Source organism: Thermostichus sp. MS-CIW-23 (assembly GCF_054059455.1).
Map to the genome: position 1 here is coordinate 112,905 of NZ_JBSSCC010000001.1, position 56,590 is coordinate 169,494.

Genomic DNA, 56,590 nt, shown 5'->3' on the forward strand with positions numbered 1-56,590 from the left:
GATCCGCCATCTGGTGGGATGTCTGGGTGCGACCCCACGTCGAAGACCATGCCCACGAAGACAATGCCCACACAGAATCAACCCAGACCGATTCCGGATCCCTGTTGGCTGACTGGCTTGATTTTGTCTTGAATCCTGAATTTGCCCCCCGCTTGGTCAACCTGAGCGGGATCCCTTCGGTTTTGCCGCTGGATCTGGCTCAACTTGCCCCACGCCTGCAACGCAGAGCCGACTTGCAAATCTCCACTTGGCAACGCTCGGAGATCTGGCGCCCCTTGAGCTCAGCCGAAGCCGAGTCCTATCTCAACCTCTGGGATCAAATGCGGCGGGGCCTTTTGTAGAAACACAGCGAGCGCGAGCCCTCCACTCTGCAACACTTCGTCAAGGTCCGCAATGCTTCTGAGGAGCTGTGGTAGGATGCCTGCTGTCTGATGAGCCAGTTGCACTTGCATCGAGGAGAGCACCTTGAGTCTGAGAGTTGCTGTTGTGGGGGGCGGCCCAGCCGGAGCCTCTGCTGCCGAAGTTCTGGCCCAATCTGGAATCGAGACCTTTTTGTTTGAGCGGAAGCTGGACAACGCCAAGCCCTGCGGGGGCGCCATTCCCCTCTGTATGGTCTCCGAGTTCGACCTCCCCGAGGGGATCATCGACCGCAAAGTGCGCAAGATGAAGATGATCTCCCCTTCCAACTATGAGGTGGATATCGCCCTCGAAAAAGAAAACGAGTACATCGGCATGTGCCGCCGCGAGATCTTGGATGCCTTCTTGCGCAATCGTGCCCACCAAAAAGGGGCGGAGCTGATCAACGGCAAGGTAATGCATCTGGAGATCCCCCAGAATGGCCGGGATCCCTACATCCTGCACTACAACGATTTTTCCGACGGATCGAGGCAAGGGGTGCCGCGTTCTTTGGCTGTGGATGTGGTGATCGGGGCGGATGGGTTCCACTCCAAGGTGGCAGAAGCCATTGGTGCTGGCGACTACAACTATGCGCTGGCCTTTCAGGAGCGCATCCGGCTCCCGGACGACAAAATGGCCTACTACGCAGAGCGGGCAGAAATGTATGTGGGGGACGATGTTTCTCCAGACTTTTATGCCTGGGTGTTTCCCAAGTCCAACCATGTAGCCGTGGGCACCGGCACCATGAGGGCAAACCAAGCCCACATCCAAAAGTTGCAAGCTGGGATCCGCGCCCGTGCTGCCGAGCGTATCCGCGGCGGCCAGGTGATCAAGGTGGAAGCCCATCCGATCCCAGAGCATCCCCGCCCGCGCCGCGTGGTGGGCCGTGCTGCTTTGGTGGGAGATGCGGCGGGATACGTAACCAAATCCAGCGGCGAAGGGATCTATTTTGCCGCCAAGTCAGGCCGCATGTGCGCCGAGACCATCGTCGAGACCTCCAACGGCGGCAAGCGCATTCCCACAGAGGAGGATCTAAAACTGTATCTCAAGCGCTGGGATCGCCAGTACGGCCTGACCTACAAGGTCTTGGACATCCTGCAGCGAGTGTTCTACCGTTCCAATGCCACCCGCGAAGCCTTTGTGGAGATGTGCGCCGACCGGGACGTGCAGAGGATGACCTTTGACAGCTACCTCTACAAGACGGTAGTGCCCATGAGCCCTTGGGTGCAGTTCAAGATCACGGTCAAAACCCTGGGCAGCCTGATTCGCGGCAACGCTTTGGCTCCCTGAAGTAACCCTACTGCCACTGGAAGGTCACCGTGACGCGATCCCAATTGGCCTCGGTTTTCAGCACACTGGCGGAGGCCCTTTGTCCGGGGGGCACGTCGCTGGGCTCAAATGCTGCCACTCGCGTATCGACAACTTCTTCTCCCCGATAGAAGGTGAAACGAGCACGGGCGTTGAGAACCGTGCGGGTGCTGCGGTTGATCGCTTCCACGCTTAGGCGGCTACCGGCCCCCACTCGTTCTTCCCGAATGGATCCCACGATTACAAAATCTCCTGGGCTAGCGGCAGACTCGGCTGGGGTGGCGGTCGGAACTGGGGTGCCAGGCTGTGGGGCCGTCTCGCTTTGCTTGGGATCCGACTGCCTCAGCAGCTCCAAAACACGGGCCAACTCCTGCTGAAAGAAAACAAAGGCTTCCCGCGATTGGTTGGCCACCTGGGCCAAAATCAGTCGATCCGACTCCTCTACCGGAATTTCCAGGAGGGGAGCTGGCCCTTTTAGGGTGACTCGGATGCTGGCGACTTCTTGGTTGATGAACTTATCCAGGTAGGGAAAGATGTTGAGAATGCAATCTTGGAAGGATCCCATCGGCATGATGCGATTGTTGGTCAGCACCAAGTCGGCCCGCTCACAGCTAGTCCGATCCTCCATATCAATTTCCAAGGGCACCCGAAAGGAGCCGAGGCTGGTGTTGGTGATGGTAACCCCAATGCCGTACACCTCCTGCCGCCAGCCATGAACGATCTCCAGGCTGGGGCTGGTGACTTCCTCGGTGAAATACTCTCCGGCCCAGGTCGGGGATCCCCACAGAGGCAGGGCCAGTAGCAGCACAGGGAAATGGCAGGTCAGTCTCCCCTTCACCTCAACCTTCCTTAACTCAACTCGCGGACTTTGGGGCAGAGCAGCGGTGTTTCTTGCTCCCCCGGGATGGCAATAGCCTAACCTAGGGTCGGCGCAAGCCAGGGGGAGTCTTTGAATAATCTTTCCAACAATAACGGCTTTGAACTTCATCCGCTCTGCCCAAAGGGATAGCCCAGTACCCGTCTTCATCGAGCTGGGGGTTGCCTTAGCGGTGGATCCCAAGGGCCATTTTGTCGGGGCAGCGCCACGGGCTCTGCCGTTTTCCGCTGGGATCCCGTCTGCGATAGGATCAGAAGGTTCAGGAAGTGCCAAAATCCTAAGAGCCTCAGATCGAGTGCGACCGTGTTCCTCACCTTCTCAGCAGTATGGCTAGATCCTCAGCTTCGTGGCTCAGTCGGCTCTCCTTTTTGCGAGGGCTGATCTTCATCTTGGCCGTGGTGGTTGCCCTCGTTTACCTGGGCTTCAGCCGGGAGGTTCGCCTTGGCCTTGACCTCAAGGGAGGAACCCAGCTCACGCTACAAGCTGTGCCCACCGAGGAGGTGCCTGAAATCACCCCCGAAGTGATGCAGGGGGTAGAGGCCGTCATCCAGCAGCGGATCAACGGGCTGGGGGTGGCTGAGCCTCTGGTGCAGATCAGCGGCCAAGACCGCCTGTTCGTGCAGTTGCCGGGGGTGGCGGATCCGGATCGGGCCATTGCTCTCCTTGGAGATACAGCCCAACTGGAGTTTCGCAAGGGCTTGGTTCCCGTCGGCGCGCTGCCCCGCAACGAGCGGGGAGAGATAACCGCGGGGGAGGATCCGGATACTCTGTTTGAGCGAGTCGGCCTCACCGGGGATCTGCTGCGCAATGCCTATCCCCAAGCCCCTCGCCGCGGATCCCAGAGTTGGGAGGTGCTGCTGGAGTTCAAGCCGGAGGGGGCAGAAAAATTTACTCAGCTCACCCGAGATCTGGCCGGAACAGAACGTCCATTGGGCATTTTTCTGGACGACGTGTTGATCAGTGCCCCGATCGTGGGGCCGGAGTTTGCCCGCACCGGCATCACCGGCGGGACGGCGGTGATCACGGGCAATTTTACGGTGGAAACCGCCACTGACTTGGCGGTCAAGCTCAGGGCAGGAGCGCTGCCGGTTCCCATTCAGGTGATTGAAAATCGCACTGTCGGGGCCACTTTGGGGGAAGTGAGCGTGCGCCGCAGCCTCTATGCCGGGATCGGGGGCCTGGTGCTGGTTTTCCTCTTTATGGTGGCCTACTATCGCCTGCCAGGGCTGATTGCGGACATTGCTCTGCTTATCTACGCCCTCTGTACCTTTGCTCTCTTCCAACTGCTGGGGGTAACCATGACTCTGCCGGGGATCGCCGGCTTTATCCTCAGCATCGGCATGGCGGTGGATGCCAATGTGCTGATCTTCGAGCGCATCAAAGAAGAGTTGCGGGCCGGCAAATCCATCTACAAGTCCATTTCGGAAGGGTTTAACCGCGCCTTCAGCAGCATCCTGGACAGCAATGTGACCACCCTTTTGGTCTGTGGCGTGCTTTTCTGGCTGGGGATGGGACTGGTGAAAGGGTTTGCGGTAACCCTGGGCATTGGCATTCTGGTGAGCTTCTTTACGGCCATCACCTGCACCCGTAGCCTGCTCTTGGCGGCAATGGGGATCCCCAGCTTGCGCAAACCTGAGTTTTACGGCGTTCGGATGGAGGCGGCCCAATCATGACGGCTCAAGAGCTATCCCCCGTAGATCCCGCCTCTCGGTTGCTCGACTATCGCTTCGACATTGTTGGACGGAGCAAGCTGTGGTTCAGCTTGTCCTTGGCGGTGCTGTTGGTGGGGCTGGTCAGCATGGCCTTTTCCCTGGCTTCTCTGGGAACTCCCCTGCGGCTGGGGTTGGATTTTTCCGGCGGCACCTTGCTGGATCTGAGCTTTGAGCGGCCTGTCACCACCGAGGAGCTGCGACGGGCGCTGCAGGAACACAACCTGGGCACCAGCATCATCCAGCTGGACACCCAAACGGGCCAGGAAGCCCTGATCCGCATGCCCCCCTTGACTGAGCAAGAGCGGCTGGCCGTGGAAGCCACCCTGCGGCAGGAGGTTGCCCCCTTCCAGCGCAATCTGGTCGAGACGGTTGGCCCGACGGTGGGGCGTTTGCTCTTGCGTTCCGGCATCGTGGCCGTGCTCATCTCTTTCGGCCTGATTGTGGTGTATCTGGCCCTGCGCTTTCAGTGGGATTACGCGGTGTTTGCCATTGTGGCGCTGCTGCACGATGTAGTGTTGACGATAGGGCTATTTGCCCTTTTGGGCCTGACGGTGGGTATGGAGGCGGACAGCCTGTTTGTGGTGGCGCTGCTGACCATCATCGGCTTTTCCGTCAACGACACCGTGGTCATCTACGACCGCATCCGCGAGAATCTGCGTCTGGTGAGCCGCAAGGTCAGCCTGGCCGAGGTGGTAAACCTATCTCTGAACCAGACCTTTGCCCGCTCCCTGAACACCACCCTGACGACGATGCTGCCCCTAGTTGCCATCGCCATTTTCGGGGGAGCTACCTTGAAGGGGTTTGCCATTGCCCTGCTCATTGGCTTTACTTTGGGGGTGTATTCCAGCATTTTTATCGCCAGTCCCCTGTTGGTGTGGTGGCGGCAGCAGCGCTATGGCAAAAGTAGCGAAGATGCCCGCGCAGGCAGGGATCCCGATTCACTTCCCTCTGAGGGCTAGGGCCCCGATATCGGAAAAATTGGGTCGATTGGGTGGGGATCTGTCGTTCGCGCTGAGACGGTGTCCTCTGGGTTCACCATTGCAGTCTTTGCCCATGGGAGATCAGGTAGAGCTGTAAATCGGCTATTTTGCCTTGCGGTACGATCTGAGCTGGGATCAGGCCGGGAGCTTGACTGCGCAGCCAAGCCACGGTCAGGCCTGCTGCCGAGCCGATGGTCCATTCACCGTAATGCACGCGGGTGGCGGCGTTGACAATGTGGCTGACGGCGATCCCTTTGCCGCCGATGAGCAGGTTATCCACCTTCTGCGGGATCAGGGCTTCCAAGGGAATGAGAATGGGACGGACGGAAAACTCGTTGACTGGCGCGGAGCTGGCCGAAAGAGAGGGCTCCCAGTTGCGGTAGCGACAGCCGTGGATATCGATGGCGTAGTGGGTAACCCCCACCACGGTAGGTCTGAAGTCCCGCCCCCCGGCGGTGCCGACGCGAATATCCTGCTCCAACATCATGAACTCTGCTTGGCCGTAGGCAGCTCGCCCCAGGATGCGCCGACCTTCGCGGATGTAGGGGTAGAGGCTAAGGCCAGAGCGAGTGCCCAGCAAGGACTCTTCGGCAAACACCAAGGAGAGGGGATAGCCAGAGCGGGATTGAGTTTCCATCAGCCACTCGGCAAACAGCAGGGCGTGGTTTTCTCCATCTTTGATGGCCGAGACATCCAGGCCCCCCAGCCAGTTGTGGCGCTGCCCTGAGGCCACTAGCCGCTCTTCCGTCAGGATCAGGGGCGGGTTCATGATCCCCCAGTCGTTGCCGCGGTTCCAGTTCACCAGCGTCAGGTCGCCTGGAACAGGCGTGCTGTAGAAGGGATCCCGGCGGCCCTTGCTGACGATGCGGCGGTAATTGAAAAAGCTCTGGCCGCTGAAGGTGGGGAAACCCTCCATGTCGAACTCGCGGCGGTGTTCGGCGCGGGAATAGCCCGGCTGCAGCTGGACCAGCTCGGCGCGGGAGCGCCCGCCATCGTCGTGGATGGCCAGCACGAAGGGAAAGGTAAAGGCTTGAGTGCACTCCGGGTTGCTGGCGGGGGCGGCATTGGGCTCTCCGGTCACGTCTCGCCCTTCCGAACCCAGCCGATAGGGGATCCCGGCCCAGCCCACCAGCTCGCCGGTATCGGTGGCATCGATAACAAACAGGTTGCGGCCTGGTGGTGCCTGCAGCCTCAACACCCGTTTGGCAAAAACTTCCGTCTCCTGCCAGCCATACCAGCTCACCAGCTCCCGCCACAGCCGTCCCGGCGGCACAAAGTTGGGATCCCGCGGCTGCCGCTGCACAGCGTAAATGCTTTCAATCTGGGATCCATCGGCGCTGAAGGTGGCCCCCTTAAAAGCCGTTTGGGTAGCCCAGCGGCTGTTGGGGGCATTTTGAGCTGCCTGTTGCAGCCAGGTTTCCACCGCCTGCAGCCCGGCCTGGGGCGGAAAACACAGCCCTCCCACCCAGCAGCTGTTGATCTCGGATACGCGGGTTCCCGGCGGGATCCCTGTCCAGGCCGGCAGATGCACCGGCTGGCTTTCGATCAAGGCCTTGAACTCCAGCCAGTGGCGGGAAAAATTGCCCCGCTGCCGCATCGGCAGCGATTCATCAATGGCCGATACCCCCTGGGAGGTAATCTGACCCCCCAGCCAAGGGGTGAGCTCGATGAGACAGGTCTGCACCCCCCCTCGCATGGCATGGCCTGCCGCTGCCACCCCTCCCAGGGATCCGCCCACCACCACCAGCTCGCACTCCCAAATCTCGTCCGGCTGCGGCAAGGGATCCAACAAGGGCCAACCGTGGGCGGTAAAACGGGGCACCTCCGGCTCGGAGACGGCAACAGGGGATCCCACCTCTGGCTGGGAGAGGGCGGCAAACCCCATCCCGGCCACAAAGCTCAGCAGCGACAGGATCCCCAGCCCCACAGTTCGCTTGGGCTCAGATCCCCGGCACGCCGCAGCCGTCTTTTTGCCAGCCATGCTCACCTCACTCACACCCCCGGCCTTTCCCCGGCAGGAGAAATCCCCTTGAGAATAGCTGAGGAAACCGACATTGAGGCCAGCCAGGATCCCTGCCACAGGGCATAATGGGCTAGCAACTTTTTAACGGCAACGGCGGGATCCCATGGGACGGGCAAAGAAGGTGGTATTGGCCTATTCAGGCGGGGTGGATACTTCCGTCTGCATTCCCTATCTCAAGCACGAGTGGGGGGTGGAATCGGTGGTGGCCCTGGCAGTCGACTTGGGGCAGGGGGCGGAGCTGGAGGCCATTCAGGCCAAAGCCCTCAGGGCGGGGGCAGAGCAATCTCTGGTGCGGGAGGCTGTCCAGGCCCTCATTACCGACTATGCCTTCCCGGCCATCCAGGCCAACGCCCTCTACGAGCAGCGCTACCCCCTTTCCACGGCCCTGGCCCGACCCCTGATTGCCAAGCTGCTGGTGGAAGTGGCGGAAGAGGTGGGCGCCGATGCGGTGGCCCACGGCTGCACCGGCAAAGGCAACGACCAGGTGCGCTTTGATCTGGCTATTGCTGCTCTAAATCCCCAGCTCAAAGTGTTGGCCCCTGCCCGCGAGTGGGGGATGACCCGCGAGGAGACCATTGCCTATGGGGAGCGCTACGGGATCCCCATGCCCGTGCAGAAGTCCAGCCCCTACAGCATCGACCTCAACATTTTGGGCCGCAGCGCTGAAGCCGGCATCCTAGAAGATGCCGACCGGGAGCCGCCGGAGGAAGTGTATGCCCTCACCCGGCCTATTTCCCAGACACCCGACGAGCCCGCCTACGTGGAGATTGAGTTCGAGCAAGGGATCCCTGTCGGGGTGGATGGGCAGCGCCTCAGTCCCAAAGCCCTCTTCGAGCAGCTCAACTCCTTAGCTGGCCTGCATGGGGTGGGCCGCATCGACATGATTGAAAACCGCCTGGTGGGGATCAAGTCGCGGGAGATCTACGAGTGCCCCGCTTTAACCGTCTTGATCCAAGCCCACCGCGAGCTGGAGAGCCTCACCCTCACCCGCGATGTCATCCATTACAAGTACGGCATCGAGACCACCTACAGCCAGTTGATCTACAACGGCCTTTGGTACTCGCCGCTGCGGGAGGCTCTGGACGCCTTTATCCGCGCCACCCAGAAAAGCGTCACCGGTGTCGTGCGGATGCGGTTGCACAAGGGCCAGGCAGTCTGTGTGGGCCGTCGCTCTCCCTACTCTCTTTACAACCCAGAGCTGGCCACCTACGGCGCAGGAGACCAGTTCGACCACAAAGCGGCAGAAGGCTTCATCTACGTCTGGGGTCTGCCCACCCGCGTTTGGTCGCAGGTTCACAGAATCTAGGAATCCCCTCCTGGCTCGAGGTTGGGGGGAGCACGCTAGCCCTGCTGCTTGGGATCCCAGACTCAGCTCCCGATTGAATTCCCAAAACCCACTTAAGTCCCGGCAGTCCAGGTGTTGCCGTACTCGATCTGCTCGGGGGTGAGGCTGTCGATTTGGATCCCCATGGCTTTGAGCTTGAGGCGGGCGATGGCCTCGTCCACCTCGAGAGGAATGGGGTGAAGCCCTGGGGCCAAGCGGCCCCGGTTTTTCACCAGGTATTCGCAGGCCAGGGCCTGGTTGGCAAAGCTCATGTCCATGACGCTGGCGGGGTGCCCTTCGGCAGCAGCCAAGTTAATCAGGCGGCCTTCCCCCAGCACCAACACTGACTTGCCCGACTGCAGACGGTATTCTTCCACAAAGGGGCGCACCGTCTGTCGGGAGACGGCCCGCTCCTGCAGCGCCACCAGGTCGATTTCAATGTCAAAGTGGCCGGCGTTGCAGACCATCGCCCCATCCTTCATGCGGTCGAAGTGCTCGCCGCGAATCACGTGCTTATTGCCGGTGACGGTGATGAAGATGTCCCCCAGAGCAGCGGCTTCTTCCATCGGCATCACCCGGAAGCCGTCCATCACCGCCTCCAGAGCCCGCACCGGGTTGACTTCCGTGACAATCACCTGGGATCCCATGCCGCGGGCCCGCATGGCCACTCCCTTGGCGCACCAGCCGTAGCCAGCCACCACCACCGTCTTCCCGGCCAGAAGGATGTTGGTACAGCGCAGGATCCCGTCCAGGGTGGATTGGCCGGTGCCGTAGCGGTTGTCGAACAGGTGTTTGGTCTCGGCGTCGTTGACGGTCATCACCGGGAAGCTGAGCACCCCCGCCTTGAGCATGGCCCTAAGGCGCACCAGGCCAGTGGTGGTCTCTTCCGTGGTGCCGATGAGCTCCGACAGTTGCTCCTGACGGTGCTGCACCAGCTCCGCCGTCACATCTCCGCCATCGTCGATAATCAGGTTGGGGCGGTGATCTAGGGCAATCTGGACATGGCGGCGGTAGGTGGCCACATCTTCTCCTTTGAGGGCAAACACCGAAATGCCATGGTCCGCCACCAGGCTGGCGGCCACATCGTCTTGGGTGGAGAGGGGATTGCTGGCAATGAGAACGCTATCCGCCCCCCCTGCTTGTAGAGCCAGGGCCAGGTTGGCCGTTTCGGTCGTAATGTGGCAGCAGGCCACTAAGCGCAGCCCGGCCAAGGGCTTTTCTTGAGCAAAGCGCTCCCGGATCTGGGCCAGCACCGGCATCTCCCGCGCCGCCCACTGGATCCGTTGCTTGCCCAGGGGGGCGAGGTTCAGATCTTTCACTTCATGCTTCGGGAAAGACAGGGTAGCGCTGGTCATCGAGTGTTGCTCCAAACAGGGTCATCGAGAGAGGATAGGGGAACGGAAACTGCAAGCCCCAAAGGGGGCCAGGCAGCCATAAAGATCAGCAAGGATGTCGATAAGCCTGAACTATTCTGCCACAAGGGATCCCCTTTCAGCGCTGGGGCTGGATGTAGGCAACCGCCGCATTGGCGTGGCCGGCTCCGACCGGCTGGGGCTGCTGGCTACTGGCCTGGGGGTGATCCAGCGCCGTTCCCTCTCAGAGGATATTGCCCAAGTGCAGGAGTGGATCCGCCGCCGCCAGGCCACCGTGGTGGTGGTGGGGATCCCCCTTCTGGCGGATGGGTCGGTGGGATCCCAGGCCCGCAAAGTCCAGCGGTTCGTGCGCGCTTTGCAGGTGGCCGTGGATCTTCCCATTGTTACCGTCAATGAATACCTGAGCACCGCGCAGGCGGAGTGGGATCTGCGCGAGGCGGGGATCCCGGCCAAAGCCCAGAAGGGCTTGATCGATCAGCAGTCGGCGGCGGTAATTCTCCAAACTTGGCTGGACGAGCGACGGGCTTCCCTGTCAGAAGTGCCGGCTTGGCAAAGCTGGGGCAACAAAGACTACGCTGGAGAAGTCTAGCCGGGAAAGTTTAAATCAATTCAAGCCCAAGGTGGGCCATCCCTCGTTGCCCCTTCTGCATCAGCAGGGTGTGATTGTTAAGTCGGGGCCTTTCGCGCAACTTTGATAACGTCTGATAACGTCACGTGAACCATCCGAGCATGAATCGCATTTGCATTCTTGGGGGCGGCTTTGGCGGGTTGTACACAGCTTTGGAACTGAGCCGGCAACCCTGGCCAGAACCACCCCAGATCACCTTGGTCGATCGGCAGGAGCGGTTCGTCTTTGCCCCCCTGCTTTATGAGCTGCTCACCGGAGAAATGGAAGACTGGGAGGTGGCCCCCCGTTTTCAAGATCTGCTGCCCCCGGGATCGGTGCAGTTTCGCCGCGGATCTGTCCAGGCCATTGACCCTCAAGCCCGCCGCGTGGAGCTGGAAGATGGGCAAAGCTTGGAGTACGACGCGCTGGTGCTGGCGCTGGGGGGAGAAACCCCTCTGGAGAGCGTTCCGGGAGCGGCGGAGTTTGCTTTTCCCTTTCGCACCCTGGCAGATGCTCAGCGGCTGCGCGCCCACCTGAAGGCGTTGGAAGACCGGGATCCGGCTCAGCCTGTGGCTCTGGCCATTGCAGGAGCAGGGGCCAGTGGCGTGGAACTGGCCTGCAAATTGGCGGATCGGCTGGGCTGGCGGGGACGGATCCGCCTCATCGAGTTGGGATCCCAAATCTTGTCCGGCTTTGCTCCCTCCAGCCGGGAGGCGGCCCAAGAGGCGCTGGCCCAACGGCGGGTGCAGGTGGAGTTGCAAACCAAGGTCTTGGGCATCGAGGCCCTTGGCGAGAACGGCGCCCCTCCCTTCCGTCTGCAGCTCCAGCGACTGGAGAGCCAGGAGATTGCTACGGATCTTGTGGATGCTGTGCTGTGGACTGTCGGAACCCGACCGGCAGCGGTGATTGCCAATTGGGCTCTGCCCAAAACCGAGCGGGGACGGCTGCAGGTTTTGCCCACCTTACAGACCCCCACCTTCCCAGAGATCTTTGCCTTGGGGGATGCAGCGGCGGTGGTAGATGCGGAGGGACAGCCGGTGCCGGCCACAGCCCAAGCGGCTTTTCAACAGGCCGGTTATTGCGCCTGGAACCTGTGGGCTTTGCTCACCCAGGAGCGGCCTCTCTTGCCCTTTCGCTACTTTTCTCTGGGGGAAATGCTCAGCCTGGGGGTGGATACGGCGGTGCTTTCTGCCCTTGGCGGCCTCACACTGACCGGCCCCCTGGGCTATTTGGCCCGGCGAACTGCCTATTTGGTGCGCCTGCCCACACTGGAACACCAGCTCAAGGTGGGATGGAATTGGATCACCCGCCCCCTGTGGCAAGGGCTGCTGGCCCGCTAGGATCCCTGTAACTGGCAAGAGCGCTCGTAGGCCGCTCGCACTGCCTGCATCAGGGCTCCCCGCACCCCCGCCTGCTCCAAGGCTTGGATCCCGGCAATGGTCGTCCCCCCTGGACTGGTGACCCGGTCTTTGAGAACGGCAGGGTGCAGATTTTCTTGCTGCAAGAGGGCAGCAGTACCCGCCAAGGTCTGCAGGGCCAACTGGGTAGCAATGGGACGCGGCAGCCCCACCTGTACCCCTCCGTCGATCAGCCCTTCCAGAATCACCGCCAGATACCCCGGCCCGGAACCCGAAAGTGCCGTCACCGCATCCATCTGGCTTTCGGCCACCGTCACCACCTCGCCCACCGCGCGAAACAGCTTCTCCACCTGCTCCACCTGCATAGGCGTCACCCCTGGCCCGTAGCTGATGGCCGTTATGCCCGCCCCCACCAGCGCCGGCGTGTTGGGCATCGTGCGCACCACCTTTTGTTTGGGAAAAGCCTGCTGCAACTGCTGCAAGGGGATCCCGGCCATAATCGAGATCACCAGCTCTGTGGCGGACAGCCGGCCCATCTCAGCCACCACTGTCGGGAAGAGCTGCGGTTTAACGGCCAGAAACAGAATCTCAGACTCTCCCGCCTGGGATGGATCCGCCAACAATCGGATACCCAGCTCCTGCTGCAGGGCCACAGCCTTATCCAGATCAGGCTCCCGCAAGGCCACCTGCGCTGCGGGATAAACTCCCACAGCTACCCAACGCCGCAGCAGGGCGGATCCCATGGCTCCACCCCCGATAACACTTAGCAGTGGCCGCTCCATAGCAACTAGTGCTGACCTACTGCCTGCAGATGCTCATAGGTGCTGGGCCAGAGGGGGGTAGGGCTTTGCAAAGGGCGCTGCAGCGGCTGCACCACTTGGCTACTGGGGGTGGAAACCATCACCGTGCTGGGGGTGAACAAAAAAATGTTCTCTCCGATGCGCTCTTGGTGGCCATCGATGGCGTAGGTGCCGCCGGCAACGAAATCCACAGAGCGCTGCGCCTCAGCGGGATCCATTAGGGTCAAGTTCATGATCACCGTCTTGCGCTCCCGTAGGTACTGGATAACCTGAGCCATCTCATCGAAGCTGCGCGGCTCCATCACCACCACTTCACTGGTGGGTGGGTTTACGCCCGGTAATCCAATCACGTTGCTCCCCATACTGCCCCCTGCTGAGCGATCCCGATGCTGACTGCGCCGATGGCCCCGCGACTCTTCTCGACCGGCAGAGCCCTCCCCCGCTTCCACTCCCCGTTGCCGCCGCCCTCGCGGAAGGGTACTCACTTCCTCCTCTTCGGGGGGAGCAGCCGGTTGGGAACGGCGTCCCTCGTAGAGCAGTTGGTAATCATCCTGCCCTTCCATTTCAGAGTACTCCTCCAGGCCGTCCACGGGATCATTCAGACCCACAAAATCTCTTACCCTGCTCCAGATTCCATTGACATTCATATGCACATCCTCACTACAGGTCATGGGTTTACGGCGAGCGTAGGATTCAGGCTCTTGATTGGATCCTGAGTGGCTCACTCAAGCTAGGGGGCGTCCTTTTATTCTCGGTCAAAGTCTTTCAATAGGCTGAGACAGGGTTTGCTCAGAAAGCTGCCGAAGCAGGTGGGGGCTAACGCAGGTTAACAAAACCCCATTGATTCGACGACTAGAGTTTACCCAGAAGAAGTGAAGATGTCATCTCACTTGCCAAGCCGTTGTTTGGCAGGATTGAACTCTGCTCCCCGTCTGGATTGAGCCCACGTTAACGGAAGTAACGCAAATGATTACAAATTTCCCCAAAATTTCCCCCATAGGGCAAATCCTGGGCGGGATCCCCCCACTTTTGATTATCCAAGCCGAACTCTCGCCCCAAAGGTGCCCCGCAGGGCGACTGGGGAGTTGCACGGCTTTACACAAAATATTTACACAAAAATTTAACGGCTTCACAGAGGTCACATCTATTCCTGCTCGGCGTCGGCAAACAAAGCGCGCCCCAGCCGGATCAAGTTAGAGCCTGCTGCCACCGCCAGGAGGTAATCGTCGGACATGCCCATGGAGAGGGTGTGCACCTGCAGATGTTCATAGCCGCTGCGCTGGATGTAATCGGCCAGTTCGGCCAGCTTGCGAAACAGGTCTAGGGCCGCCTCTGAGCTCAAGCCCAAAGGCAAAATGGTCATCAGGCCCACAATTTGCACCTGCAGCAGTTGGTTCAGTTCGGGGAGGCTCTGCAACAGATCGGGGATGAGCCAGCCGAACTTATTGGGATCCGGAGCCAATTTAACCTGCAGGCAAAGCTTGGGGGTGAGGTGCAGCTCCCAGGCTTTTTGGTTGATCAGCTTGGCCAGGCGCAAGCTATCGACGCTGTCAATCCAGGCAAATTGCTTGAGGGCCGGTTTGACTTTGTTGGTCTGCAGATGCCCGATCAAGTGCCAGACGATATCGGTCAGATCTTGCAGTTGCCCTTGTTTGACGGCGGCTTCTTGCACTCGACTCTCCCCAAAGTGGCGGATCCCAGCCCGATAGGCGGCGCGGATGTGGTCGGCAGTGTAGCCTTTGCTCACTGCCATGATCTCCACATGGCCTGGGATCTGGGCTCGGATGGCCTGAATGCGGCTGTGGATGAGCTGCTCGTCAAGGGGCATCGTCAGGTCAGCAGGCCGGGGATCGCTATCCCCATTCTCGTTCCAATTGGCAACAATGCTCTGGGATAGATTTTTGCAGAACCCAGAGCCAACGGGCTGTCCGCTACCGCTGCCAGGGATCCGGTCGGGAGATGATCACGCGGGTGCCGGGCGCCAGTTTGCGCGCGTAGTCCAACTGCACCACTTCTGGGTTTTGCTTCAGGGCTTCCCCCTGGAGGCGAATGGCTTGGGCTTCTCCTTCTGCCAGGATCACCAATCGTTGTTTTTCCAGCTCTGCTTTTTCCACGAGGAAGCGTTCCCGCTCTTTCTCTTGCTCGGCAATTTGCTTTTGCTCGATGGCCGTTTGGAATTGGTCGGAGAAGCGGACATTGCGCAGCAGCACGTTTTGCAAGATCAGGTCATTCTCAGCAAAAATGCTGGAGAGCTGCCGCTCCACATTTTCCTGGATCTGCTCGCGTTCTTCCGAGAAAACGGCGATGGCGCGGTGCAAAGCCAGTTCATTGCGCACCACCGTCCGCACCTCTGGGCGAATCACTTTGTCCACGTAGGAAGGGCCAATGGTCTGGTGCAGGTGGGCCACTTGGTCGGGATCCAAGCGAAAGCGCACCGAGACATCGAGGGAGATCTGCTGGCCGTCGGCGCTGAGCACTTTCAACGCATCATCCCCCTGGTTTTCGGAGCGTTGGGAGGCCATGGTGTAGGTTTGGGTGCGCACGTCGTAGAAGATAGGCGTTTCCACCAGCGGCAGCAGGAGGTGCAGCCCTTCTCCCAGCGGCTGCGGCTTCAGCCCCGTCAGGGAGTTGAACACCACGGCCCGTGTGCCGGCAGGCACCACCACCAAGCACTGCAGCAAGGTGGCCAAGAGGATCAGCAGCAATGCCCCACCCACCAAGGGAATCCAGGACAAAGCGGGAAGTTCAAAAGCAGGACGACGGGGGTGGGCCGATTTCACAGGTGTGTTACCCAAAAACCTAAAGAACTCGAACAGGTGCCCCGGGGATGGCCGGCCAAGCTCTTCTTGAGCTTAACCCAAGGCCGCAGCCAAGATCTGATAGGCCAGTTTGGCGACCGTGAAGGCGCTGCGGCGATCGGTTTCCCGTTCTCCCGTGACCGACAGCTCGACCACATCGGCGCCGATGATTTGCCGTTGCTGTCCTAGTGCCCGAATCAGCTCCACCGTCTCCCACCAGCCCAAGCCGCCAGGTTCGGGGGTACCGGTGGCCGGCACCACAGCGGGATCCAGCCCATCCACATCCACCGTCAGGTAAACCTGGGGGCCCAAGGTGGCGATCACCTCTGGGATCCACTCCTGGGCCGGCTTGGCGTGCAAGCTGTGGGCAAAAAAGGTGTGCAGACGGCGCTCGCGAATGGTCTGGCGGTCTTCGGCGCAGATGGAGCGGATCCCCACTTGGGTGAGGCGGCTACCCACTTGCTCCACCACGCGGGCCATAGCAGAAGCATGGGAATAGCGGGATCCCTCGTAGCTATCTCTCAGGTCGCAGTGGGCATCGATTTGCAGGACGTGCAGCTCCGGATAATGGGCCAGGTGGGCAGCAATCAGCGGCCCGGTGATGGAGTGCTCCCCACCGATGGAAAGCAGGAACCGCCCCGGTCTCACCCACTCGGCAGCGCGACGCTGGATTTCGGCCATAGCCAGCTCCTGGGCGGAAGATCCCAGACCTTCCAACTCCACCGGCGGTGCCGTCCAGTAGCGGGAGATCTCTTCCGAGAAGTCGGGGTGAAGAGCTGGCTGGCGATCCCGTACCTCGTCGTAGATCTCCACATAGGCAGAAGCCTGCAACAGCGCCTGAGGGCCTTTGGCGGTGCCTTTGCCATAGGAGGTGGTGGCCTCGTAGGGGACGGGCAGGAGAATTGCTTGGGCCATCTCCGGATCCGGCTCAGGCAGGCCCAGGAAGGGGAAGGGAGAGCGATACATGATGGCTTGCAAGAAGGGATCCCTATTCTATTGAATCTATTGAAGAATTGTGGTGAGCCAAAAGGACTGGGATGATGGGGTAAAGAGGGACCCTTGTGGGATTGAGGCAAACCCTCTAGACTGAGCAAAGGCTTCCCCAAGCCCAGTTTTAGCAGCCATTTGTTTTCACTCCTCTTAGACTGCCTTTCCACAAGCTGACGAGCCTATGACCACTGCCTCTCACGCTGCTCTTTTCGACGCTCTGGCCCAACGTCGGGCCCTCAAGATCATCAGCGGTCTACAAAACTTCGACCTGCAGTCGGTTCTGAGCATCACCCGCGCCGCCCAACAGGGAGGGGCCACTTGGGTGGATATCGCTGCCAGCCCCGAATTGGTGCAGCGGGTACGCGCCCAGATCGATCTGCCCATCTGTGTGTCGGCGGTGGAGCCGCAGCAGTTGGCCGCAGCCGTACAGGCAGGAGCAGACATGGCCGAGATCGGCAATTACGACAGCTTCTACCCTTCAGGCCGCATCTTCTCCGCAGCGGAAGTCCTAGACCTTACCCGCCGAACCCGCTCTCTTCTGCCCCGCACGCTCTTGTCGGTAACCGTTCCCCACACTCTGCCTCTGAATCAACAGGCAGAATTGGCCGAGAAACTGGAGGATCTGGGAGCCGATCTCATCCAAACCGAGGGCAGCACCAGTGCCGAGCCGGTTCACGGGGGATCCCTGGGCCTGATCGAGAAGGCTGCCCCCACCCTGGCCGCCGCCTATGAAATTAGCCGTGTCGTCTCGGTACCGGTTATCTGCGCTTCCGGCCTCTCGACGGTAACAGTGCGCTTGGCCATTGCTGCCGGCGCTTCAGGTGTAGGGGTGGGCAAAGCTGTCAGCCGGCTCCAGGATGAAGTGGCCATGGTGGCTCAAGTGCGGGCATTGGTGGAGGCCTTGGGAGGATCTCGGATCCCTGCCCTTGTCTAGGTCGATGTCTGACCGGTAAAAGTTGACCCTCTTGCGCCAGCGTGCGCTGGTGCATTTTTTTTAGATTTTCTTGGACAAGCAGGGAATAAGTAGGTAAGTAGGGCAGCTGAGGGTTGAGATCAGCCGCTAGAAGTTTTGCTGCTCACAAGTGCTTCACTTTCTTCCGCGTAGAGGTGGCATACCCGGCAATATCCAATTTGCGGCGGTTGCTACACTTGTCGTCCTTGCCTTCCCAGACCAATTCCGTCCGCAGCCGTCGCCCCAGTCATGTTCTGCAAAGATTCCAAGTCCTGAGCCGCATTGGGCAGACATGGTTGACAATGCGAGGGATCCCTTTTTGAACTGTCCATGAGCTGGCAACGCCCAGATAATCGCACCGCTGCTCAATTGCGCCCGGTTTCTTTTGAGCGCCACTTTACCCGCTATGCCCCTGGCTCGGTGTTGGTCAAGTTCGGCCATACCCATGTCCTTTGCACCGCCAGTGTGGCCGAAGAAGTTCCCCCTTTTCTGCAGAACACCGGCCAAGGCTGGCTGACGGCTGAGTACCGCATGTTGCCCGGAGCCACGCAACAACGACAGCCGCGGGAAATGTTGAAACTATCGGGCCGTACTGCCGAGATTCAACGGCTCATCGGGCGCAGTCTGCGCGCCGCCTTGGATTTTCGCAAGCTGGGATCCCGTACCATCACCGTCGATGCCGATGTGCTGCAGGCCGATGGCGGAACGCGCACCGCCGCGATCACAGGGGGCTATGTGGCTCTGCACGACGCCATCACTTGGCTGTACAAACAGGGGGCGCTGGATCCGGCCCAGGGATCCCCGCTGCGGCAGCAGGTGGCGGCCCTTTCAGTAGGAATTGTGCAGGGAGAGGTACTTGTGGATCTGTGCTATGAGGAAGACAGCCAAGCCGAGGTGGACATGAACATTGTTATGAACGAGCAGGGATCCTTCATCGAGATCCAGGGCACTGCCGAAGCCGCCTGCTTCAGTCGCCCGCAACTGCTACAAATGTTGGAGATGGCCCAAGCCGGGATCCAAGAATTGCTACAAGCCCAACGGCAGGCTCTCAATTTAGAAAGATAGAGCCATAGCCGGACCCTAGCCTTGCAATGGTAATCCTTCAAGGCACTGCATATGGGATTGCATGGGTGTATATCCTGGTTGGCAAAGCGGTATTCCCTTGCTGTAAAGGAATGGCCGGGAAAGCTAAGATCAGCCAGTTGTTAAAATAAGTGAGCTCTCTGAAGCTCTCCTTTCGACGGTTTGAGCGTGTGGCTGAGGTGAATCGCTGCTCATTTGGCCTGAAGAAGTTGGCCCGGAGAACGCTGCATGTCCCGTTTTGTGTTCGGCTCGGAGGAACTTGCGCCACTGCTCAGGCAGCAAGGTTGGCGGTTTACCACTGGATATCTGCACATTCACCTCAAGGGACTGGATCCCTCTGAGGGTGCGGAACCCTGGGTGTTGACCTACTACCACGGCAGGCTGCTTTTTTCTGCCGATCAACCCCTCAACACGCAAATCCTGCTGAAACGACTCTCCCGCTTTATTCCTCGCCTCAACTTGGAATGGCCACAGCGGGCCATCTCGGTGGTGCAAGAGCGCTTGATGAAAGACCATTCCTTACCTGAGCTGCTGGAGGCTATCACGCAATTGGGCCTGCTCAAGCCGGGGGAGCTGGAAGATGCCCTGTGGCTCAACCTGCTTACCGATTTCGACCGCTACCTATTCGAACGGGCAGGCACCTGTTACTTTGAGGTGCAGGAGCAGGTCGCCCAAGAGGCCCCCATTGGCGGGTTTGAGTTGGAGCCGCTGCTGCAAGAAGCCGCCCGGCGCCACGATCGCTGGGCAGATTTGAAGGTGGCGATCCCAACTATGCTGGCGGTGCCGGTGGTCAATTGGGAACGGGTCAACCGCTACCGCATCACCGATGAGCAACGACAGAAGCTCCACACCCTCACCAAAGATGGCCAGTCGCTGGAGGTGATCGCCAAGAAGCTGTGCCGGGATCGGCTGGAGGTGGCCAATCTCTTTGCCTCCTGGGCGAAAAAAGGTTTGGTCAGCCTACAAACACCCCAAGAGCTGCTGCAGACCAAGCGCCACAACCCGATAACCATCTTGGCGGTGGACGACAGCGTGGTGATGCAGGAAATCCTACGGCAGTATTTGCTCAACTATCAGGTGATTACAACGGGCAACCCCGCCGAGGTGCTTCCTTTGTTGTTTCAGCATCGGCCCCACCTGTTGTTGATGGATATCGCCATGCCGGGGATCGATGGTCTGGAGCTTTGCCGCATTGTACGTAGCTTGGAAGAGTTTAAGTCCCTTCCCATCCTGATGGTTACCGCTCGCGATGGTCTGCTGGCCCGCATCCGCGGCAAATGGTCGGGGGCAACCGCCTACTTGACCAAGCCCTTCAACGAAAGTCAGCTTAATGCAGAGGTGAAGCGGCTTCTGGCCCAACAGCCGCCTGCCCACAGACAAAATCCTCTGTCGGTTCAGGGAGGCAGAACAGGTCATCCTGCCCTGTTTCAGGGATCCCCCCGTTCCCTCGAGGATCAAGCCAAGGCGTAGTGTCCTTCTGAGTTGATCCCCATCGCCATTGGCTTTCCTGTCAAAATCAACAAAGGTTTTATGTTAGATAAGAAGTCAACTCAAGAGACCATAACTTGTCTGGGCTGACTGCTAATGTCAATGGATTGATAGCTCATTAGGACATGCCCAAAAGAGAAAAATAGGTTGCCGGGGATTTCAGAAACAAGAGACGAAGTAAGCATCCCATACACTGAAAACTTATCCGATCAACCTTCCTCATTGTCATCACGACCGGCTACTTCAATCTCTCTCAGGAACTGGCTTTTCCCCGCTGGCATTAGAGGTCGTTTAAGCCTTAGAGAAGCCTCACAAGGCTTCTGGCAAAAGAGTCCATACTAAGGGTACCGATAAACAAGCCCTGAAGACATGAAAAAAGATCGAACAGGGTTCAGCAGGCACTTCTGAAGGCAAACCAGAAATATTAAACGCTGTCGTGGATCCCGGCAAGATCAATGAGAGGGAGAAATCAAGCAGAAATTGCTCAGGATCCATGGACAGGGATCCCAAGAATACGTAAAATCGAGTAAAGAATGTAAAGAAAACGCCACACTTCTCCAATTGGTCCCGATCCCCAAGGAGCATTATGCTGCGACTGGAACACATTAGCAAAATCTATCCCACCGGTGAGGTGCTCAAGGATGTGAACTGGGAAGTTAAGCCTGGGGATCGCGTCGGCCTAGTGGGAGTAAACGGGGCCGGAAAGACCACCCAGCTCAAGATTATCTGCGGGCAAGAAGAACCGACCAGCGGCGAGGTGATCCGCCCCGCCAACCTGCGCATCGCCTATCTCACCCAAGAATTTGGAGTGGATCCCGCCCGAACGGTGCGAGAAGAGTTCTGGACAGTCTTTCAAGAGGAAAACCGCATTCACCAAGAAATTGCCCAAATCACCCAACAGATGGAGCAGGCGGACGCGGACACGTTGGAAACCCTTTTGCGCCGTCTAGATCGTCTACAGCGCCAATTTGAGAGTTTACATGGCTATGAACTGGAGGCGCGTATTGAGAAAATCCTGCCGGAAATGGGGTTTGAGCCGGAGGACGGGGATCGGTTGGTGAGCGCCTTCAGCGGCGGCTGGCAGATGCGCATCAGCCTGGGGAAAATCCTGCTGCAAAAACCCGATTTGATGTTGCTAGACGAGCCGACCAACCACCTAGACTTGGAGACCATTGAGTGGCTGGAAAACTACCTCAAGAGCTTGACGATCCCCATGGTGATTGTTTCTCATGATCGAGAGTTTTTGGATCGGCTTTGCACCCAAATTGTGGAGACGGAGCGAGGAGTTTCTACGACATACTTGGGTAACTATTCTCAATACCTACTCCAAAAAGCTGAACGGCGAGAGGCACAACAAGCTGCCTACGAACGTCAGCAAAAGGAAATTGAAAGGCAACAAACCTTCATCGATCGCTTCCGGGCCAGTGCCACCCGCAGCACTCAGGCCAAAAGCCGCGAAAAACAACTGGAAAAGATCGAGCGGGTCGAAGCGCCCATTGGCGACGTGCGTACCCTCAAGTTTCGCTTTCCCCCTGCTCCCCGCAGTGGTCGCGAGGTGGTGAAGATCGAGAATTTGACGCACATTTATGGAGATAAGATTTTGTTTTTGGGTGCGGAGCTGTTGATCGAGCGTGGGGATCGCGTCGCCTTTCTGGGGCCCAATGGGGCAGGAAAATCCACCCTGCTGCGTCTTATCACCGGCCTAGAGCAACCTACCGAGGGATCTGTGAAATTGGGAGCACACAATGTGATCCCTGCCTACTTCGAGCAAAATCAAGCAGAGGCTTTGGATCTGAGCAAAACCGTCTTGGACACCATCCATGACGAAGTGCCCGACTGGAAAAACGAAGAAGTGCGCACGCTGTTGGGTCGCTTTTTGTTCAGCGGCGACGCCGTTTTTAAGAAAGTAGCGGCTTTGAGCGGGGGAGAAAAAGCCCGCTTGGCGTTGGCGAAAATGCTACTTCAGCCGGCCAACCTACTGATTTTGGATGAGCCCACCAACCACTTAGATATCCCGGCCAAAGAGATGCTGGAAGAAGCTTTACAGCATTACGATGGCACGGTGATCCTTGTTTCTCACGACCGCTACTTTATCTCAAAAGTGGCCAACAAGATTGTAGAGATTCGCAACGGAGAGTTGGTCGCCTACCAGGGCAACTATCACTACTATCTAGAAAAGATCGCTGAAGAGAAAGAGAAAGCCCGACAAGAGCGAATCGCTGCCGAAAAACGAGCCAAAGAGCGAGAAAAACAGAAAGCCAAAAAGGCAGCCGGCAAAACCTAAGGAGCCAAAGCAATGTTTACGGGTCTGGTTCGAAGTTTGGGCACAGCCCAGTTGATCAATTCTTCGCAGCTACGGGTTACCTGTCCCCGGTTGCAACCTCAGTTGGCCTATGGAGATAGCGTGGCGGTGGACGGCCTTTGCCTGACGGTGGTGGAGATTCTGCCCGATGGATTTTTGGCCGATGTTTCGCCGGAAACCCTGCGGCGCTCGACTTGGGGCCAGGGATCCCTCGGCCCGCGCACAGTCAACCTGGAACCGGCGCTGCGGGTAGGAGACAAGTTAGGGGGGCATTTTGTCAGCGGCCATATCGATGGGGTGGGGCAACTGTGGGATCAAGCCGCCACTGGCAACGCCTGGGAGCTGAGCTTCAAGGTTCCCGAAGAGATCGGGCGTTACATCGTACCCAAGGGCAGCGTGGCGGTGAATGGGGTGAGCTTGACCATTGCTGAGGTGCGCCAAGGGGGCTGCTGGTTCAAGGTGGCTGTGATCCCCCAAACCTACCGCGAGACCAACCTTTCCCAGCTCCAAGTTGGGGATCCCGTCAACATAGAGGCGGATATTTTGGGCAAGTATGTGGAAAAATTGCTGGGCTTGCTGCCCCCCGAGAGCAGCGTTTCTCTGGAGTTTCTGGCCGAGCATGGCTATATCTAGGTACCTTTCCCATGATCCACCCCGAGGAAGTTGAGCGCCTGCGCGGCGTAAATGTTTATCTCATTGGGATGATGGGCAGCGGCAAATCCACCGTGGGATCGGAGCTGGCAGCCCAGTTGCGCTTTCAATTTTTCGACACCGATGGTCTGGTGGAGCAGGTGGGGGGTTCTTCCATCGCTCAGATCTTCGCCGAGCATGGGGAAGCCTACTTCCGGGATCTGGAGACGCAGGTGTTGGCCCAGTTGAGCAGCTACACCCGGTTGGTGATCGCCACAGGCGGCGGCATTGTGTTGCGCCCCAAAAATTGGAGCTACTTGCACCATGGCCTCACCGTTTGGCTGGATGCGACCCCCGAGCTGATTTGGCAGCGGCTCAAGCGGGATCCCGGCCAACGCCCCCTGCTGCAAACCCCCGACCCCCAAGCTGCCCTGCACAAGCTGATGCAAGAGCGAGAGCCGTTCTACGCCCAAGCCGACGTGCGGGTGCCCATCCGGTCAGAAACCAGCCCGCCCCAATTGGTTGAACAGATCTGGCAAGCCATTCGCGCCCGCCTGCGAGACGGGATCCCCTCCTAGCCACCTCGCGCCCAACACAAAAAGGGATCCCATGAGGGATCCCTGAACTCTTTAGTTTTTGATTTTTGATTACTCAAGATTCGCCGGGAGCGGATCCCTGACGCAGCCAGGGTAGCTTCCTTTAGAGCGCATTGCCGCGGGGGAGGACTTCTTCAGGGAACTCAAAGCGCTCATGGGGCTGGTCCTGCGGCGCCATCCACGCCCGAATCCCCTCGTTCAGCAAAATGTTCTTCGTGTAAAACGTCTCAAACTCAGGGTCTTCCGCTGCCCGCACCTCCTGACTGATAAAGTCATACGCCCGCAGGTTCAGCGCCAACCCCACTACCCCAATGCTCGACATCCACAAACCCGTCACCGGCACAAACAACATGAAAAAGTGCAGCCACCGCTTGTTGGAAAACGCTATCCCAAAAATCTGGCTCCAGTACCGGTTGGCCGTCACCATCGAGTAGGTCTCCTCCGACTGCGTCGGCTCAAAAGCCCGAAAGGTGCTGGCCGCCTCCCCATCCTGAAACAGGGTGTTCTCCACCGTCGCCCCATGGATGGCACACAGCAGCGCTCCACCCAAAACGCCAGCCACCCCCATCATGTGGAACGGGTTCAGCGTCCAGTTGTGGAACCCCTGGAAAAACAGCAAAAAGCGGAAAATCCCCGCCACCCCAAAGCTGGGCGCAAAAAACCAGCTGCTCTGCCCCAGCGGGTAAATCAAAAACACGCTCACAAACACCGCTATCGGCGCGCTAAACGCAATGGCGTTGTAGGGCCGCACCCCCACCAGCCGGGCAATCTCAAATTGCCGCAGCATAAAGCCAATCAGCCCCAGCGCTCCGTGCAGGGCCACAAAGGTCCACAGCCCCCCAATCTGGCACCAGCGGGTGAAGTCCCCCTGGGCTTCGGGGCCCCACAGCAGCAGCAGGCTGTGCCCCATGCTGTCGGCGGGGGTGGAGACGGCTACGGTCAAAAAGTTGCACCCTTCCAGGTAGGAGCTGGCCAACCCGTGGGTGTACCAGGAAGTTACAAAGGTGGTGCCGGTGAGCCAGCCGCCCAGGGCTAGGTAAGCGCAGGGGAACAGCAGCAGCCCGGACCAGCCGATGAACACGAATCTGTCGCGCTTGAGCCAGTCATCGACGATGTCGAACCATCCTCGCTCCTGACGCACGCGCCCTACCGCTATGGTCATAGGACGTCTCTCCAGAACAATGACGACGAATAAAGTGCAATACAGCAGCGCCCACAACAGTTCTGAGCAGCACTGTCCTTCCATCTTACGAAAAATCAATAAGTTGCAACATAACCTCAAGATGAGGCGCTGCATCAGCTCATCCGGCGCAGGGATCCCTTGTGTTTTAGGATGGGAAGGGTTTTGGCTGAGGGCAACTGAGCCGGGATCCGTTCGCGGCGGCGGAGCGGAGCCCACAACACCAGGGAGGGCAGCGTGGTTCAAGCCAGGATTTTGTTCGCAGCGGCAGAGGCAGCACCTTTGGCCAAGGTGGGGGGCATGGCGGATGTGGTGGGATCCCTGCCTGTCGTTTTGCGCAAGCTGGGGCAGGATGTCCGCATCATCATGCCTCTGTATGGCTTTCTCTGGGACAAGTTCGGCCAGGAACCAGGGCAATACCCCCGCTCGAAAGATCCCATCTGGTCTAAACAGGTCATGGGTCAGGTGGCCGATATTTACGAAAGCGTTTTGCCCGGCACCGATGTGCCCCTCTACTTGGTCAGCCACTACTGCTTTGCTCCCCACCGCATCTACTACGGCGAGGACGAGTTCTGGCGCTTCACCTTTTTTGCCAACGCCGTAGCCGAATTTGCCTGGACTTACTACCCCTGGAAACCCAACATCATCCACTGCCACGATTGGCACACCGGCATGATCCCGGCCTGGATGCACCAAGCTCCCGATATTGGCACGGTGTTCACCATCCACAACCTGGCCTATCAAGGGCCCTGGCGCTGGCAACTGGAGCGCATGACCTGGCTGCCCTGGTATTTTTCTGCCCACAACACCATGGCTGCCGGGATCCTCTACGCCGACCAAGTGAACACCGTCTCGCCCACCTATGCGATGGAAATTCGCACCCCTCTGCATGGGGAAGGACTGCAGGACTTGTTGGCCTGGAAAGGGGAACGGCTGCGCGGGATTTTGAATGGGATCGACATCGACAGATTTGATCCCCGCACCGACCCAGACCTAGAGGCCAATTTCAGCATCGATGATCTCAGCGGGCGGGCGACCAACAAAGCCACGCTACAGGCCAAGTTGGGCTTGACCGTTAACCCAGATACCTTCCTGATGGGCATGGTGGCCCGTTTGGTGGAGCAAAAAGGGATCGACTTGCTCATCCAAGCCTTGGATCGCTTTTTGGCCTACAGCGATGCGCAATTTGTTTTGCTGGGAGGCAGCGGCGAAGCCTACTACGAAGGGCGGATCCGGGAGATGGCCGAGCGGCACCCGGGCAAAATGGCCTACCAAAAAGGCTACCAACCCAAGCTGGCCCAGTTGATCTACGGGGGGGCAGATGCGTTTTTGATGCCCAGCCGCTTTGAACCTTGTGGCATCAGCCAAATGATCGCCATGCGCTATGGGTGTGTGCCCATCGTCCGCCGCACGGGGGGGCTGGTGGATACCGTCAGCCACCACATCCCCAGCAAGGGGATCGGCACCGGCTACTGCTTTGACCGCTACGAAGCCCTGGACTTCTACACCTGTCTGGCGCGGGCTTGGGAAGCCTTCCAGCACAAAGAAACCTGGCAAGCGCTGCAGAAGCGGGGCATGGCCAGCGATTTCAGTTGGCACCGCTCGGCGCTGGAATACCTGCGCATGTATGAGCTGATCCTCAACCTACCGTTGCTGCCGGAAAACCCCTCATCCGACTCCTCCCCACCCAGTTCCTCTCTATCTGAGCTCAAGAAGCCCATCTCCTCCCAGTCTCGCTCCAAAGGGATCCCTGAGCTGCAGCAAAGACCCGAGGAGTAGGGTAGAGTGGAACGGGTCAAAAAAGGTTTTGGGGGTTACCCGCACATGATCGGACGACGTCCCGCTGTTGCTTCCCAAGGCTGTCGCCAGGACGCCATCGCACAGGGGCTCAGCCTTCTGCGCCGTTCTTGGGCGCGGTTGGTTTTCGGCGTACTGCTCGGCCTTGTCCTGGGCATGGGCTCCACCTTCTGGGCCACTGCTCAGCAGCTCCCCACCGGGCAACAGCTTATTCCCAATCCGCAGCAGTTTCGCGCCCTAGAGCAACCCAGCAGCGCCCTCAGCGCATTGCGAGCCGAACAACTGGCCGCCGAAGCCAATGCCGCCATCCAAGCGCAAAACTACGACCAGGCTGTCGAGCTGCTGCAGCAGGTGTTCAACGCCTACAACCAGCGCTCCAACTACCACCAAGATCTCTCCCGCGCCTTCGCCGGGATCCAAAACCGCATCTCCGAAGAACAGCGGGAGCTGGCCCGTGTTGCCGCCCAAGCCCGGGATCAAGCCGCCTACGATTTGGCCGTGGTCTATCGCGCCGCCGGGCGACCGGAAGAGGCTGTGGGCTGGCTGATCCAGGTCATCAACAGCCAGAGCCCAACCCGCGAGCTGGGCACCCAAGCCTATCAGCAGCTCTTGGAAATCGGCTTTGTCAGCACCCCCTTTCCCAGTTAGAGCTGCTCTTCCAGATGGCGATAGAAGGCGAGGGCCGTTTGCCCATAGGTTCGTTGGTCAAAGCGCAGCAGGGATCCCACCTGGTCTGGTAGCTTCTGGCCGCTGCGATGCTCGACGATCAGGGTTCCGCCTGGCTTGAGCAAGGGCGGGATCAGGGGCAGGAGCGGGGCGTACAGACCGGCCTCGTAGGGAGGAGCAAAGTACACGTAATCAAATGGCTCCAAGTTCAGGCCGCGGCTGAGCAGCTTGCGGGCATCTCCCTGAATGACCTGGAAAGATTGCCCCGGCTGCGCCACCTTGGCCCAGTTGGCTCGGATGATGCGGCAGGCAGGGGCGGCAATCTCGATCCCGGCCACAAAAGCGGCCCCCTGACACAGGGCTTCTGCCCCCACCGTACCGGCCCCACAGCACAGATCCAGCCAGCGACAGCCTTCCACCTGCCCTTGCAAGATGTTGAACAAGGCCTGCCTCACCCGGCCAGGTGTGGGTCGGGTGCCCAAGCCAGCGGGAGTTTGCAGCGCTCGTTTGCCGCTGATGCGCAGGCTCATGGGATCCCTTCAGGGGCTAGGCGTGGCCGGCAACTGGCCGGTCAACCCACTGCGCTGGGCGGCGCGATCCCGCTCCATCTGGATTTGCTCCACCAAAGGTTGGGGCAGTTGGGCGGAAGCTTGCAGGGCCTGATCGAAAAGGGGGACGGCCTCTCGGTCTTGCCCTTTGGAAACCAGAATTTGCGCCTTGAGGTAATAGAGCTCCGGGTTGTTGCAGGAAGCAGCAATGGCCCGATCCACCGCCTCCAGCGCCTCGTCAAAGCGCTGCATATCCCGGTAGGCCAGAGCTTGGCCGCGGTAGGACAGATAGTCAGGAGCTGCCATGCGAAACTGATTTAGAGCCTTCTCCCGGTAGGTCAGCAGCAAATCCATGTAGCCGTTGAGCAGATTCAGCTCCGGATCGCTGCTGTCCACTGCCTGGGCGGCCCGGATGGAGGCAAACAATTGATTGAGGGTGGGCAGAGCCTTGGGCAAACCGATGACCACCCCATCTCGCACCACTATGTTGGCTGCCTCCAGCCCATAGCCCACGCCCTCATAAAGGTTGCCCCGCAAGGGATCCGTCTTTTTCAACTCGGCGGCCACCTGTCGGGTTTGAGTGGCCAACTGGGCAAATGCTTCCAGGTCTCCCTCCTGATAAGCCAGCGCCGCCAACAGGGCATAGACCATCGGCTCTTCGGGGGAGGCCTTCTTGGCCATTTCCAGTTTTTCCCGGCTCTGGCTGTAGCGGCCTGCACAGAAGAACTCTTCAAAAGCTGCGGCTACCTCTGGGCTGATGGGGCGGGCATTGTCCCCGCTGCGGAAGGGATCCTGCGCCCAAACCGGCAGAGCGGATCCCCACACCCAACAAATCACCCCCAGCAGTTTGCCCAGCCTGCTCATTTTGCCGATACTCATCCCCAGTGCCTCAACTCCCACCCCCATCTAACCCTCTCTTCAGCGCAGCAGTTGGGCAATCGAAGCAATAGCGGCATCTTGAACCAACTCATTGGGCTCATAGGCCAGAAGATCGTGCAAGGGACCCAAGGCGCGCGGATCCCCGATTTGGCCGAGGGCACGGGCCGCCGCCTCCCGCACCACCGGTTCATCGTCCGCAAGCTTGGTCAGCAAAGCCGGCACCGCCTCCACCACCCGCATTTGCCCCAACCGGTAAATGGTTTGCAGTTGAGCCTCAAGAGGGGTTGCTGGGAGAGCAGAGCTGTACACAGAAATACCCGCAGAACCGTCGTAGGAATAGCCGCCGTGCGCCATCGAGATAGCCGAGAGAGCCTGCAACGCCTCTAGGGCACGATATCGCTCTACCCCGCTCATCTGGGGCAATTGAGCCACCAGATCATCAAAAGCTTGCTGCACAGGATCGACAGCCGCAACCTGTTGGGCAATGCGAGTTAATTGGCGATCCGCCTGCACCTGCTGCCAAGACTGGAACGCTGCCAGACCTGCCACTATCAAAGCCGCATCGGCCAGAATGGCCAGCAGCGCCATTCCTCCCCAAATCTTGCTGCGACGGCTGAGCCTTCGCATTTGCTTATCCACATAGACAAAGGCTTGGTGCTGCCGTTCCCAAAAGTCGGGGGCCACCTGCAGAGTTTGAGCGCTCAGATCGGGAGACAGAAGGTTTTCCTCGCGGGCTACCTCTAGGCTCTGTAGCCTTTGATTCAAGCGAGAAAATTGTTTCGTCCAGAGCCAAGTAAACATCAGGTCACGTCCTCTCTCCAAGCCTGCCAATGAGAACCAAGTCCTGCTGACACGACATCATGTGGCCTGTGCTGGCATCTAATCTAGCGTCAGGCAAGGTTGGCCCACTTTCCCTCGCGATCCCAGGGGGGAGCTTATGCGACAGGATAACAAAAGCGTCGGCTCCCCACCACCGGTCTTTACCCCAGAATCGCAGGATACCTCTCATCATGGAGAGGCCGACGAAGGATACAGAGAGGTTGGCTGCACTTGCGACCGAGAGAACCCGAAGGCCACCGCGTCGAGCTTCTCGACACCCGACTGACCGTTTGAGCCATTCTGCCGCTGCCTGAGGAGATGCCATGACCACTGCCCTCGCCCCCCGTAAAACCCACACTTCAGAGGAATACTTTGCCCTGGAAGCTGAATCAGAGGCCACAGGCGGGATCCGCCGTGAATTTCGCAATGGGGAAATTATTGAGATAACTGGCGGCACACCCATTCATAGCCAACTGATTACCAGTGTCAATGCCCTACTTTGGCTTAAGCTAAGAGGCAAGGGTTTTTCCGTTTTTTCTAGTGATCTCAGACTTTACATACCTGCCTTCGAACAATATGTCTATCCCGATGGTATGGTGATCCAAAACCCAGTTCAGCTTAAAGAAGGGCGCAAGGATACTGTCACTAACCCTATCTTAATTGTGGAAGTGCTCTCGCCTGCCACCGAAAGCTACGATAGAGGAGCGAAGTTTGCTGCCTATCGCTCTCTCCCAACTTTACAGGAGTATCTGCTAATTGACCAAGCTCGAATCAGTGTAGAACACTACCGCCGCCAGGGAAATGTCGAGTAGATCTTCAGGGACTACCATGCCCTGGATGATGTTGTTACGCTGCCATCTGTCAACATCACTTTTTCCCTGGCAGACATTTACGGTGATATTGAATTAGAGCAAGATTCAAATGCAACACGCTCCTGACAAGAACCTACTCCCCCACTTGAAACGTAGATGAGGCAAGTTGGGAATGCCTGAAGTGATTCTGCTAGATATCTACATCCGGCTCTGGCTAGGGTTACACGGCTATGCCATAAAAGACTATTAAAGGATGAGATGGGCGACAATGTTTGCAGAAGTATCTAGGGCCTTTTAACTCATTCAAGGGAGGAAAAACTATGACTGCTACCTATGCTGTGTCTTCTAAGCCAATGACTTTTGCTGAGTTTCTGGAGTGGAAACCTAACAGACGATACGAACTACACAACGGAGTTGCGGTTGAGATGCAACCCACAGGGAAACATGATGAAATCAGTGGTTTTCTTGCCATCGAATTGGCATTAGAAATCCGCAGGTGCAACCTCAACTATTTTCTAGGTCGGGACACCTTGATCAAGGCGCCGGAAGGCGATACTGCCTACGCTCCTGATGGGGTGGTGATTGACCGTACCGCCTTGGCCAGAGAACCCCTGTGGCAGAAATCCTCGACGCTCATCCACGGAACCTCTATTCCTCTTGTCATTGAAATTACCAGCAACAACTGGCGAGATGACTACTGGCATAAGCTGAGTGACTACGAGACGTTAGGTATTGCCGAATACTGGATCGTTGACTACCAAGCGTTGGGGGGTCGTCGGTACATTGGCGAGCCGAAGGTTCCCACAATCTCGGTTTTCCAACTGGTCAATGAGGAATATCAGGCGCAATTATTTCGGGGCAATGACCGGATTCGCTCTAAAGTTTTCCCTGAATTAAACCTCACGGCTGAGCAGATTTTTCGGGCTGGAGCCTAGCATGGTCAAGGCACTTCCGCCCGTATTAACTCGTGGTCAGAGGCAACTTTTTCCAGCCCATTGGCAGAAGCATATCGAATTGGCTGATATATGGCTACCACCCTTCTGAAAGACGTTCCACAATATCCCGACGGGACAACACCTTTTCGCAGGTCTCCCATCTTGGGCCTTTTGGTTCAACTGTGCTTGCGTAGCGCAGCTCAAAAGCGTTGGCCTGTTTCTTGCGCTCTGTAAACTCCTGCAATTTGGCCTCCAGAGTTTCGATATTCTCAATCCACTCATCTTCGATAGTATCGGGCAAAGAACCGAACAAGTCGTAGCGATCTTTCATCCGCTGAGAAAGCACCTCGTATACCTTTTCGTCGTGGGTACCGTGGTACACCAGGTTGAGCATGTCCACACGGTCGCGGGTCTGACCAAAGCGCTTGATCCGCCCGATGCGCTGCTCTAGGCGGGAAGGATTCCAAGGGAGATCAATGTTGATCAGCGTGCCCAAAGTTTGGAGATTCAGACCTTCACAAGCAGCATCGGTGGCCACCACCAGCCGAATGGTACGCTCTCGCACGGCTCTCTTGATATCTTCCCGCTCTGCGCTCCGCCATTCTCCGGCAAAAAACAAACCCGACTTGTGGGCGCCTGCATAGAGAGCCACACTTTCTTGAGGCAGACGTTGGCTCAGGTTGTTGGCCACCCAATGGGCGGTATCAAAATACTGGCTGAAAATGATGCATCCCAAGTCCAGCCAGTGTCGTTCCTGTAGGAAATAGAGGACGGCATCGAGTTTGGGATCCGTGCTCTTTTGGCTCAAGACGCTAACAATGCGCTCCAAATGGGCATATTCTGCCTCTAAAATCTCTGGAAGGTTGTCTAACAGCCAATCTTCTTCTCCGTCCTCCTCAAAAAAACGCCGCTTTTCCAGTAGTTTCTGAGCCGTAGATAGGCCGCTGGCAATACTGGAGCAGATCCGGCTTTGCATGATGCTTTTCATAAACCCAGCGGATTGGGTACGCTGTCTCAAAGCCCTAGCAAAATCTTGGGCAGCTTCATAGGCCACATCAAATTCGGGAGAAGTGAGCAAACCCAGCCCACAGAACATGGGCAATTGCTCTCCCTCGCTCGGCCAAATATCGACGGCAATCCGCTCAAGCAAGCCCAATTCTTCCAAGGTAGAGCGTTTTCGCAATACGGTATGGCGCAGAATTGGGTTGTGTCGCTGGAAAAAAGTCAGCCCCTGTTGGCGCTCTTCCAGGGCATCTCGCAGTTCTTGGCGGGTGAAGTCCTCCAATTCCGTCAGGGGCTTATCTGTGAAGTGTTGACCTTTGAAGAGCTTCAGATCGCTGCGGATGTGGTCAAACAAGGGATCCTCAACAGATGGCGGCAGAGGATTGCGGAGCAAATTCCAGGCAAAATGCTCGTCGGTCACTGCTTGTTGTCCTGTCAAGATGGGCAGGATCCTTTGCGTCTGCTGCCACAACTGCTGATGCCGTCGTCCCAACACATGCTCGGCACCGCTGTTGAGCACTCCCAGCAGATCCCACAGTTCCTCAACATGGGTTTGGATGGGGGTGGCTGTGCCCAAAAGGACGTGCTTGGACTGGGTGGCCGCCTTGCCCATAAAGTCCAAGAGATTGTTGGGTTTGGGATCCCTTACCGTGACACCACGGGTACAGCGGGCGCGGTGGGCCTCATCCAGGACAATCGTGCCAAAGCGTCGTTCCAAAAGGCATTGGGCTTCGGGGGCATTGTGAAAGATGAGACCCGTAGAAACAATACCAATTTGATAGGGGCAACGGCCAATACCTTCAGCACCCTTGGTTTTGATGATGTGCCCATTGGCATCTTGCCATACCTTGCGGTTGGAGAGCCACACAGCAGAGGGAATGCCCAGTTTATCTTTGAGTTCCACTTGCCACTGCTGGCAGAGGGTAGCCGGACAAAGAATTAAGGCTGGCCCATCTTCCAAAAGGCACGCCACCATCGCCGCAACCGCCAAAGACAAGGTTTTACCCAGCCCCACTTCATCTGCCAGAATGAGTCGCACTGCACCATACAGCTCTCGGTGTTCCAGGAACATTTCCACAAACGACTGCTGCCATGGTTTGAGAACCTCACCCCGGCGATAGAGAGGGGCTTCCACCAATGCGGCTCCAGGAACATCGACAGGTTGCAAGTCTTGAAGAAATACCTCTACCTTGCGAGATAATCGCCCCACCTCTTCCACAATCGCTTCTGGCAGAGGAACACTCCGTTCCCACAGGTACTGAAACTCCGCTTCGACCCAAGCAACCCCTTCTGGCGACTGGTCTTCCCAGACAATTTCGTAATGCTCTTGCCATCCCTGCCGCGTTTCGTTGAGGCTGCCGATAAAAGCAGATTTGGTGCCATCTCTTGCCTCAATAACACCTGCTTTGCCGTGGAGAAAGGGGGCATCTGCGGCTGACACCACTCGCACTTCCACTTTGCCGCTTTTGAGGATTTCGTAAAGTTGACGGTAGCGGGGGCGCTGTAATAGGCTGGTGATCAATTCTCCTTTCTCTTCGTTCCATTTTTCTTTGAGCGCCATTTCTCTGGCCTGGCGGGAAGCTTTGCCGATGGCAATATCCCAGGGATCCAAGTCGCTGTTACAGACGATCTGCACCTGCTCGATGTGTGTAATCTCTTCAGTCACCAATTCAAAAATAGAAGAGCGAAAGTACCCAGCAATGCGCTTGTAGGTGCGTGCCTTTGCCAGGCGATCTTTGAGAAAGACATGGCTGAGCCGCTGCTGGCGGGAACTGAAACGGCGTAGGAAAGAAGTGCTGGACATGGCGGGCTGGGGTAAAATTGTAACAATACTCTAGCCTTAAAATGAGCAGCCGAAGGCGCAAGCAGCGTCTTTGCAGAATAAGCTGATCAGCGCAAGGTAGCCATGTCAACCGTACAAGAGTCTGCAGGCTTTCAGGGCAGAGAGAAGCGCAGCATAGGAATATCCGAAGCACAAGCGCGGCTTATTCAAGAGAAAATTCAATCCGTCTTTGGCTCGGATCTGTGGGCTATTGTTGTCTATGGATCCCGCGCCAATAATTCATGGGTTCACGGCTCTGACCTCGATTTATTAGTAATTGCAGAGAATATACCCGATTGCAGAAGCAGAGATGACTTACTGCTTCCTACCTGCAGGGATCTAGAAAAACTTCTTGGCTTGGAGATAAACTTTATCTTGCTAAAGCCCACAGAGCTATGCAGGCCAGCCAGCTTGACTTATGAAGTGGCTACCAACCACCACATCATCTATGAAAAGCAGAACTGCATCACGCAGATCAGGGATATAGTCAATCAACTCATCTGTGACAGTTTAATTACGTATAAAGTATGCCGGGGGATCCCCTATTGGGTGAATAACGATGAGAAAGAAATTAGCAAGAGACTACTATCAAAGGGCTAATTATCGCATCCAAGCGTTGTCATTCTTCTATGAGGTTGGCGATTACGCTGATGTAGTTCGGATGTGCCAAGAAATCATTGAGTTATTCATCAAAGCTTGCCTAATCATTAAGGGAATAAACTACGGCAAAACCCATGACCCTGGTGGCCAAGTAGCAGAAAATAGAGAACGGTTCCCAGAGCTTTCTGACGAGGAAATAGCCTTGCTGGAAAACATATCATTTGAGATGCGCAAAGATAGGGAGTTGGCTTTTTATGGAGCTGTAGATATTGTCCCCTTGGAATACTACAAACAAAAAAATGCGGACAAGGCTATAGCTTATGTTAACCAAATAAAGTCGATTGTTGAGAAATACTTTAACTCAGATGCTGAGCTTGAAGGAAGCCCTGGCAATACAACTTGTGAGTGAGTTAATCCTATAACTTCTTCTTCAACCCAAGCGTTCATTTCTGATAAGGGCGAGCAAGATCCCGGCGGCTGAGGACTCTTCTGGATAGCGGTGTTCTCGCTTGCGGGCAATGTATTGACAAAAAGCCACCAAATCATCCCGGCGCATGTGGTAGTTGGGCACCAAAGACCGCAGGTGTTCCATCACCTCATCGCTATCCGCCTCTTTCTGCAGTTCGTAGAGAGCAAACAAAACGGCTCGCAGTGCTGAGCGGCCAAATTCGCCCTCAAAGCTGCTCTTCTTGAAGTCTAGAGCATTTTTGAGTCGGGCATTGTTGGGCTGCTGAGAGGCCATCAATTCGCCATAGTCGCCAACTCGAAATGCCTTGGCAAAGTTCTGGTAGTTGTCCAGCTTCTTCAGCCCTACCGCTTCCAGTTCCATCATTTTCAGATAAAAGCGCTCTGCACCACAGCACCCCTCCCACACCCCCTGCGCGATGCCTTCAGGTACAAGATGCTCATTGGCAACCTGCACGGCATAATCAATAATTTCCCGAACGATATCTCTTTCGCCTTTGGGTCGGGGGCGCAGGGCTGCTGCCACCATATCCTGTCCATCAATGCGCCGGTAGCCCGTCAATACCCGCAACGCTGCCGCATAACCTGCCATTTGCAAATCGGCATCTTCAAACAGGTTTTCGGTGCGCCCCTTGCCTTGGGTGCTTTGATTTAGCCCCACCATAGTTTCAATCTGATGGGCAACTTCTTGCCGCACCTCTTCCACCAGCTCATCCCGATAGGCAGAAGTATCTTGCAACCGCTTACGCGCCACCAGCAACACCGTGCCTTGCACATAACCGCCCTTTTTGAGTTCAGAAGTGGTTTCGGTGGCAATGTACCAAGCGGCTGTAACTTGCAAGCCCGCCCCCCACATGATGCTGGCCATATCCGACCACACTTCGGCATCCTGATGGGTGAACATCACAATTTGCAAGCCGTTGTCGGGCATGTGGTTTGCCAAGGCAGTGTAGGCAGCAATCATATCCTGACGGAACTTTTCCCCCTTGCCCTGAATGGCCAACGCCCGGCGACTGTCCCACACCCAATCGGCAAATTCTTTGGGGGGATTCTTGCGCAACCACGCGATGAAAAATTCCGTGATCTCGTGGTAACGCACTGCATCCGCATACGGTGGATCGGTGATGAAAATGTTACTGGACTCAAGAACTTCCCTGGCAGGTGAAGCAACTATAGAGCTTGAGGACAGGATTTGAGCTTTACCCTTGTTCCAATCTGTACTAAGCGTATGATTCTCGTAGTATTTGACACCTCGTATTCCCCAATCAAAAAATGTATTGAGAGCTTGATTAGTAAAAACGTTTGATACTTTATCACAACCATCATTTGAGTCCCATTTCGTTAAACGTCCTGACCAATCCAATGACTTTGAGAAAATCAAGGCAAGTTCTGAGGCTCTTTTTTGATATTTGATGTTCTTAGAATAAAGCGCATTCACAAAAAGCTGTCGTGCATTAAACAAATGATGCCAATACGTCCAGCCCCGCGTGCGAATTAGCTCATCGGTTTTTTCTCCAGGTTCAATCGGCATATCGGGTACTAAACCAGCTTCTTGCCAAGCGGCAAGGTTTTCTCTAACGATTTGCTCTACTTTGCGCTCTCGTTCTAGGTCGGCGGGGGTGACGCTGGCAAAAAAGGTTTCTTGACGGCTTTTGCCCAAGGTTTCGGCGGTGATCCACTGAATGCAATACAGCCGTTCCTGAAAAATGTCGTCGGGGCGAGGCATAAAATCGTGCTTTTCCCAACGGCGCAGTTTATTGCCGGTGGTGCCATCGGGAAGGCGGTAATCGCCTCGGATGGTTTTAATAGGCGTGCGGTACTCTTCTCCACCCAGCACGTACACCAAATCGCCCTTTTGCACCGTGCCTTTGGCGGCGGCGGTCATTTCCGCTTCGCTGACCCCGGATACAATTTCAATTTCAAAACGTTTTTGGTCGTAATTGGGGATTAACTTGGCCACCACCTTGCGGGTTTTGCTAATCACCCAACTGGGAGCCATTGGCACCATCCAGCCCGTGTGAGGGCAACGAGTTTCCAGGCAATACAAATAGGCTTTGGCGCGGTTGCCGTGCTCATCATGCTCAATGCCTAGAGCAGTAATTTCCCGATCCACCGCCTCAGCCACTGCTTTTTGGGCTGCTTCAATTTCCCGACGGGTGGCTTCATCGGCTCCCACGATATTCAGCGCTCCCCAAGTGAGCATACAGGCAATGGGATTGAGGTCGCTGGCATAGACATCGCACCCTAACCTTGCCGCCTCAAAGGGAATTTGACCGCTGCCGCAAAAAGTATCCCCCACTCGTGGGCGATGCCCAAACCGCAAAATCCCCAGTTGTTCCACCAATTCCGGGAAACTGTGGGCATTTGTCCCCAAATGTTGGTTCACCCGATCCCAAATGGGGCCGTAGAGGGTGGCATCGTCGCATTCTTCCGGGCGTTTGCAGAGTTCCAGTTTTTCGAGGTAAGAGCCTTGTGCCAATTTGGGTTTATCCCGTTGCGATTTCAGACGGCGTTCCAAACTGCTGTCAGCAATGCCCATCAGCAACTCAAACACTTCCAGATCGGCTTCGGGGTTATCCGTTGCAGGTAGCAATGCCCCCAATACGCAAGCTTTGGCCAGGATCAGAGGTTTGCGCCCTTTCCAATAGCTCCCCAACGCCGTGAGGGTTTGGCCAGCCCCAGCTTTGCGTTCCTTTTGCGCTTCGGCGCTGATTTTTTGGGCAGGCAAGAGCCGCTCGATCAAACTCGGCTTATCTTTCCAAGCAAGGGGGATGATGGACAAGGGAGATCTCCAGCGATACCATCGATCATGGTAGCTCTTAGGGCCCTAAGCCGTGAACTGGGAAGACTATATTCATTCGGATCCCGATATTCTCCTGGGTAAGCCAGTTTTCAGAGGAAGTCGCCTATCGGTGGAATTTATTTTGGGGCTATTTTCGGCAGGCTGGACGGAAAAGCAGATTTTGGAAAACTACCCTACGCTGACTCCAGAAGCACTTAGGGCTATGTTTAGCTATATCCAAGAATGTATGCGTGAAATGAACTTCTACAGTTTTTCAGATAAAGTCAGTTGATGCAATTTCTCGTCAATGAAAATTTTCCACGCTTAAGTATCTGTCTATTGCGAGATGCTGGCTTAGATGTGGCATCGCTCTCAGAGGAAGCTCCAGGTACTAAAGATTTCGAGGTCTTGGCTAGAGCTGCACAAGAAAAGCGGATTATATTGACTTTTGATCGGGATTAGCGTCCTTTGTAAGTCTAGCTTGTCCAAATCTGGAATGGACTCTGGAAGAGCGTTAAACAACTTGCGAAACTGGGCAGTGGTGCGAGATTTCACAGTGTTTCGGGGTTTAATTCTTCCGTCTTGCCTGCTTGATACTCGGCTATTGCCTCGGCACCGAGTTTTGCTAACATATCCGCTGAAGAAGCAAAGGATTCTTCCCATCGCTGATCGTCTTCTAGCTCATCAAGAATCAGGCTGGCAATTGCATTTTGCTCCTCTGTGGGTAGAGCTTTTAACTTGCTAATCGCTTTCTCCAGCAGTTCTGTCATCATTTGCATTCTCCCAAATAGGCGGTTTTATCTATATAACTTAATCTCTTAGCTTTGTCGTGCCAATGGTTGCTTCACTATCCCAAAAGGGCGAGGGATCTTCTTGCAAGCAGGATAACAGGCTGAGTTGATCGGCTTCTACGGCTTCGCTACGCAAGCTATCGGAACAAGCTGGCTGGTATGGGCGCTTGACCGGAGTGGGCACACTCAGTTCCGTCAAGGGATTTTCTGTGAGGGCATAGCGCAGGGCTTTGCGCCAACCGATATTCCCGTGATCGACACCCCCTGTCGCCGCTGCTGTCATGGTGTAAAGCCACCAGCGCTCTTCTGGACGCAGCCCTCTCCAGTTGCGAATGGCATTGGGGATCGCCTCCGGTTTGGCCCGTTCTACTGCCCAAGCCAGCACCAGCAATTCCTTCCCCAGCAGACGTTCTACGAGGTTGCGGCCAGTTGTCCAACGGCTCGGATTCATTTTTTTCGCCCGCAGGCGGTCATTAAACTCTTGTTTGAGATCCTCAGCAATCTGGCTCCAGATAGACCGGCTGAGAACACAGCGCTCCGCAATGTCCGGCTGTCCGTTGATGCCCGCCTTGATGCCATAGACTTCGTAAATCAGCACAGGAGCGGTTCTGCCGGCAGGTATTTCGACCACAAAGTGGTGGGGATCAACGGTTTTGGGACAGCCGAACCCCACCGTCTCCCATTTTTTATCGCTCACTGCTCTACCTCTCCCGGCTCAGGATTGATTTCCAACCGATGCAAAAAGACTTCCAAATCGTGGCCGCTGCTGAAGCGTAGCTCGTCCAAGCGCAGACTCACCTCTGCCGTCTCATTGCCCAAAGCCTGACGTGCTATCGCAATAAACTGCTCAATGTCTTCCGCTTTTACCAACATATCGCTTCCAAACCGGGTGGTGATGGCTCGGTTCCCTTCCCCCACGGTTAGGGAGATCCCACCCGCCAGTCGCACACCCAAAGCCTTGCTCTGATTGATGGCCGTATAACTCGCCTTATTTCCTTGCAGGTTGAGGCGCTTGTGCAGCTTAGCCGGTTTGTTTTTGTCAATCACCGGCCCTTTTTGGTCGAGCGCCGGGATCGTGAAGTTGCGAGTGGTGCTCACCCCTTGATCTTCGGCGTAGGCATAGATGGTAACGGCTTCTGATCCCTCTAGTTCGATGGGGCCAGTGTAGAGGGTGCCTTCCCGTGGGTTAATGCCCGTGGTGTTCCAGCGAATTTGACCACGGGGTTTCACGGTTAGCTCTACGGTGCGCTTGCCGCCGCCAATACGAGGCTGGTGGGTGAGGGTCAGCGTATTCTTCCAAGCATAGACATCCCCTGTCTCGTGCCGGCCATCCGGGTCAATGGCGACAAACCACAGGGCAGTGTCATTGGTTGTCCAGATCGTATCGGGCACCACAGGGCTGTTGGCATCCACATTGGGCGCGTAGTCGTAGTGAACACGGCCATTTTTGCCCGCATCTCGAGGCAGAATTTCCAAGGTAGCCGTACCGGTGCGGTCATCGTATTCTCGCTGGGTGATGGCTACGGATGTGCGGGGGGGCGGAAAGGGCCCCTTTTCGATGTATCCATCTTCGGTGTACCGCCAGCGACCTTGGCTGACGGCTATCTGCCGCAGGGTATCCATTCCTTTGGGGGGCAACCAGGGCCAGCGCTCGTTGGTGATGGTGCGGGAAACCACGTCTCGCCAAGGGATACGCCGCTCTCCCCCTGCCGGCCACAACAGGTCTTCTGCTCGCGACAGCAACGCCTCGGCATTGGCTTCCACATCGACATACAGCTTGGATGCACCGACATCGGATAGGGCTTTTTCGATCTGCTCTTCAGCATGGAAGGTATTGCCCGTAAAGGTCATGGAGAGCTTGGTAGGAGTCAGTTTGCCCTTGATGGGGTAATAGACCCGATTGAACAGGCTGACCACAGTGGCGTTAAAGTCGTAGGCGGCTTGTTCGGCCTCTTCCTCCAGTTCTGCTTTGTGGGGGGATTTGTCTCCACCGGTTTCTTCCAGTACTCGGGCAACGGCCCACAAACGACGGGTTTTGTCTTCTAGGCTGGCCAGATTGGAGCCATCTCCGGTAACCACACAAAAGTTGTTCTTCTCGGGAACACTTTCCCAAAACTGCTGGGCCTCTTCTGGGGGTGTTTTGCTGTCTGGGCTGAGTACCAGGCACACCCGCGGGCCATTGAGGCGAATCTCATCAATTTTGGGCAGGGCTTGCACCTCTTGATAGGCAATCCGCCGTTGGGGTCGGAAAATTTCTTCCAGCCGCCGCTTCATTTCCGCATCAATTTTCGGCTGGGGAGCGTTGCGGGCACGGCTATCAATGCGCTTACGCAGGTTCTCGATGTTGGAAAAGTACCAAGCATCGTTTTCTTTGCGGTGCAGGTACCAGGCGTTGGCACGGAACGCTTGAAAAGCATCCTGAAATTCGCTGACATTCCGCTGAGGAGCTACTAGGTATTCCAAAAATTGCCCCTCGGTAAAGCCTTTCACGGCATCAACTGATTCAGACAGAGAGGCAGTCAACAGCAGGGCAGCAATCTGACTGGCAGCATCATGGCCCAGTTTTTGATCCACCAGTTCAGCGACAGCAGTGCCATTGGCCGCAATATCGTGGGCAATCGCTCCCTGTAGATTGCTGATTTTGTTGATCTCTTCCCGCACATCTGGGATGTTGAGGTTCAGATGCTGGCAACCGATCAGGTAGACATCGTTGCTGGGACGCTCCCATACCGACTGGATTATTTTTGAAACAAACTGCATCAAGCCGCGAGTTTGACGGTAGCTTTCGTTTTCCTTAAATAGGGCAATGATGTGCTTAACCGAAGGATGGAAAGGGTAAGAAGCATGAATTTCGGCGGCAATTTGTTCGGCAGTTTTGGCAATTGATTTGGCTCTGGCTGCATCTCCCAGCACTTTTGCGTAGGCAGAAGCAACTGCATCAATGGTTTGTACATTGGGCAGGGAGCTAAATAGCCGCTTGCGGAGAATGTCGTAAATTTCCGATGTGCCCAGGTCTACCGGTGTGATGGATCGCGCTTGGCGGTTGGTTTCTTGAGCGAAGTTACCGATTGCTTTTTGCAGTTCCCGTGAGGCTCCTTCGTAGCTGCCGGATAGGTTGGAAATGACAATGCAGCAGCGCTTTAACTTCAAGGCGGCACTCAGCAGGTTCGATAGGGCGTAGGTTGTCACTTGCGCCAATGTACCTCCGCCCACCATGCGGGTAATGGCGTAGTCGAAGTAGGGCGGCAGCTCGTCCAATAGAATGAGGGTGGGTTCATCTCCAATCAAATCAATCCAATCCTGCTCACTGGGGGCATCTGCTCCGTGCTGCCAAAATTTGACAAAAGCCTCTTCTTTCCCCAGTTGCCGGGCAATCTCTCCCCAAATAAACCGTTGCTCGAACTTGAGGCGTCCATTGATGGCAACCAGTTTAGCGTCGGCAAAAGGAGCATCTTGAGTGATGTCTGGCACAACCTCGGCACGCAAAGCGGCATCCCGCGCCAGCAACCCTAGGGCAATCATGGAGTGGGTTTTACCACCCCCCATCGCCTGTTTGAGTTCAAACACCGCTTGGTCGGAGCGACCTGCCAGCCGTTTGAGCCCCTGACGCAGCAACAGATCCATCCCGCGGGTAATGTGGTTTTTGGCGAAGAATGCCCGGGCATCCTCTGCTGTATGCTCGATAACATTCGACAGATTTTCAATTTGCTCAACTATGGCGTAGTTCAAGGCCATAGGATGAATTTGACAAACGTCTTTGACGGTGGGAATCATTGCGGCTAGCTCCTGCTACCCAAGATGGTGACCCTCTCTTCAACTAAAGGAACTGTGGGGGGTGTTTAGTATTTAGCAGAGCTGACACAGGCAGGCAAGGGCGGCTGTTCGATATTCATGTCCCGCCTTGTTTGGGATGCGACGGTCAGGATGGGGATCCCTCTGTGAGGATTTGGTTAACCTTTTCTGTCCACTGGGGATCTTCAGGTGCAATCACTATGCTCTTGGGTCGGGATCCCAGTTCCCGATAGATGGGCTCCACTGCGGGAGTGCCCCGCAACTGCCAAGCTATGTCTTTGAGCTGTTGAGTGGTCAAGGTCGATAAATCAAGGATGGTCATGTGGATAGCTCCCCCTCTGGGCCAGTGAATCTCTGTAGCTTCGACCCGTTGGGCTTTACCTCAAGATAAACGGAGAGGGTGGGATTCGAACCCACGGTGGCGTCAACCACGGCAGTTTTCAAGACTGCTTCCTTAAACCGCTCGGACACCTCTCCAAACTGCTGGGATCCCCAGGCTTTACTTATGTTACGCAATGGGTTTCTGGCTGTGCAATCGCTGCCGACCACAACCCCCACAGATTTACCCGCCACTGCCGCTAGAGACCTGAGTGGACGCCTGATGGTTGCGAATGGCCCGCTTGACCAAATTGAGGAAGGCAAAGGCCCGTTGGTCGGTGGGATCCAAGCGCATTACCGTTTGAAAGGCTGCTTCTGCCTGCTGTAGAACGGCCAGATCGATTTGTCCGTCCTCATCGGCTTCCAGTTGGGCCTTTTGCAAGAGGAGGGCCCCTCGATTGTAATGGGCTGCCACATGGTTGGGATCTGCCGCCAAAACGGCTTCCAGCTCTGCCAGGGCCGGATCCAGATAGCCGCTCATGCCCAGTACCCAGGCCAGCTTGTAACGAGCTTCGGTATGGGTTGGGTCGGAAGCAACCGCCTGGCGAAACGCTTGGATGGCAGCCTGGAAATCGCCCGCTTGTACCGCTGCGATGCCTTCTTGGTAGCTGTCGTGAGCCATGAGCAAGTTGGGGGTTGACTGGGAAGCTGGCATGAGGAAGGGATCCCTTACCTGTAGATTAACCCTTGCCAAACGTGTTGCCCCCAATTCCCATCCCAGGTACCGAGAACAGAGCCGTGCCCCCGCTGGTTTACCGTCTTTTCCCTCTTGGGGGTGCCATCTGCAGCAGGAGAAACTGCCGCGGCAAGAGATTGGAGATTGCGCAAAGCCTGACCCCCTCAACCTGTGCCCCTTCCTAGGATGAACATAGCCATTGATCGGTTGTGAACCATGAACGCCAAACTGCTTTTCCTACCGCTGGCTTTGGGGCTGTCTGTGGCTCCGACCACCGCTGTTTTTCCGCAAACCCTAGGCATCTACCCTCCTTTACAAAGGCTGCAACTGGCCGATACTCGTCAGTTGGATGTTGGCACCCGCTCCATCATTGTCAACCCCGTTCCTTCCGACCTGCGGGTGAATCTGGAGCTGGATCGGCACGGGTCTAACCCCATCTACCGGCCTGGCGAGCCGATTGCCATTACCCTGAGCACCAACCGCGATGCCTACGTTTACCTGTTCAGCATCCAAGCCGATGGCCGTACCCATCTGATTTTGCCCAACCGCTTTTCCGGTGGCAACGAGTTTCTGCGGGCCGGAGAAGTGCGCACCTTCCCGCCGCCAGGGGCCAGCTATCGGTTGACCATCGCTCCACCCTTCGGCCAAGCCCAGGTGTTAGCGGTGGCATCCCCCCGTCCGCTGAACTTCCAGGAGATCGCCTCTTTTGAGCAGAGTGGCTCCTTTGCCGACGTGCGGGTGCGGGGATCCCAACTGGGCAATGCCATTGCCCGCGCCATTATTGTCGAGGGGATCCCTTCCGACCAGTGGGTGACGGCCACTCGGTTCTATCGGGTTGCCCCGCGCTAATCCAAGCTCTGAGACCTCAGGTGGATGGCCCGCACAGGATCCCCTTCATCGGGTATATGACCAGCCCCACCGTTCAAGCTGGGAAGGAAGTCAACCACCCCAAAGGCTGCCCAAAGATTGGGTTCATCTGCCACAATGAGAGCAGCCAAAGGTAGTCTCGGCTACGTCCTGTGTGGTTCTGGGTCAGCCGTTCTATGTCCCCTTCCTCCAATCCCCTGAGCGAGCAGATTCGCAGTATTGACGACCATCTCTCCCGCCGACCCCTGGATCTGGATCCGGCGGGCTATTTCGTCATCTACTTGGATCGGGAGCAGAACCTCATTTGCGCCAAGTACTACAGCACCGTCATCAATGAGCGGGGGCTGGCCACCGATCCGGAAACAGGAGCTGTGATCCCGGCCAAGGGCTCCGTCAACCGATCCCCTGAACGGGTGTATGTTGGGCGCACGGCCAAAGAACTGTGTGTACAGATCTTTGAAAAGGAGCAGGAGAGAGTGGTCTCCCAGCTCAGCCATGCGGCCTACTTGGGAAGGGAGTTTCAAAAAGCCGAAGCTGCCCTGATCTCTGGCGAGGAGTACATCCAAGACTGATCCCTTCCCAGAAAGCTCACCAAATTTTCGGGCTGGAGACCCGCACCATAGCCGCAGGCTTGGTGTCGGGAGGTAAGCCCGCCTCCATATAGGTTTGCCGGTCAAAAGCCTGGATGAACTACAATAAGCCCATGAGCCAGACTATATCCGTACGTTGCAAGCTGATAGTCCCACAAGAGTTGCGTCAAGAAATTGACCGCACTTTGCAGGGCTTTGCGAATGCTTGCAACCAGATTCTCGACACCGCCAAACAAAAGAACTGCTGGAACACCGCCAAGCTGCACCACTTGGTCTATCGGCCGGTAAGGGCAGCAACGGGGCTGAAGGCCAACCACGTCTGTCAGGCGCTCCGTCGGGTGATCAGCAATGCCAAGGCGGTGAAGCAAGTCCACAAGTTCCGCCCCACCAGTCTGACTTTGGACGCTCGTACTTTTAAGTACCGAGAGTCCGACCAAGCCGTGGGCGTGACCCTGATGAGCGGACGGGTTTGGCTCAAGCTCAAGATTGGCGGTTATCAAATCGCTTTGCTGCGGGGGCAAACGCCCACCAGCGCTACTCTGTCCAAGACCAAGCAAGGGGACTACTACATCAACATCGCTGTTGAGCTGGACACTCCCCCGACTGGCAAAACTCCAAAGGTAATCGGAGTTGACTTGGGCAGGCGGGATATCGCCACCGCTAGCAACGGACGCTCTTGGGGCGGAGGATACATCCAGGCCGTCCGTGACCGGTTCAGCCGTGTACGCGCCAAGGTTCAATCCAAACGCACTCGCAGCTCTAGGAGGCTGCTGAGAAGGCTCTCTGGGAGAGAACGGCGCTACCAGACATGGCTGAACCATAACATCAGCAAAACCTTGGTCAGGGATGCCCAGGCTATTGGTGCGGCACTGGCTTTTGAAGACTTGACAGGCATCAGAGATTGCCTGAATCAGAAGTCTCGAAGTAAGGCTGAGCGGCGCAGGACTAACAACTGGGCGTTCTGCCAGCTCAGGATGTTTGTAGCCTACAAGGCTGCCATTGCTGGAGTGCCTGTGGTGCTGGTGCCGCCTGCCTACACCAGTCAGACCTGCCACAAATGCCTGCACATCCACCCTGAGCAGGGCAAGTCCTACCGCAGTGGCAAGTCGTTCAAGTGTGGACATTGTGGGTGGGAAGGGGATGCTGACCATAACGCTGCTCAAGTAATCTCTCTCCTTGGGGCGACTGTAAACTCGCCTGAAATTCCGAAACTTAGCTGTCCTCTGGGGCCGCTAGGGATTGGGATAAAGCCCGCACCCTGCGCATAGCGCGGGTGTCGGGTAGTTTACTTTCGCAAGACTACATCATCCCCTTAGGTGCAGAGCCAGCCGCCGGCTTGGGCTCAGGCTTTTCCACCACAATCGCTTCGGTTGTGAGGTACATTCCGGCTATGGAAGCCGCGTTTTGCAGCGCTGAGCGCACCACTTTGGCCGGATCGACGATCCCCTGGGCAAACATATCCACATAGGTTCCGCTCAGGGCATCGAAGCCAAAGGGCATCTCCTTCTCCAAAACCTTTTCCACCACCACTGACCCTTCCAGACCGGCATTGTGGGCAATCTGAAAGAGAGGGGCCTGCAAGGCTCGGTAAACAATTTCTGCCCCCACCTGTTCTTCGGCATTCAACTTGGCCTTGAAAGCCGGGATCCCTTTGGAGAGGTGCAATAGCGTCGCCCCGCCGCCAGGGACGATCCCTTCTTCCACCGCAGCTCGGGTGGCATTCAGGGCATCCTCAATGCGCAGCTTGCGATCTTTGAGTTCTGTTTCAGTGGCAGCCCCCACTTTGATCACCGCCACTCCCCCGGCTAACTTGGCGATGCGTTCTTGCAGTTTCTCGCGGTCGTACTCGGAATCGGTGGTTTCCAGTTGCTTGCGAATTTGAGCCACCCGCTTTTCCACCGCCGCCTTGGTGCTGCCATCGGTCACGATGGTGGTCTTGTCTTTGGTGACGGTGATCTTGCGGGCTACCCCCATCATGTCCAGGGTGACCTTATCCAGCTTGATGCCAACATCCTCAGAGATGAGCTGCCCGCCGGTGAGAATGGCGATATCTTCCAGCATGGCTTTGCGCCGATCCCCAAAAGCCGGAGCCTTGACCGCCACCGCATTGAGTACCCCCCGCAGGCGGTTCACCACCAATGTGGCCAGAGCTTCTCCCTCTACATCTTCCGCGATAACCAAAAGAGGCCGACCTTCGCGGGCCACCCGCTCTAGGATGGGCACCAGATCTTGCAGGCTGGAGATCTTGTTGCTGGTAATCAGCAGATAAGCATTCTCATACTCGGCCACCATCCGCTCCGAGTCTGTGACGAAATAGGGGGAAATGTAGCCGCGGTCAAACTGCATCCCCTCCACCACGTCCAACTCGGTTTCCAGCGACTTGGATTCTTCGACCGTGATCACCCCATCTCGCCCTACAGCATCCATGGCCTTGGCGATCATCTCTCCCACTTCGCTGTCATTGCCGGCAGAGATGGTGGCTACTTCGGCGATGGTCTTACGGCCTTCCACAGCCTTGGCGTGAGCCGCAATTTGCTCCACCAAGTAGGCGGTGGTCTTTTCAATGCCGCGTCGCAAGGCCACAGGGTTGGCACCCGCCGAGATGTTTTTGAGCCCTTCCCGCACCATGCTTTGGGCCAGGATGGTGGCTGTGGTGGTACCATCTCCGGCCACATCGTTGGTCTTAGAGGCCACTTCCCGCATCAACTGGGCGCCTGTGTTCTCCAAAGGATCGGCCAACTCAATTTCCTTGGCAATCGTGACCCCGTCGTTGACGATTTGGGGGGCACCAAACTTCTTCTCCAAGACCACGTTGCGTCCTTTGGGGCCAATCGTAACCTTGATTGCATCCGCCAGTTGGTTGATGCCCTGCTCCAATGCCTTGCGGGCCTCTTCTCTAAACAGAATCCGCTTTGCCATAGAATCCGCGATCCTCGTAAGTCTGACTGGGCTCCTACTTTGGGTACTGCCAGGCGGAGTGGGGTTCCCAGGAATCCTCCGGCTCGGCTAGCAGGGAGTTAGCACTCTAAACTCCCGAGTGCCAATCTAGCTCAAAGACGGGAGCCTGAGCAAGATGGGCAGATCCGGAGTCACGTTTTGGCTGACAGGGGGGAGAGGGCTAGGAGTTGCCGCCGATCAGGATGTCGGGAAACTGGGCCTGGGCTTCGCTGATGGGGCGGTTGCGCCCGCCGTTTTGCCAGTAGTTGATGAGTTCGGTGGCTCGGTTAAGCAGCTCGATGCGATCCACTTCGCTGATCCAAGTTTTGCTTTCCAGCTCAGCCTTAAGCTGCTCCCAAGCGTCATCCCGCGGCCAGAAAAAGTAGTGGGTGAGGGGGCTGCGGTTTTTGGCCACCACCTGATCGACGGCAATAGCCAAATCGTTTTCCAACCAGAGGGCTTTTAGGGCGAACTTCGGCAAGGCTCTCTTCTCCTTTGGGCTACTCAACGGACGATCCAATCCTAACCAGGCAGCCTTTCATTCTGACATATGTCCTGTCCATCGGCGGGCCGAGAGCCGGAAGATGGATACGGGCTCAGCCCTGTCTGGGGGCAAAGGGCCCTAGATCACAGAGGGCTGTTTCCCCTTTCAGTACCAAGTCCCGCAGGATGGCGGCGCTGATCGGGGCCAGCAACACTCCATTGCGATAATGGCCGGTGGCAATGAGCAGATTGGCGTAGCCAGGAGCCCAACCCAGGATGGGGGCGCGCTGTCCCACTGGTCGAGGCCGATGGCCGGCCCAATGATCCAACAAAGTTGCTTCGGCCAAAGCCGGGCAGAGTCGGATGGCGCGGGCCAGCAGATCTTGTAGCGCCAGCAGCGTCGGCTCGGGATGAGGGGCCTGAAATTCCACTGTTGCCCCCACCCACAGGGATCCATCCCCCAGGGGAACCAGATGCAGATCCGCGTCGGTGACCACGGGCCCCAGGGGGATCCCGGGGGCTTTGACCCGCAGGGCCTGACCTTTGACCGCTTGCAGCGGCACCTGCAGCCCCAGCTCTTTGGCCAGAGGAGAGCTGCCCAGACCTGCCGCCAGGATGACGTGCCCTGCCGAGAGGGTGAGAGCGGGCGTGTAAACCGTTTGCAGGCGAAAGGGGGGATCCGAGCTGCGCTGAATCTTCTGGACAGGCTGGTGGAAGAAAAAGCGGGATCCCTTGCGTTGGGCTGCTTCCAAGAGAGCCTGGGTTAGGAGCTTGGGTTGGACTTGTCGATCCTGGGGAGAGTAGATGGCCGCCGCCAGGTCGCTGCGCAGGCCGGGCTGCAGGGATCCCACTTCGGCAGGGCTGAGCAGATCTAGGCGGTAACCTGCTTGTCGGCGGGCCGCCAGGGTCTCTTGCCAAGCTTCCACTTCCTCCTCCCTGAGGAGTTTGAGAATGCCGCGCCGATTGACGGGCAAACTCCGGCCCAGGTCTTCCTCCAGCCGCGCGATTAGGGGATCGAACAGCTCCAGGCTTTTCAGGCGAAGCTGAACCGTCTCCCCACCCGCTTGCCGACTGGAAATGCCCACCAATACCCCCAGAGCTGCCCCTGTCGAGCCGGCGGCAGGATCCCCGGCATCGATCCCAACCACCGATAGGCCAGCCGCAGACAATTCGTAGGCGATGGCACAGCCCACCACCCCACAGCCGATCACCAGCACATCACAGTTCAACAGCCCAACCCTCAATGGAGATGCTTTTCGTAGTGATACTCCACAGAGTTGCTGCGATCGTGCAATTCACGAATTTCCGGCAGACGCACATAGCCGAGCCGCTCATAAACCCGATGAGCCGTCGTGAAGCGAGTATCTGTCCACAGATGCAGAGAGTCCGCCTGCTGCTGCCGAGCCGCAAATTCGGCCTGTTCAATCAAACGCCGACCCAAACCTCGACCCCGCACTGCGGGCAGGGTGTAGAGTTTTTTCAGCTCCATTCGCCCAGGGATCCCATCGGGCACAAGGCCGACACAGCCGACCACTTGATCCTGATGCTGCGCCACCCAAAGGGATCCCCCCATCTCCGCGAAAGCTGTGGCAGGCTGAAGCAACTCCGGCACTTCTTCGATATCCAATACACAGCCTGGATACTCCGCAAAGACCACCTGCAAAATGTGGAGCAGAGCCGCACTGTCGGAGTTTTCCGCAGGACGGATGTCGATCTGCATCGAGCAGCGAAGAAAAAGAAATCATCGTTAAGTAAAGCTTTCTCGATTGTACCTGGGCTTGCTCGAGGACTCTGTTTTCTCTGTTTCTCAGGGAGCAGAGGATCCCTGAGGTGAGCGGCTAAGATCGCTAGCATCCCCAACCCCATCTGCCCATGGATACTGAACTGCTGGTTCCCGACGTCGCCGATCTCGTAACAGAGGATGATACCCCGGTGGATAACTTTGCCTCGGAAAAACAGCAGCGCCTCCTGACTGGAGCTCTCTACAGCGCTTTGCGCGGCAAAACCTTTTTAGCAGCGGCAAATGTAGGCATCTACACCGCCATCGGTCGGCCCCCGATTGTGCCGGATGTTTTTCTCAGCCTGGACGTCACGGTGCCGGAGCAATGGTGGGAGAAGCAAAACCGTTGCTACCTGCTCTGGCAATTTGACAAGCCGCCGGATGTGGTGATCGAGATCGTCTCCAACCGCGAAGGCGACGAGCTGGAAGGCAAGCTGAGCCGTTATGAGCAGATGCGAGTTAGCTACTACGCGGTCTTCGATCCCAATCATGAGCTGGGGCCAGAGGAGTTGCGCATTTTCGAACTGCGGGGCCGCCACTACGCGGAAATGACCGAGACCTGGCTAGAACAGGTGGGGCTGGGCCTGACGGTGTGGGAAGGCGTTTTTGAGGGGAAACAAGCTCGCTGGCTGCGCTGGTGTGATGCCCAAGGGCAGTTGCTGCTGACCGGCGATGAACGGGCTGAGTTGGAGCGGGAACGGGCGGAGCAGGAACGTCAACGGGCGGAACAAGAACGCCAAAGAGCCGAACAAGAACGCCAACGGGCGGAACAGGAACGTCAACGGGCGGAGCGTCTGGCGGCAAGATTGCGGGCTTTGGGTGAGGATCCCGATTTGGAGAGCTGAAGCCCAGGGATCCCCTTCAGCACCCACCCTCCACTACACTCAGAGAGGGAACTGCTGCCGGAGTGGCAGGGATCGTTGGACTCACAGATGGGCTATCGCCGCCGGGATTGGTTGGCCTACTGGCTGCTCAAGTGGCTGGTGGTCAACCCCTTGTTTCGGGGACTGTATTTTGGGCGCACCTATGGGCAGGAAAACGTGCCTCGCCAGGGATCCCTCATCGTCGTCAGCAACCACGCCAGCCATTTGGATCCGCCGCTGGTGGCCAATGCGGTGCGCCGCCCGGTGGCCTTCATGGCCAAGGAAGATCTGTTTCGGGTGCCGGGGTTGAAGCAGGTGATCCAGCTCTACGGCGCCTACCCGGTCAAAAGAGGCGGCTCTGACCGCGCTGCCCTGCGGGCCACGGAAGCAGCTTTGGCGCGGGGATGGGCGGTAGGGATCTTTTTGAATGGCACTCGTACCCCCGATGGCCGCATTCCTCACCCCCACTTGGGAGCGGCCTTGGTTGCAGCCCGCACCCAAACGCCTCTGCTGCCTGTAGCCCTTTGGGGCACGGAAAAGGTCTTGCCCAAGGGATCCCGGTGGCCGCGCTTGTTCTGCCCCATCACGGTGCGCATTGGCGACGTGATTCCCCCCCCTGCTTCCAGCGATAAGGCCGATTTGCAGCAGGTGACGGCAGAGTGCGTGCAGGCTATCCATGCCCTTTTGGATCAGGGGCGCTGAGGGTATCTTGGGCTACCAGATACTCAACAACAGGGATCCCTCCCAGGATGTGCTTTTGAAGAATCTCCTCCACCACCTCCGGCGTGACCGAGTGGTACCAAAAGCCGCCCGGATACACCAGCAGCACAGGGCCGGGAACAGCATAGTCGCACGCCCGCAGGCAGTTGGCTTTGGTGCGGTGTACCCGCAGGGATCCCCCCCTCCCGATTTCCAGATCCAATTCTTTGATCCGCGATTTCAAATAGTCCCAGGCTTCCAATCCCACGGCTTTCTCACAACATTTGGGCTTGGTTTGATCTGCACAAAGGAACAAATGCCACTGGTAGGGCGGAATGGGAGCCGGCTGAGGCGCTTGGCCTGGGGATCCGGTTGCCGAGGAGGGATCCAGGATAGGGGAAGAAGCGACAGGACGCGACATAACAAGATGTTTGGGCTTGGCTACAGTTGCATTATCCCCTGTTCTCTAGGTTCTTACCGATGCTGGTGGATAACCCCAAGCAGCGACTGTTTCTTGCTCTGCTCCCCCCTCCAGCACTGCAAGAGCAGGTGACAGCCATCAAACAGCAGTTTGCCGAGCAATTTGCCAGCCAAGCGGCCCTGCGCTCGCCTCCCCACATCACTCTGGTGCCGCCGTTCGAGTGGCCCAGTTCCGATCTGCCGGCCTTGACGGGATCCCTAGAGGACTTTGCCAGGCGTCAGACCCCCGTCTCCATCCAGTTATCCGGCTTTGGGGCCTTCGCACCGCGCGTCATTTTTATCCATGTCGTGCCCTCCCCAGAACTGCAGCGGCTACAAGCTCAAGCCCATCACCACATGGGGATCCTTCTCAACCAGAAAGAGACAACCGCTCAGGGCCGTCCGTTCGTGCCCCACATAACCGTGGCCTTCCGAGACCTAACCCCCGCCCACTTTCGCGCCGCTTGGCCGCAGTTCAAGACCCGTTTTTTTCAAAGTTCCTTCACGGCGTCGGCTTTGACGCTCCTCCTCCACGACGGCAAACGTTGGCAGGTTTTTGCCCAGTTCTCGATGGGGGAATGATGGGGAAGCCAACCGAAGCAGCCTACTCCACCCAGTGAGCAGCCATGTACTCGGCCAGATCCACCACCCGCTGGGAGTAGCCCCACTCGTTGTCGTACCAAGCCATGACCTTCACCAGATCCCCATCCAGCACACTGGTCATCTCCGCATCCACAATGGCCGAACAATCGTGGCCGCGGTAGTCGATGGAGACCAATGGAATATCCGAGTAGGCGATGATCCCTTTCATCGTGGTTTCCGAGGCTTCCTTCAGGGCAGCGTTTACCTCCTCGGCAATCACGCGCCGCTCCGTCTGCACCACCAAGTCCACCAGAGACACATTGGGCGTGGGAACCCGTACCGCCACCCCATTCAGCTTGCCTTTCAGCTCCGGGATCACCAAAGCCACCGCCTTGGCAGCCCCCGTGGTGGTGGGCACCATGCTCAATGCTGCTGCCCGGGCCCGCCGCAGATCGCGGTGACCACCATCTAAGATCCGCTGGTCGCCGGTGTAACTGTGGGTGGTGGTCATGGTGGCACGGAGGACGCCGAACTTGTCCAGCAACACCTTGATGATCGGGGCAAGGCAGTTGGTGGTGCAGCTGGCGTTGCTGACAATGTTGTGCCGCACCGGGTCGTAGGTGTGTTGATTAACACCGTAGACAAACGTGGGAATGTCTCCCCCCTTGGCCGGAGCGGTGATCACCACCTTTTTGGCTCCCGCTTCTATGTGCTTAGAGGCACCCTGGTAGTCGACAAAAACACCTGTAGCTTCAATAACAAGATCCACCTTCCACTCTTTCCAGGGCAGGTTGCTGGGGTTGCGGTCGGAAACGGCATAGATATGCTTGCCGTTCACCACCAAACCATTTTCTGCAGGCTCAACGTCTGCTCCCTGCAACGGCCCAAGGATGGAATCGTACTTGAGCAGGTGGGCAGCCGTGCGAGCATCTGAGGTGTCGTTGATGGCAACAATGTCCAGGTTGGACTGGGAGCGACCCAGCCAACAGCGCAAAAAGTTGCGACCAATGCGACCAAACCCGTTGATGGCTACCCTAACCACTGCTCCTGACCTCGCTGCTTGAAATCTCTTGGGGGCTGCTGCTTAGCACATGATATCGCAACCCCTGAACATTCTGAAGACAAAATTTGGGATCCAAGGGGTTGTCTTCGTGGACGTTGACCTGCAAACCTATGCGGAGCAGGGATTGAGCCTCTTTCAAGCGGGATAGCGCTGGTGCAGCAGAGCCATAGCCGAGGCTACATTTTCTACCCCTCGCTGCTCCAGCAGATCCGTGAACATACTATCCAGCCAGTAAAGGTGCTCGCTGATGATCTGGCTCCAGGCGCGGTAGAGTTTCACCTGTACTTCCAGAGGCAACAGGATCAGCCCTTCGGTGGAAAGGCGTAGGGTTTGCACCTCGGTCATGCTCACTGCCGTAAAGGAGCGCCGCCGCCCCGTCAGCAGAGAAAGTTCCCCAAACAAGCGCCCGGCGTGCAGCGTGGCCAGCCAATAATCTCCCGGATGTCGCACGTACTGGCGACGCAGCTCCACCACTCCACTGAGGATCATGTACAGGTCACTACTGGGATCCCCCTCTTGAAAGATCACCTGACCAGGAGAGAAGCGGCTGGGCAACAGGGCTGCCGTCAGCGCCTTCCACTCGGCATCTTCCAAAGATTGGAAGAGCAAGTGCTCGCGAACACGCTCAAACGGATAACGGGGGCTGCTCATGATGTCGGTGGGCCAGAGGGGTACCTGAGGCCGGCTCCGTTTCATCCTACCGCTGCCGGCAGGGTGTTGGGAGATGGGAGAGAGTTGTCCCCAAAGAGTATCTAAGATGCAATGGAAAAGGTAGGTCGCTCCCAGGGATCCCATGCAGCCTGGCTCAATTGTCCGCTGCCGCAACCGCGAGTGGGTGGTGCTCCCCGCTGATTCAGAAGAAATTGTGGTGCTGCGGCCCCTCACCGGCACCCCAGAAGATGCGGTTTGCATTCACCGACACCTGATGAACCTTGTGGGCGGCACCTTGCCCTTCGAGCGAGTGGAGCCTACCGCCTTTCCTTGGCCCTCTGGGGATCATCCTGCCGATGCCACCAGTACCCTTCTCCTCTGGCAGGCGGCCCGGCTGATTTTACGGGAGGGCGCAACTCCCTTTCGCTCTCTGGGGCGCCTCTCGATTCGGCCACGGGTATACCAGTTTGTGCCCTTGCTCATGGCGCTGCGCCTCGATCCGGTGCGGCTATTGATTGCCGACGACGTAGGGGTGGGCAAGACCATCGAGGCGCTGCTGATAGCCAGGGAGCTTTTGGATCGCGGCGAGATCCGACGCCTTTGTGTCCTGTGCCCTCCCTATTTGTGCGAGCAGTGGGCCAGCGAGCTGGCCGAGAAGTTTAACCTGGAGCCAGTGGTCATCCGCTCGGGAACGGTGGGGCAATTGGAGCGAAAAACCCCTGTTGGGCGCAGCCTCTACGAGCACTTTCCTGTCCAGGTGGCCAGCATTGACTTCGTCAAGACCGAGCGCAACCGCCACCCATTTCTGCAATTTTGTCCTGAGCTGGTCATTGCCGACGAAGTCCATGGGGCAGCGGCGGCCCATGGCAAAAACCAGCAGGAGCGCCACAGTCTGCTCAAAGCGGTGGCCCAAAACCCCAACCGCCACCTGATCCTGCTGACGGCAACTCCCCACAGCGGTGTCGAAGAGGCCTTCCGCTCGCTGCTGGGGCTGCTGCGGCCCGAGTTCGAGACATGGGATCTCCAGGATCTCAACGAAGACCAACGCGTCCAGCTAGCCCGTCATTTTGTCCAGCGCACGCGGCGAGATATTCGGGAAACTTGGCAGGAGCTCACCTGTTTTCCAACCCGGGAAGCTGAAGATGAAACCTACACCCTTTCTGAGGGGCAGCGCAAGCTGTTCGAGGACACCTATGGGTTTTGCTCGGAATTGGTGTGCACAGGGCAGCAACTAGAGAAGCGCCAGCAGCGAGTGCGCTACTGGGGAGCGCTGGCCCTTTTGCGCTGCGTAATGTCCAGCCCGGCGGCAGCAGTAGCGGCATTGCACAATCGCAGCGGAGCAACCCTGGAGGCAGAAGAAGAGGTTGAGGCAGAACTGAGCCGCTGGGTGTTCGAGTCGGCAGAAGAGCGTACCGACGATGAGCTGCCAACGCCAGCTCTTGAAGCCGCAGACCCAACCCTGCCGGATAGCGACCGCCGCCGGTTGCAGGCCCTGGCCCGTCTGGCCAAACAGCTCCAGGGCCCAGAGCACGACACCAAACTGGCGCGGGCCATCGAGCTGGTGAAAAAGTTGCTTCAGGAAGGTTTTCATCCCATCCTCTGGTGCCGCTACGTTGCCACTGCGGAGTATCTGGACAGTTACCTTCGGCAACAGCTGGGATCCCCAGCCCAAGTAGCCTGTGTAACGGGCAGGATGGGAGACGAGGAGCGGGAGGCCAAGATCGCGAACCTGGAAGTTGACCGACCACGGGTGCTGGTGGCCACCGACTGCCTCTCGGAAGGGATCAACCTGCAGGAAAAGTTTACAGCCGTCATCCACTACGACCTGCCCTGGAACCCCAATCGGCTGGAGCAGCGGGAGGGCCGGGTGGATCGCTACGGCCAAAAGGCCAGCCGGGTCAAGGTCATCCGCTTTTTTGGCCGCGACAACCCCGTAGATGGCGTGATACTGGAGGTGTTGCTCAACAAAGCGCGGGAGATCCACCGCACCCTGGGCACCCACGTGCCTGTGCCGGAGGCTAGCGAAAGCGTTACCCAGGCTGTGCTCGAAGCCCTCTTCCTGCGCAAGGGACACT

Annotated in this window: 54 protein-coding genes and 1 tRNA gene (2 of these 55 only partly in view); 28 read left to right on the plus strand and 27 right to left on the minus strand. The window is 57.4% G+C overall.

Features of this window, described 5'->3' with window-relative positions; genetic code table 11:
* Together ACVW0B_RS00550 and chlP are read left to right on the plus strand one after the other, a co-directional pair.
* Positions 1–341, plus strand: the 3' end of a protein-coding gene (locus tag ACVW0B_RS00550) for an extracellular solute-binding protein (RefSeq protein WP_457490690.1). 811 nt of this gene lie to the left of the window's left edge; the window shows 341 of its 1,152 coding nt (coding positions 812–1,152); its start codon lies beyond the left edge, outside the window; it ends in the stop codon at positions 339–341.
* A 124-nt stretch (positions 342–465) separates the two neighbouring features.
* On the plus strand, positions 466–1,686 hold the full coding sequence (gene chlP, locus ACVW0B_RS00555) for a geranylgeranyl reductase (protein WP_457490691.1): 1,221 nt from the start codon (positions 466–468) through the stop codon (positions 1,684–1,686).
* Positions 1,687–1,693: 7 nt separating this feature from the next.
* Here the strand turns inward: chlP and ACVW0B_RS00560 are convergent, their stop codons facing one another.
* Complete coding sequence (locus tag ACVW0B_RS00560; RefSeq protein WP_414331048.1) at positions 1,694–2,542, minus strand: hypothetical protein; 849 nt, start codon at positions 2,540–2,542, stop codon at positions 1,694–1,696.
* Positions 2,543–2,907: 365 nt separating this feature from the next.
* On the opposite strand from ACVW0B_RS00560, the gene secD reads away from it, so the two are divergent.
* Complete coding sequence (gene secD, locus ACVW0B_RS00565; RefSeq protein ID WP_414331113.1) at positions 2,908–4,254, plus strand: protein translocase subunit SecD; 1,347 nt, start codon at positions 2,908–2,910, stop codon at positions 4,252–4,254.
* Entirely contained in the window at positions 4,251–5,252 is a 1,002-nt protein-coding gene (gene secF / locus ACVW0B_RS00570; protein ID WP_457482518.1) for a protein translocase subunit SecF, read from the plus strand. Before secD ends, secF begins: the two co-directional genes overlap by 4 nt.
* 73 nt (positions 5,253–5,325) lie before the next feature.
* Here the strand turns inward: secF and ACVW0B_RS00575 are convergent, their stop codons facing one another.
* Positions 5,326–7,158: an FAD-dependent oxidoreductase gene (locus ACVW0B_RS00575; RefSeq protein WP_457490742.1), complete on the minus strand. Its 1,833-nt coding sequence runs from the start codon at positions 7,156–7,158 to the stop codon at positions 5,326–5,328.
* 241 nt (positions 7,159–7,399) lie between these two features.
* Here ACVW0B_RS00575 and ACVW0B_RS00580 point away from each other — a divergent pair, with 241 nt between their 5' ends.
* Positions 7,400–8,602, plus strand: a complete 1,203-nt coding sequence (locus ACVW0B_RS00580; protein ID WP_457395481.1) for an argininosuccinate synthase — start codon at positions 7,400–7,402, stop codon at positions 8,600–8,602.
* A 92-nt stretch (positions 8,603–8,694) separates the two neighbouring features.
* Here the strand turns inward: ACVW0B_RS00580 and ahcY are convergent, their stop codons facing one another.
* Positions 8,695–9,975 (minus strand): adenosylhomocysteinase, encoded by a 1,281-nt coding sequence (gene ahcY / locus ACVW0B_RS00585; protein ID WP_457490692.1) that lies wholly within the window; start codon positions 9,973–9,975, stop codon positions 8,695–8,697.
* Positions 9,976–10,069: 94 nt separating this feature from the next.
* Here ahcY and ruvX point away from each other — a divergent pair, with 94 nt between their 5' ends.
* Positions 10,070–10,582, plus strand: coding sequence for a Holliday junction resolvase RuvX (ruvX, locus tag ACVW0B_RS00590; RefSeq protein WP_011433350.1), 513 nt, complete (start codon positions 10,070–10,072; stop codon positions 10,580–10,582).
* A 140-nt stretch (positions 10,583–10,722) separates the two neighbouring features.
* Complete coding sequence (locus ACVW0B_RS00595; RefSeq protein ID WP_457490693.1) at positions 10,723–11,940, plus strand: NAD(P)/FAD-dependent oxidoreductase; 1,218 nt, start codon at positions 10,723–10,725, stop codon at positions 11,938–11,940.
* On the opposite strand, the gene proC is transcribed toward ACVW0B_RS00595, so the two are convergent.
* The 5 genes from proC to speB all read right to left on the minus strand — a co-directional run bounded on the left by proC (position 11,937) and on the right by speB (position 16,534).
* Positions 11,937–12,740 carry a pyrroline-5-carboxylate reductase gene (proC, locus tag ACVW0B_RS00600; RefSeq protein ID WP_011433348.1) on the minus strand — a complete coding sequence of 268 codons (804 nt, stop codon included), beginning with the start codon at positions 12,738–12,740 and terminating at the stop codon, positions 11,937–11,939. The two genes, ACVW0B_RS00595 and proC, sit on opposite strands and share 4 nt — an antisense overlap.
* Before the next feature lie 5 nt (positions 12,741–12,745).
* Complete coding sequence (locus ACVW0B_RS00605; protein WP_011433347.1) at positions 12,746–13,321, minus strand: cell division protein SepF; 576 nt, start codon at positions 13,319–13,321, stop codon at positions 12,746–12,748.
* Positions 13,322–13,902: 581 nt separating this feature from the next.
* Positions 13,903–14,586, minus strand: a complete 684-nt coding sequence (locus ACVW0B_RS00610) for a YggS family pyridoxal phosphate-dependent enzyme (protein ID WP_414522430.1) — start codon at positions 14,584–14,586, stop codon at positions 13,903–13,905.
* A 103-nt stretch (positions 14,587–14,689) separates the two neighbouring features.
* Complete coding sequence (locus tag ACVW0B_RS00615) at positions 14,690–15,538, minus strand: prohibitin family protein (RefSeq protein ID WP_011433345.1); 849 nt, start codon at positions 15,536–15,538, stop codon at positions 14,690–14,692.
* Positions 15,539–15,610: 72 nt separating this feature from the next.
* Positions 15,611–16,534 (minus strand): agmatinase, encoded by a 924-nt coding sequence (gene speB / locus ACVW0B_RS00620; RefSeq protein WP_457490694.1) that lies wholly within the window; start codon positions 16,532–16,534, stop codon positions 15,611–15,613.
* A 193-nt stretch (positions 16,535–16,727) separates the two neighbouring features.
* Here speB and ACVW0B_RS00625 point away from each other — a divergent pair, with 193 nt between their 5' ends.
* The 6 genes from ACVW0B_RS00625 (at position 16,728) to ACVW0B_RS00650 (ending at position 23,579) form a co-directional block, all read left to right on the plus strand.
* Complete coding sequence (locus ACVW0B_RS00625; protein ID WP_011433343.1) at positions 16,728–17,480, plus strand: DUF561 domain-containing protein; 753 nt, start codon at positions 16,728–16,730, stop codon at positions 17,478–17,480.
* Between the two features lie 348 nt (positions 17,481–17,828).
* Entirely contained in the window at positions 17,829–18,563 is a 735-nt protein-coding gene (gene rph / locus ACVW0B_RS00630; RefSeq protein WP_011433341.1) for a ribonuclease PH, read from the plus strand.
* 246 nt (positions 18,564–18,809) lie between these two features.
* Positions 18,810–20,051: a response regulator gene (locus ACVW0B_RS00635; RefSeq protein WP_457490695.1), complete on the plus strand. Its 1,242-nt coding sequence runs from the start codon at positions 18,810–18,812 to the stop codon at positions 20,049–20,051.
* A 604-nt stretch (positions 20,052–20,655) separates the two neighbouring features.
* Entirely contained in the window at positions 20,656–22,353 is a 1,698-nt protein-coding gene (locus tag ACVW0B_RS00640; protein ID WP_414332172.1) for an ABC transporter ATP-binding protein, read from the plus strand.
* A gap of 12 nt (positions 22,354–22,365) precedes the next feature.
* Positions 22,366–23,004 (plus strand): riboflavin synthase, encoded by a 639-nt coding sequence (locus ACVW0B_RS00645; protein ID WP_414332173.1) that lies wholly within the window; start codon positions 22,366–22,368, stop codon positions 23,002–23,004.
* 11 nt (positions 23,005–23,015) lie between these two features.
* A complete protein-coding gene (locus ACVW0B_RS00650; protein WP_457403809.1) occupies positions 23,016–23,579 on the plus strand; it encodes a shikimate kinase in 564 nt (187 codons plus the stop codon).
* A 121-nt stretch (positions 23,580–23,700) separates the two neighbouring features.
* Here ACVW0B_RS00650 and psbD read toward each other — a convergent pair whose 3' ends face one another.
* Positions 23,701–24,759 (minus strand): photosystem II D2 protein (photosystem q(a) protein), encoded by a 1,059-nt coding sequence (gene psbD, locus ACVW0B_RS00655; RefSeq protein ID WP_011432491.1) that lies wholly within the window; start codon positions 24,757–24,759, stop codon positions 23,701–23,703.
* 255 nt (positions 24,760–25,014) lie between these two features.
* Here psbD and glgA point away from each other — a divergent pair, with 255 nt between their 5' ends.
* Both glgA and ACVW0B_RS00665 read left to right on the plus strand, forming a co-directional pair.
* The gene (gene glgA, locus ACVW0B_RS00660) at positions 25,015–26,556 is read left to right on the plus strand and encodes a glycogen synthase GlgA (RefSeq protein ID WP_457490696.1); all 1,542 of its coding nucleotides are present in this window, start codon (positions 25,015–25,017) and stop codon (positions 26,554–26,556) included.
* Positions 26,557–26,601: 45 nt separating this feature from the next.
* The gene (locus ACVW0B_RS00665) at positions 26,602–27,222 is read left to right on the plus strand and encodes a hypothetical protein (protein ID WP_457490697.1); all 621 of its coding nucleotides are present in this window, start codon (positions 26,602–26,604) and stop codon (positions 27,220–27,222) included.
* Here ACVW0B_RS00665 and rsmD read toward each other — a convergent pair.
* The 3 genes from rsmD to ACVW0B_RS00680 are packed head-to-tail and all read right to left on the minus strand — an operon-like array spanning position 27,219 to position 29,468.
* Entirely contained in the window at positions 27,219–27,770 is a 552-nt protein-coding gene (gene rsmD / locus ACVW0B_RS00670; protein WP_414330030.1) for a 16S rRNA (guanine(966)-N(2))-methyltransferase RsmD, read from the minus strand. The two genes, ACVW0B_RS00665 and rsmD, sit on opposite strands and share 4 nt — an antisense overlap.
* A gap of 9 nt (positions 27,771–27,779) precedes the next feature.
* Positions 27,780–28,694: a Sll0314/Alr1548 family TPR repeat-containing protein gene (locus ACVW0B_RS00675; RefSeq protein WP_457490698.1), complete on the minus strand. Its 915-nt coding sequence runs from the start codon at positions 28,692–28,694 to the stop codon at positions 27,780–27,782.
* 12 nt (positions 28,695–28,706) lie between these two features.
* Entirely contained in the window at positions 28,707–29,468 is a 762-nt protein-coding gene (locus tag ACVW0B_RS00680) for a HEAT repeat domain-containing protein (protein ID WP_457490699.1), read from the minus strand.
* Positions 29,469–29,809: 341 nt separating this feature from the next.
* On the opposite strand from ACVW0B_RS00680, the gene ACVW0B_RS00685 reads away from it, so the two are divergent.
* Positions 29,810–30,298 (plus strand): Uma2 family endonuclease, encoded by a 489-nt coding sequence (locus tag ACVW0B_RS00685; RefSeq protein ID WP_457490700.1) that lies wholly within the window; start codon positions 29,810–29,812, stop codon positions 30,296–30,298.
* Positions 30,299–30,618: 320 nt separating this feature from the next.
* Positions 30,619–31,233: a Uma2 family endonuclease gene (locus tag ACVW0B_RS00690; protein ID WP_414357405.1), complete on the plus strand. Its 615-nt coding sequence runs from the start codon at positions 30,619–30,621 to the stop codon at positions 31,231–31,233.
* Between the two features lie 94 nt (positions 31,234–31,327).
* On the opposite strand, the gene ACVW0B_RS00695 is transcribed toward ACVW0B_RS00690, so the two are convergent.
* Entirely contained in the window at positions 31,328–34,039 is a 2,712-nt protein-coding gene (locus tag ACVW0B_RS00695; protein ID WP_011433328.1) for a phospholipase D-like domain-containing anti-phage protein, read from the minus strand.
* A gap of 102 nt (positions 34,040–34,141) precedes the next feature.
* Between ACVW0B_RS00695 and ACVW0B_RS00700 the strand changes: the two genes are divergently transcribed.
* Positions 34,142–34,657, plus strand: a complete 516-nt coding sequence (locus ACVW0B_RS00700; protein WP_414357407.1) for a nucleotidyltransferase domain-containing protein — start codon at positions 34,142–34,144, stop codon at positions 34,655–34,657.
* Complete coding sequence (locus ACVW0B_RS00705; RefSeq protein WP_414357408.1) at positions 34,617–35,066, plus strand: HEPN domain-containing protein; 450 nt, start codon at positions 34,617–34,619, stop codon at positions 35,064–35,066. The genes ACVW0B_RS00700 and ACVW0B_RS00705 overlap by 41 nt, the downstream gene beginning before the upstream one ends.
* Positions 35,067–35,087: 21 nt before the next feature.
* On the opposite strand, the gene ACVW0B_RS00710 is transcribed toward ACVW0B_RS00705, so the two are convergent.
* Positions 35,088–37,904 (minus strand): anti-phage-associated DUF1156 domain-containing protein, encoded by a 2,817-nt coding sequence (locus ACVW0B_RS00710; protein ID WP_457490701.1) that lies wholly within the window; start codon positions 37,902–37,904, stop codon positions 35,088–35,090.
* A 52-nt stretch (positions 37,905–37,956) separates the two neighbouring features.
* On the opposite strand from ACVW0B_RS00710, the gene ACVW0B_RS00715 reads away from it, so the two are divergent.
* Positions 37,957–38,196: a DUF433 domain-containing protein gene (locus ACVW0B_RS00715; RefSeq protein ID WP_011433325.1), complete on the plus strand. Its 240-nt coding sequence runs from the start codon at positions 37,957–37,959 to the stop codon at positions 38,194–38,196.
* Positions 38,196–38,366 carry a DUF5615 family PIN-like protein gene (locus ACVW0B_RS00720; protein WP_187147225.1) on the plus strand — a complete coding sequence of 57 codons (171 nt, stop codon included), beginning with the start codon at positions 38,196–38,198 and terminating at the stop codon, positions 38,364–38,366. Before ACVW0B_RS00715 ends, ACVW0B_RS00720 begins: the two co-directional genes overlap by 1 nt.
* A gap of 89 nt (positions 38,367–38,455) precedes the next feature.
* Here the strand turns inward: ACVW0B_RS00720 and ACVW0B_RS00725 are convergent, their stop codons facing one another.
* The 6 genes from ACVW0B_RS00725 to ACVW0B_RS00750 all read right to left on the minus strand — a co-directional run bounded on the left by ACVW0B_RS00725 (position 38,456) and on the right by ACVW0B_RS00750 (position 43,520).
* On the minus strand, positions 38,456–38,674 hold the full coding sequence (locus tag ACVW0B_RS00725; protein WP_041437369.1) for a hypothetical protein: 219 nt from the start codon (positions 38,672–38,674) through the stop codon (positions 38,456–38,458).
* A gap of 40 nt (positions 38,675–38,714) precedes the next feature.
* Complete coding sequence (locus tag ACVW0B_RS00730; RefSeq protein ID WP_083757646.1) at positions 38,715–39,392, minus strand: anti-phage-associated DUF3780 domain-containing protein; 678 nt, start codon at positions 39,390–39,392, stop codon at positions 38,715–38,717.
* Entirely contained in the window at positions 39,389–42,469 is a 3,081-nt protein-coding gene (locus ACVW0B_RS00735) for an anti-phage-associated DUF499 domain-containing protein (RefSeq protein WP_457490702.1), read from the minus strand. Before ACVW0B_RS00735 ends, ACVW0B_RS00730 begins: the two co-directional genes overlap by 4 nt.
* Positions 42,470–42,614: 145 nt before the next feature.
* Positions 42,615–42,809 (minus strand): hypothetical protein, encoded by a 195-nt coding sequence (locus ACVW0B_RS00740; protein WP_011433320.1) that lies wholly within the window; start codon positions 42,807–42,809, stop codon positions 42,615–42,617.
* 70 nt (positions 42,810–42,879) lie between these two features.
* Positions 42,880–42,964: transfer RNA gene (locus ACVW0B_RS00745), tRNA-Ser, on the minus strand.
* An 85-nt stretch (positions 42,965–43,049) separates the two neighbouring features.
* Positions 43,050–43,520 (minus strand): tetratricopeptide repeat protein, encoded by a 471-nt coding sequence (locus ACVW0B_RS00750; protein WP_457490703.1) that lies wholly within the window; start codon positions 43,518–43,520, stop codon positions 43,050–43,052.
* A gap of 237 nt (positions 43,521–43,757) precedes the next feature.
* Here ACVW0B_RS00750 and ACVW0B_RS00755 point away from each other — a divergent pair, with 237 nt between their 5' ends.
* The 3 genes from ACVW0B_RS00755 to ACVW0B_RS00765 all read left to right on the plus strand — a co-directional run bounded on the left by ACVW0B_RS00755 (position 43,758) and on the right by ACVW0B_RS00765 (position 46,266).
* Entirely contained in the window at positions 43,758–44,390 is a 633-nt protein-coding gene (locus ACVW0B_RS00755; protein ID WP_414330041.1) for a DUF4384 domain-containing protein, read from the plus strand.
* 194 nt (positions 44,391–44,584) lie between these two features.
* Entirely contained in the window at positions 44,585–44,980 is a 396-nt protein-coding gene (locus ACVW0B_RS00760) for a DUF4346 domain-containing protein (protein WP_414407603.1), read from the plus strand.
* Positions 44,981–45,111: 131 nt separating this feature from the next.
* Complete coding sequence (locus ACVW0B_RS00765; protein ID WP_457490704.1) at positions 45,112–46,266, plus strand: RNA-guided endonuclease InsQ/TnpB family protein; 1,155 nt, start codon at positions 45,112–45,114, stop codon at positions 46,264–46,266.
* A gap of 31 nt (positions 46,267–46,297) precedes the next feature.
* Here the strand turns inward: ACVW0B_RS00765 and groL are convergent, their stop codons facing one another.
* From groL to ACVW0B_RS00785, 4 genes are all read right to left on the minus strand, one after another.
* Positions 46,298–47,917, minus strand: coding sequence for a chaperonin GroEL (groL, locus tag ACVW0B_RS00770; protein WP_414418515.1), 1,620 nt, complete (start codon positions 47,915–47,917; stop codon positions 46,298–46,300).
* Between the two features lie 199 nt (positions 47,918–48,116).
* A complete protein-coding gene (locus ACVW0B_RS00775; protein WP_414330048.1) occupies positions 48,117–48,443 on the minus strand; it encodes a 30S ribosomal protein PSRP-3 in 327 nt (108 codons plus the stop codon).
* Between the two features lie 88 nt (positions 48,444–48,531).
* Positions 48,532–49,647 (minus strand): NAD(P)/FAD-dependent oxidoreductase, encoded by a 1,116-nt coding sequence (locus tag ACVW0B_RS00780; RefSeq protein WP_457490705.1) that lies wholly within the window; start codon positions 49,645–49,647, stop codon positions 48,532–48,534.
* Positions 49,648–49,658: 11 nt separating this feature from the next.
* Positions 49,659–50,138 carry a GNAT family N-acetyltransferase gene (locus ACVW0B_RS00785; RefSeq protein ID WP_041437363.1) on the minus strand — a complete coding sequence of 160 codons (480 nt, stop codon included), beginning with the start codon at positions 50,136–50,138 and terminating at the stop codon, positions 49,659–49,661.
* A gap of 152 nt (positions 50,139–50,290) precedes the next feature.
* Here ACVW0B_RS00785 and ACVW0B_RS00790 point away from each other — a divergent pair, with 152 nt between their 5' ends.
* Both ACVW0B_RS00790 and ACVW0B_RS00795 read left to right on the plus strand, forming a co-directional pair.
* On the plus strand, positions 50,291–51,043 hold the full coding sequence (locus tag ACVW0B_RS00790) for a Uma2 family endonuclease (RefSeq protein ID WP_011433311.1): 753 nt from the start codon (positions 50,291–50,293) through the stop codon (positions 51,041–51,043).
* 87 nt (positions 51,044–51,130) lie between these two features.
* On the plus strand, positions 51,131–51,763 hold the full coding sequence (locus ACVW0B_RS00795) for a lysophospholipid acyltransferase family protein (RefSeq protein ID WP_457490706.1): 633 nt from the start codon (positions 51,131–51,133) through the stop codon (positions 51,761–51,763).
* Here the strand turns inward: ACVW0B_RS00795 and ACVW0B_RS00800 are convergent.
* Complete coding sequence (locus ACVW0B_RS00800; protein ID WP_457490707.1) at positions 51,732–52,181, minus strand: (2Fe-2S) ferredoxin domain-containing protein; 450 nt, start codon at positions 52,179–52,181, stop codon at positions 51,732–51,734. The two genes, ACVW0B_RS00795 and ACVW0B_RS00800, sit on opposite strands and share 32 nt — an antisense overlap.
* 59 nt (positions 52,182–52,240) lie before the next feature.
* On the opposite strand from ACVW0B_RS00800, the gene ACVW0B_RS00805 reads away from it, so the two are divergent.
* On the plus strand, positions 52,241–52,801 hold the full coding sequence (locus ACVW0B_RS00805; protein WP_457490708.1) for a 2'-5' RNA ligase family protein: 561 nt from the start codon (positions 52,241–52,243) through the stop codon (positions 52,799–52,801).
* Between the two features lie 22 nt (positions 52,802–52,823).
* Here the strand turns inward: ACVW0B_RS00805 and gap are convergent, their stop codons facing one another.
* Complete coding sequence (gene gap / locus ACVW0B_RS00810) at positions 52,824–53,843, minus strand: type I glyceraldehyde-3-phosphate dehydrogenase (RefSeq protein ID WP_414407135.1); 1,020 nt, start codon at positions 53,841–53,843, stop codon at positions 52,824–52,826.
* Positions 53,844–53,999: 156 nt separating this feature from the next.
* Positions 54,000–54,560 carry a Crp/Fnr family transcriptional regulator gene (locus ACVW0B_RS00815; RefSeq protein ID WP_187147224.1) on the minus strand — a complete coding sequence of 187 codons (561 nt, stop codon included), beginning with the start codon at positions 54,558–54,560 and terminating at the stop codon, positions 54,000–54,002.
* Positions 54,561–54,657: 97 nt separating this feature from the next.
* On the opposite strand from ACVW0B_RS00815, the gene ACVW0B_RS00820 reads away from it, so the two are divergent.
* Positions 54,658–56,590, plus strand: the 5' portion of a protein-coding gene (locus ACVW0B_RS00820) for a helicase-related protein (RefSeq protein WP_457490709.1). The gene runs 962 nt beyond the window's last position; 1,933 of the gene's 2,895 nt are visible here — the first part of the coding sequence; it begins with the start codon at positions 54,658–54,660; the stop codon falls past the right edge of the window.

Coding starts and splice junctions, on each gene's coding strand:
- secD (WP_414331113.1), top strand. CDS start 2,908: ATGGCTAGATCCTCAGCTTCGTGGCTCAGTCGGCTCTCCTTTTTGCGA.
- secF (WP_457482518.1), top strand. CDS start 4,251: ATGACGGCTCAAGAGCTATCCCCCGTAGATCCCGCCTCTCGGTTGCTC.
- ACVW0B_RS00575 (WP_457490742.1), bottom strand. CDS start 7,158: ATGGGGTTTGCCGCCCTCTCCCAGCCAGAGGTGGGATCCCCTGTTGCC.
- ACVW0B_RS00580 (WP_457395481.1), top strand. CDS start 7,400: ATGGGACGGGCAAAGAAGGTGGTATTGGCCTATTCAGGCGGGGTGGAT.
- ahcY (WP_457490692.1), bottom strand. CDS start 9,975: ATGACCAGCGCTACCCTGTCTTTCCCGAAGCATGAAGTGAAAGATCTG.
- ruvX (WP_011433350.1), top strand. CDS start 10,070: ATGTCGATAAGCCTGAACTATTCTGCCACAAGGGATCCCCTTTCAGCG.
- ACVW0B_RS00595 (WP_457490693.1), top strand. CDS start 10,723: ATGAATCGCATTTGCATTCTTGGGGGCGGCTTTGGCGGGTTGTACACA.
- proC (WP_011433348.1), bottom strand. CDS start 12,740: ATGGAGCGGCCACTGCTAAGTGTTATCGGGGGTGGAGCCATGGGATCC.
- ACVW0B_RS00605 (WP_011433347.1), bottom strand. CDS start 13,321: ATGGAAGGGCAGGATGATTACCAACTGCTCTACGAGGGACGCCGTTCC.
- ACVW0B_RS00610 (WP_414522430.1), bottom strand. CDS start 14,586: ATGCCCCTTGACGAGCAGCTCATCCACAGCCGCATTCAGGCCATCCGA.
- ACVW0B_RS00625 (WP_011433343.1), top strand. CDS start 16,728: ATGACCACTGCCTCTCACGCTGCTCTTTTCGACGCTCTGGCCCAACGT.
- rph (WP_011433341.1), top strand. CDS start 17,829: ATGAGCTGGCAACGCCCAGATAATCGCACCGCTGCTCAATTGCGCCCG.
- ACVW0B_RS00635 (WP_457490695.1), top strand. CDS start 18,810: ATGTCCCGTTTTGTGTTCGGCTCGGAGGAACTTGCGCCACTGCTCAGG.
- ACVW0B_RS00640 (WP_414332172.1), top strand. CDS start 20,656: ATGCTGCGACTGGAACACATTAGCAAAATCTATCCCACCGGTGAGGTG.
- ACVW0B_RS00645 (WP_414332173.1), top strand. CDS start 22,366: ATGTTTACGGGTCTGGTTCGAAGTTTGGGCACAGCCCAGTTGATCAAT.
- ACVW0B_RS00650 (WP_457403809.1), top strand. CDS start 23,016: ATGATCCACCCCGAGGAAGTTGAGCGCCTGCGCGGCGTAAATGTTTAT.
- psbD (WP_011432491.1), bottom strand. CDS start 24,759: ATGACCATAGCGGTAGGGCGCGTGCGTCAGGAGCGAGGATGGTTCGAC.
- ACVW0B_RS00665 (WP_457490697.1), top strand. CDS start 26,602: ATGATCGGACGACGTCCCGCTGTTGCTTCCCAAGGCTGTCGCCAGGAC.
- rsmD (WP_414330030.1), bottom strand. CDS start 27,770: ATGAGCCTGCGCATCAGCGGCAAACGAGCGCTGCAAACTCCCGCTGGC.
- ACVW0B_RS00675 (WP_457490698.1), bottom strand. CDS start 28,694: ATGGGGGTGGGAGTTGAGGCACTGGGGATGAGTATCGGCAAAATGAGC.
- ACVW0B_RS00680 (WP_457490699.1), bottom strand. CDS start 29,468: ATGTTTACTTGGCTCTGGACGAAACAATTTTCTCGCTTGAATCAAAGG.
- ACVW0B_RS00685 (WP_457490700.1), top strand. CDS start 29,810: ATGACCACTGCCCTCGCCCCCCGTAAAACCCACACTTCAGAGGAATAC.
- ACVW0B_RS00690 (WP_414357405.1), top strand. CDS start 30,619: ATGACTGCTACCTATGCTGTGTCTTCTAAGCCAATGACTTTTGCTGAG.
- ACVW0B_RS00695 (WP_011433328.1), bottom strand. CDS start 34,039: ATGTCCAGCACTTCTTTCCTACGCCGTTTCAGTTCCCGCCAGCAGCGG.
- ACVW0B_RS00700 (WP_414357407.1), top strand. CDS start 34,142: ATGTCAACCGTACAAGAGTCTGCAGGCTTTCAGGGCAGAGAGAAGCGC.
- ACVW0B_RS00705 (WP_414357408.1), top strand. CDS start 34,617: ATGAGAAAGAAATTAGCAAGAGACTACTATCAAAGGGCTAATTATCGC.
- ACVW0B_RS00720 (WP_187147225.1), top strand. CDS start 38,196: ATGCAATTTCTCGTCAATGAAAATTTTCCACGCTTAAGTATCTGTCTA.
- ACVW0B_RS00725 (WP_041437369.1), bottom strand. CDS start 38,674: ATGACAGAACTGCTGGAGAAAGCGATTAGCAAGTTAAAAGCTCTACCC.
- ACVW0B_RS00735 (WP_457490702.1), bottom strand. CDS start 42,469: ATGATTCCCACCGTCAAAGACGTTTGTCAAATTCATCCTATGGCCTTG.
- ACVW0B_RS00740 (WP_011433320.1), bottom strand. CDS start 42,809: ATGACCATCCTTGATTTATCGACCTTGACCACTCAACAGCTCAAAGAC.
- ACVW0B_RS00750 (WP_457490703.1), bottom strand. CDS start 43,520: ATGCCAGCTTCCCAGTCAACCCCCAACTTGCTCATGGCTCACGACAGC.
- ACVW0B_RS00755 (WP_414330041.1), top strand. CDS start 43,758: ATGAACGCCAAACTGCTTTTCCTACCGCTGGCTTTGGGGCTGTCTGTG.
- ACVW0B_RS00760 (WP_414407603.1), top strand. CDS start 44,585: ATGTCCCCTTCCTCCAATCCCCTGAGCGAGCAGATTCGCAGTATTGAC.
- ACVW0B_RS00765 (WP_457490704.1), top strand. CDS start 45,112: ATGAGCCAGACTATATCCGTACGTTGCAAGCTGATAGTCCCACAAGAG.
- groL (WP_414418515.1), bottom strand. CDS start 47,917: ATGGCAAAGCGGATTCTGTTTAGAGAAGAGGCCCGCAAGGCATTGGAG.
- ACVW0B_RS00785 (WP_041437363.1), bottom strand. CDS start 50,138: ATGCAGATCGACATCCGTCCTGCGGAAAACTCCGACAGTGCGGCTCTG.
- ACVW0B_RS00790 (WP_011433311.1), top strand. CDS start 50,291: ATGGATACTGAACTGCTGGTTCCCGACGTCGCCGATCTCGTAACAGAG.
- ACVW0B_RS00795 (WP_457490706.1), top strand. CDS start 51,131: ATGGGCTATCGCCGCCGGGATTGGTTGGCCTACTGGCTGCTCAAGTGG.
- ACVW0B_RS00800 (WP_457490707.1), bottom strand. CDS start 52,181: ATGTCGCGTCCTGTCGCTTCTTCCCCTATCCTGGATCCCTCCTCGGCA.
- ACVW0B_RS00805 (WP_457490708.1), top strand. CDS start 52,241: ATGCTGGTGGATAACCCCAAGCAGCGACTGTTTCTTGCTCTGCTCCCC.
- ACVW0B_RS00815 (WP_187147224.1), bottom strand. CDS start 54,560: ATGAAACGGAGCCGGCCTCAGGTACCCCTCTGGCCCACCGACATCATG.